Origin of the sequence: Mesorhizobium sp. BR1-1-6 (assembly GCF_020165355.1) — a bacterium.
Taxonomy (GTDB): Bacteria; Pseudomonadota; Alphaproteobacteria; order Rhizobiales; family Rhizobiaceae; genus Mesorhizobium.
In genome coordinates this window covers 286,333-342,244 of sequence record NZ_JAIUHZ010000003.1, presented here as the reverse complement: position 1 = coordinate 342,244, position 55,912 = coordinate 286,333, and the positions used below count along the sequence as shown (strand labels likewise).

General features: G+C 60.1%; 59 protein-coding genes and 3 pseudogenes (2 of these 62 running past the window's edge). 42 read left to right on the top strand and 20 right to left on the bottom strand.

Annotated elements, in window-relative coordinates:
• The 8 genes from LB545_RS09565 to LB545_RS09530 all read left to right on the top strand — a co-directional run.
• On the top strand, positions 1-264 hold the 3' portion of the coding sequence (locus LB545_RS09565) for a GMC family oxidoreductase (RefSeq protein WP_210239511.1). Its footprint begins 1,326 nt before the window's first position; only the last 264 of its 1,590 coding nucleotides appear in the window; the start codon falls outside the window, past its left edge; its stop codon occupies positions 262-264.
• A 74-nt stretch (positions 265-338) separates the two neighbouring features.
• Positions 339-2,264, top strand: coding sequence for an FUSC family protein (locus tag LB545_RS09560; protein WP_140581478.1), 1,926 nt, complete (start codon positions 339-341; stop codon positions 2,262-2,264).
• Positions 2,264-2,467 (top strand): DUF1656 domain-containing protein, encoded by a 204-nt coding sequence (locus tag LB545_RS09555; RefSeq protein WP_140581481.1) that lies wholly within the window; start codon positions 2,264-2,266, stop codon positions 2,465-2,467. Before LB545_RS09560 ends, LB545_RS09555 begins: the two co-directional genes overlap by 1 nt.
• 10 nt (positions 2,468-2,477) lie before the next feature.
• Complete coding sequence (locus LB545_RS09550) at positions 2,478-3,653, top strand: HlyD family secretion protein (protein WP_140581484.1); 1,176 nt, start codon at positions 2,478-2,480, stop codon at positions 3,651-3,653.
• Positions 3,654-3,888: 235 nt separating this feature from the next.
• Entirely contained in the window at positions 3,889-4,806 is a 918-nt protein-coding gene (locus tag LB545_RS09545) for an NADP-dependent oxidoreductase (protein WP_140581877.1), read from the top strand.
• A gap of 61 nt (positions 4,807-4,867) precedes the next feature.
• A complete protein-coding gene (locus tag LB545_RS09540; protein WP_140581487.1) occupies positions 4,868-5,785 on the top strand; it encodes an NADP-dependent oxidoreductase in 918 nt (305 codons plus the stop codon).
• A gap of 60 nt (positions 5,786-5,845) precedes the next feature.
• Positions 5,846-6,763, top strand: coding sequence for an NADP-dependent oxidoreductase (locus LB545_RS09535; RefSeq protein ID WP_140581490.1), 918 nt, complete (start codon positions 5,846-5,848; stop codon positions 6,761-6,763).
• Positions 6,764-6,922: 159 nt separating this feature from the next.
• A complete protein-coding gene (locus tag LB545_RS09530) occupies positions 6,923-7,099 on the top strand; it encodes a hypothetical protein (RefSeq protein ID WP_181171891.1) in 177 nt (58 codons plus the stop codon).
• Between the two features lie 237 nt (positions 7,100-7,336).
• Here the strand turns inward: LB545_RS09530 and LB545_RS09525 are convergent, their stop codons facing one another.
• The 3 genes from LB545_RS09525 to LB545_RS09515 form a co-directional block, all read right to left on the bottom strand.
• The gene (locus tag LB545_RS09525; RefSeq protein ID WP_210239512.1) at positions 7,337-8,401 is read right to left on the bottom strand and encodes a helix-turn-helix domain-containing protein; all 1,065 of its coding nucleotides are present in this window, start codon (positions 8,399-8,401) and stop codon (positions 7,337-7,339) included.
• 465 nt (positions 8,402-8,866) lie between these two features.
• Complete coding sequence (locus LB545_RS09520) at positions 8,867-9,574, bottom strand: peroxiredoxin-like family protein (RefSeq protein ID WP_140581493.1); 708 nt, start codon at positions 9,572-9,574, stop codon at positions 8,867-8,869.
• Positions 9,574-10,479 carry a LysR family transcriptional regulator gene (locus tag LB545_RS09515; RefSeq protein WP_224704938.1) on the bottom strand — a complete coding sequence of 302 codons (906 nt, stop codon included), beginning with the start codon at positions 10,477-10,479 and terminating at the stop codon, positions 9,574-9,576. The genes LB545_RS09520 and LB545_RS09515 overlap by 1 nt, the downstream gene beginning before the upstream one ends.
• A gap of 281 nt (positions 10,480-10,760) precedes the next feature.
• On the opposite strand from LB545_RS09515, the pseudogene LB545_RS09510 reads away from it, so the two are divergent.
• Positions 10,761-11,606, top strand: a pseudogene (locus tag LB545_RS09510) (IS3 family transposase); the annotation flags it as partial.
• A 77-nt stretch (positions 11,607-11,683) separates the two neighbouring features.
• Here LB545_RS09510 and LB545_RS09505 read toward each other — a convergent pair.
• From LB545_RS09505 to LB545_RS09495, 3 genes and pseudogenes are all read right to left on the bottom strand, one after another.
• Positions 11,684-11,902, bottom strand: a pseudogene (locus tag LB545_RS09505) (HAD-IA family hydrolase); the annotation flags it as partial.
• 207 nt (positions 11,903-12,109) lie between these two features.
• A complete protein-coding gene (locus LB545_RS09500; RefSeq protein ID WP_210239513.1) occupies positions 12,110-12,586 on the bottom strand; it encodes a redoxin domain-containing protein in 477 nt (158 codons plus the stop codon).
• 36 nt (positions 12,587-12,622) lie between these two features.
• Positions 12,623-13,429, bottom strand: a complete 807-nt coding sequence (locus LB545_RS09495; RefSeq protein WP_140581505.1) for an SDR family NAD(P)-dependent oxidoreductase — start codon at positions 13,427-13,429, stop codon at positions 12,623-12,625.
• A 330-nt stretch (positions 13,430-13,759) separates the two neighbouring features.
• On the opposite strand from LB545_RS09495, the gene LB545_RS09490 reads away from it, so the two are divergent.
• The 4 genes from LB545_RS09490 to LB545_RS09475 all read left to right on the top strand — a co-directional run bounded on the left by LB545_RS09490 (position 13,760) and on the right by LB545_RS09475 (position 16,120).
• Complete coding sequence (locus LB545_RS09490) at positions 13,760-14,041, top strand: GNAT family N-acetyltransferase (RefSeq protein ID WP_224704909.1); 282 nt, start codon at positions 13,760-13,762, stop codon at positions 14,039-14,041.
• Positions 14,042-14,252: 211 nt separating this feature from the next.
• Positions 14,253-14,786 (top strand): cytochrome P460 family protein, encoded by a 534-nt coding sequence (locus tag LB545_RS09485; RefSeq protein WP_224704907.1) that lies wholly within the window; start codon positions 14,253-14,255, stop codon positions 14,784-14,786.
• A 212-nt stretch (positions 14,787-14,998) separates the two neighbouring features.
• Entirely contained in the window at positions 14,999-15,532 is a 534-nt protein-coding gene (locus LB545_RS09480; RefSeq protein ID WP_140581506.1) for a DUF1993 family protein, read from the top strand.
• A 63-nt stretch (positions 15,533-15,595) separates the two neighbouring features.
• A complete protein-coding gene (locus LB545_RS09475) occupies positions 15,596-16,120 on the top strand; it encodes a hypothetical protein (RefSeq protein ID WP_140581509.1) in 525 nt (174 codons plus the stop codon).
• 34 nt (positions 16,121-16,154) lie between these two features.
• On the opposite strand, the gene msrA is transcribed toward LB545_RS09475, so the two are convergent.
• Positions 16,155-16,691 (bottom strand): peptide-methionine (S)-S-oxide reductase MsrA, encoded by a 537-nt coding sequence (msrA, locus tag LB545_RS09470; protein WP_140581512.1) that lies wholly within the window; start codon positions 16,689-16,691, stop codon positions 16,155-16,157.
• Between the two features lie 324 nt (positions 16,692-17,015).
• On the opposite strand from msrA, the gene LB545_RS09465 reads away from it, so the two are divergent.
• From LB545_RS09465 to LB545_RS09420, 10 genes are all read left to right on the top strand, one after another.
• Positions 17,016-17,162: a hypothetical protein gene (locus LB545_RS09465; protein WP_181171889.1), complete on the top strand. Its 147-nt coding sequence runs from the start codon at positions 17,016-17,018 to the stop codon at positions 17,160-17,162.
• 431 nt (positions 17,163-17,593) lie between these two features.
• Positions 17,594-19,288, top strand: a complete 1,695-nt coding sequence (locus tag LB545_RS09460; protein WP_140630258.1) for a thiamine pyrophosphate-binding protein — start codon at positions 17,594-17,596, stop codon at positions 19,286-19,288.
• A gap of 128 nt (positions 19,289-19,416) precedes the next feature.
• Entirely contained in the window at positions 19,417-19,923 is a 507-nt protein-coding gene (locus tag LB545_RS09455) for a Dps family protein (RefSeq protein ID WP_140581517.1), read from the top strand.
• A gap of 197 nt (positions 19,924-20,120) precedes the next feature.
• Positions 20,121-21,596: a glutathione-disulfide reductase gene (gene gorA, locus LB545_RS09450; protein WP_224704936.1), complete on the top strand. Its 1,476-nt coding sequence runs from the start codon at positions 20,121-20,123 to the stop codon at positions 21,594-21,596.
• A 224-nt stretch (positions 21,597-21,820) separates the two neighbouring features.
• Positions 21,821-22,528, top strand: coding sequence for a glutathione S-transferase family protein (locus LB545_RS09445; RefSeq protein WP_140581522.1), 708 nt, complete (start codon positions 21,821-21,823; stop codon positions 22,526-22,528).
• A 124-nt stretch (positions 22,529-22,652) separates the two neighbouring features.
• Positions 22,653-23,225 (top strand): hypothetical protein, encoded by a 573-nt coding sequence (locus LB545_RS09440; RefSeq protein ID WP_140581525.1) that lies wholly within the window; start codon positions 22,653-22,655, stop codon positions 23,223-23,225.
• Between the two features lie 73 nt (positions 23,226-23,298).
• A complete protein-coding gene (locus tag LB545_RS09435) occupies positions 23,299-23,742 on the top strand; it encodes a hypothetical protein (RefSeq protein WP_140581527.1) in 444 nt (147 codons plus the stop codon).
• Positions 23,743-24,182: 440 nt separating this feature from the next.
• Positions 24,183-24,584: a hypothetical protein gene (locus tag LB545_RS09430; protein ID WP_140581530.1), complete on the top strand. Its 402-nt coding sequence runs from the start codon at positions 24,183-24,185 to the stop codon at positions 24,582-24,584.
• Positions 24,585-24,730: 146 nt separating this feature from the next.
• Positions 24,731-26,062, top strand: coding sequence for an MFS transporter (locus LB545_RS09425; RefSeq protein ID WP_140581885.1), 1,332 nt, complete (start codon positions 24,731-24,733; stop codon positions 26,060-26,062).
• A gap of 52 nt (positions 26,063-26,114) precedes the next feature.
• Positions 26,115-26,813, top strand: coding sequence for a glutathione S-transferase N-terminal domain-containing protein (locus LB545_RS09420; protein WP_140581533.1), 699 nt, complete (start codon positions 26,115-26,117; stop codon positions 26,811-26,813).
• A 798-nt stretch (positions 26,814-27,611) separates the two neighbouring features.
• On the opposite strand, the gene LB545_RS09415 is transcribed toward LB545_RS09420, so the two are convergent.
• Entirely contained in the window at positions 27,612-27,821 is a 210-nt protein-coding gene (locus LB545_RS09415; RefSeq protein WP_140646434.1) for a hypothetical protein, read from the bottom strand.
• A gap of 60 nt (positions 27,822-27,881) precedes the next feature.
• Complete coding sequence (locus LB545_RS09410) at positions 27,882-29,039, bottom strand: tyrosine-type recombinase/integrase (protein WP_181171888.1); 1,158 nt, start codon at positions 29,037-29,039, stop codon at positions 27,882-27,884.
• Between the two features lie 1,539 nt (positions 29,040-30,578).
• On the opposite strand from LB545_RS09410, the gene LB545_RS09405 reads away from it, so the two are divergent.
• The 5 genes and pseudogenes from LB545_RS09405 (at position 30,579) to LB545_RS09385 (ending at position 33,558) form a co-directional block, all read left to right on the top strand.
• Complete coding sequence (locus LB545_RS09405; protein ID WP_140499724.1) at positions 30,579-30,878, top strand: DUF1236 domain-containing protein; 300 nt, start codon at positions 30,579-30,581, stop codon at positions 30,876-30,878.
• Between the two features lie 687 nt (positions 30,879-31,565).
• Positions 31,566-31,787, top strand: a complete 222-nt coding sequence (locus tag LB545_RS09400; RefSeq protein ID WP_140499723.1) for a hypothetical protein — start codon at positions 31,566-31,568, stop codon at positions 31,785-31,787.
• A gap of 633 nt (positions 31,788-32,420) precedes the next feature.
• A pseudogene (locus LB545_RS09395) lies at positions 32,421-32,867 on the top strand (MucR family transcriptional regulator).
• A 61-nt stretch (positions 32,868-32,928) separates the two neighbouring features.
• Entirely contained in the window at positions 32,929-33,219 is a 291-nt protein-coding gene (locus tag LB545_RS09390) for a hypothetical protein (protein WP_140499721.1), read from the top strand.
• 135 nt (positions 33,220-33,354) lie between these two features.
• On the top strand, positions 33,355-33,558 hold the full coding sequence (locus LB545_RS09385) for a CsbD family protein (protein ID WP_140499719.1): 204 nt from the start codon (positions 33,355-33,357) through the stop codon (positions 33,556-33,558).
• A gap of 463 nt (positions 33,559-34,021) precedes the next feature.
• On the opposite strand, the gene LB545_RS09380 is transcribed toward LB545_RS09385, so the two are convergent.
• The 3 genes from LB545_RS09380 to LB545_RS09370 form a co-directional block, all read right to left on the bottom strand.
• A complete protein-coding gene (locus tag LB545_RS09380; protein ID WP_224646664.1) occupies positions 34,022-34,273 on the bottom strand; it encodes a helix-turn-helix domain-containing protein in 252 nt (83 codons plus the stop codon).
• A 593-nt stretch (positions 34,274-34,866) separates the two neighbouring features.
• Positions 34,867-36,267, bottom strand: a complete 1,401-nt coding sequence (locus tag LB545_RS09375; protein ID WP_140581538.1) for a mercuric reductase — start codon at positions 36,265-36,267, stop codon at positions 34,867-34,869.
• An 88-nt stretch (positions 36,268-36,355) separates the two neighbouring features.
• Complete coding sequence (locus tag LB545_RS09370; RefSeq protein WP_140499716.1) at positions 36,356-37,102, bottom strand: SDR family NAD(P)-dependent oxidoreductase; 747 nt, start codon at positions 37,100-37,102, stop codon at positions 36,356-36,358.
• Positions 37,103-37,219: 117 nt separating this feature from the next.
• On the opposite strand from LB545_RS09370, the gene LB545_RS09365 reads away from it, so the two are divergent.
• Positions 37,220-38,101 (top strand): LysR family transcriptional regulator, encoded by an 882-nt coding sequence (locus tag LB545_RS09365; RefSeq protein WP_140499714.1) that lies wholly within the window; start codon positions 37,220-37,222, stop codon positions 38,099-38,101.
• Between the two features lie 497 nt (positions 38,102-38,598).
• On the opposite strand, the gene LB545_RS09360 is transcribed toward LB545_RS09365, so the two are convergent.
• A complete protein-coding gene (locus tag LB545_RS09360) occupies positions 38,599-39,246 on the bottom strand; it encodes a HipA domain-containing protein (RefSeq protein WP_210239514.1) in 648 nt (215 codons plus the stop codon).
• A 1,128-nt stretch (positions 39,247-40,374) separates the two neighbouring features.
• Here LB545_RS09360 and repA point away from each other — a divergent pair.
• The 5 genes from repA to LB545_RS09335 all read left to right on the top strand — a co-directional run bounded on the left by repA (position 40,375) and on the right by LB545_RS09335 (position 45,299).
• Positions 40,375-41,577: a plasmid partitioning protein RepA gene (repA, locus tag LB545_RS09355; RefSeq protein WP_140499712.1), complete on the top strand. Its 1,203-nt coding sequence runs from the start codon at positions 40,375-40,377 to the stop codon at positions 41,575-41,577.
• Between the two features lie 77 nt (positions 41,578-41,654).
• Positions 41,655-42,620: a plasmid partitioning protein RepB gene (repB, locus tag LB545_RS09350; RefSeq protein WP_140499711.1), complete on the top strand. Its 966-nt coding sequence runs from the start codon at positions 41,655-41,657 to the stop codon at positions 42,618-42,620.
• A 155-nt stretch (positions 42,621-42,775) separates the two neighbouring features.
• The gene (gene repC / locus LB545_RS09345; protein ID WP_140523080.1) at positions 42,776-43,981 is read left to right on the top strand and encodes a plasmid replication protein RepC; all 1,206 of its coding nucleotides are present in this window, start codon (positions 42,776-42,778) and stop codon (positions 43,979-43,981) included.
• Positions 43,982-44,394: 413 nt separating this feature from the next.
• A complete protein-coding gene (locus tag LB545_RS09340; RefSeq protein WP_140499707.1) occupies positions 44,395-44,784 on the top strand; it encodes an MbcA/ParS/Xre antitoxin family protein in 390 nt (129 codons plus the stop codon).
• Positions 44,781-45,299 carry an RES family NAD+ phosphorylase gene (locus LB545_RS09335; RefSeq protein ID WP_140560113.1) on the top strand — a complete coding sequence of 173 codons (519 nt, stop codon included), beginning with the start codon at positions 44,781-44,783 and terminating at the stop codon, positions 45,297-45,299. Before LB545_RS09340 ends, LB545_RS09335 begins: the two co-directional genes overlap by 4 nt.
• 44 nt (positions 45,300-45,343) lie before the next feature.
• Here LB545_RS09335 and LB545_RS09330 read toward each other — a convergent pair whose 3' ends face one another.
• Positions 45,344-46,471, bottom strand: a complete 1,128-nt coding sequence (locus LB545_RS09330; RefSeq protein WP_140560112.1) for a site-specific integrase — start codon at positions 46,469-46,471, stop codon at positions 45,344-45,346.
• A 250-nt stretch (positions 46,472-46,721) separates the two neighbouring features.
• Here LB545_RS09330 and LB545_RS09325 point away from each other — a divergent pair, with 250 nt between their 5' ends.
• The 4 genes from LB545_RS09325 to scpB all read left to right on the top strand — a co-directional run bounded on the left by LB545_RS09325 (position 46,722) and on the right by scpB (position 49,485).
• On the top strand, positions 46,722-47,018 hold the full coding sequence (locus tag LB545_RS09325; RefSeq protein WP_140499702.1) for a hypothetical protein: 297 nt from the start codon (positions 46,722-46,724) through the stop codon (positions 47,016-47,018).
• Positions 47,008-47,601, top strand: a complete 594-nt coding sequence (locus tag LB545_RS09320) for a type II toxin-antitoxin system VapC family toxin (RefSeq protein WP_140560111.1) — start codon at positions 47,008-47,010, stop codon at positions 47,599-47,601. Before LB545_RS09325 ends, LB545_RS09320 begins: the two co-directional genes overlap by 11 nt.
• A gap of 247 nt (positions 47,602-47,848) precedes the next feature.
• Positions 47,849-48,802, top strand: a complete 954-nt coding sequence (locus LB545_RS09315) for a DUF1403 family protein (RefSeq protein WP_140581541.1) — start codon at positions 47,849-47,851, stop codon at positions 48,800-48,802.
• Between the two features lie 56 nt (positions 48,803-48,858).
• Positions 48,859-49,485 carry an SMC-Scp complex subunit ScpB gene (scpB, locus tag LB545_RS09310; protein ID WP_140581544.1) on the top strand — a complete coding sequence of 209 codons (627 nt, stop codon included), beginning with the start codon at positions 48,859-48,861 and terminating at the stop codon, positions 49,483-49,485.
• A 325-nt stretch (positions 49,486-49,810) separates the two neighbouring features.
• Here scpB and LB545_RS09305 read toward each other — a convergent pair whose 3' ends face one another.
• The 4 genes from LB545_RS09305 to LB545_RS09290 are packed head-to-tail and all read right to left on the bottom strand — an operon-like array spanning position 49,811 to position 53,161.
• Positions 49,811-50,551: a hypothetical protein gene (locus tag LB545_RS09305; protein ID WP_140581547.1), complete on the bottom strand. Its 741-nt coding sequence runs from the start codon at positions 50,549-50,551 to the stop codon at positions 49,811-49,813.
• Entirely contained in the window at positions 50,551-50,910 is a 360-nt protein-coding gene (locus LB545_RS09300; protein WP_140581549.1) for a hypothetical protein, read from the bottom strand. The genes LB545_RS09305 and LB545_RS09300 overlap by 1 nt, the downstream gene beginning before the upstream one ends.
• Positions 50,911-50,939: 29 nt before the next feature.
• Positions 50,940-51,980 carry a PIN domain-containing protein gene (locus LB545_RS09295; RefSeq protein WP_140581888.1) on the bottom strand — a complete coding sequence of 347 codons (1,041 nt, stop codon included), beginning with the start codon at positions 51,978-51,980 and terminating at the stop codon, positions 50,940-50,942.
• A gap of 23 nt (positions 51,981-52,003) precedes the next feature.
• Complete coding sequence (locus LB545_RS09290) at positions 52,004-53,161, bottom strand: RelA/SpoT domain-containing protein (RefSeq protein WP_140630263.1); 1,158 nt, start codon at positions 53,159-53,161, stop codon at positions 52,004-52,006.
• Between the two features lie 61 nt (positions 53,162-53,222).
• On the opposite strand from LB545_RS09290, the gene LB545_RS09285 reads away from it, so the two are divergent.
• The 4 genes from LB545_RS09285 to LB545_RS09270 all read left to right on the top strand — a co-directional run bounded on the left by LB545_RS09285 (position 53,223) and on the right by LB545_RS09270 (position 55,633).
• Positions 53,223-53,870: a hypothetical protein gene (locus LB545_RS09285; protein WP_140581552.1), complete on the top strand. Its 648-nt coding sequence runs from the start codon at positions 53,223-53,225 to the stop codon at positions 53,868-53,870.
• A gap of 147 nt (positions 53,871-54,017) precedes the next feature.
• Entirely contained in the window at positions 54,018-54,644 is a 627-nt protein-coding gene (locus LB545_RS09280; protein ID WP_224704905.1) for an XRE family transcriptional regulator, read from the top strand.
• Positions 54,645-54,718: 74 nt separating this feature from the next.
• Entirely contained in the window at positions 54,719-55,156 is a 438-nt protein-coding gene (locus LB545_RS09275; protein WP_318012533.1) for an RES domain-containing protein, read from the top strand.
• A gap of 192 nt (positions 55,157-55,348) precedes the next feature.
• Entirely contained in the window at positions 55,349-55,633 is a 285-nt protein-coding gene (locus LB545_RS09270) for a multiubiquitin domain-containing protein (RefSeq protein ID WP_140581561.1), read from the top strand.
• A gap of 12 nt (positions 55,634-55,645) precedes the next feature.
• On the opposite strand, the gene LB545_RS31175 is transcribed toward LB545_RS09270, so the two are convergent.
• Both LB545_RS31175 and LB545_RS31170 read right to left on the bottom strand, forming a co-directional pair.
• Positions 55,646-55,846, bottom strand: coding sequence for an EamA family transporter (locus LB545_RS31175; RefSeq protein WP_411971076.1), 201 nt, complete (start codon positions 55,844-55,846; stop codon positions 55,646-55,648).
• Positions 55,847-55,857: 11 nt separating this feature from the next.
• Positions 55,858-55,912, bottom strand: the 3' portion of a protein-coding gene (locus LB545_RS31170; protein WP_411971077.1) for a hypothetical protein. Its footprint extends 263 nt past the window's final position; only the last 55 of its 318 coding nucleotides appear in the window; its start codon lies beyond the right edge, outside the window; its stop codon occupies positions 55,858-55,860.

Below are 55,912 nucleotides of genomic sequence, written 5' to 3'. Positions count from 1 at the left end.
CCGAACGTCCAATCGGACGGAGAGATTGCCGAATGGGCAAAGCGGGTCGTGACGACAATGTGGCACCCAGTTGGTAGGTGCCGTATGGGGCAGGACGCACGGGCAGTGGTTGACGCAAGACTTCGGGTCCGCGGGATCGACCGTCTCCGCGTCATTGACGCCTCCATCCTGCCAAACATCACCAGCGGAAACACGAACGCGCCGACGCAGGCGCTCGTACGCCACGGCACGGCAATGCTGGTCGAGGATCTTACAAGAAATTAAGGGCCGCTTTCCCAAGGCGGCAACGGCCGCGGTTCGCCGCAGGGCGAGAAACCCGAATCGGGGAGTAGTTGTGTTTGACGCTGCCTGAACAGATGAAGCTCCGTCCGTTAGGGTTTCCTCTCGCCGCCTGGGCTTTTGCCGGCCGAACCTGGCTGGCGGCGGTTCTGGCCTTGTATGTAAGCTTCTGGCTCTCGATCGAGATGCCGTCGATGGCGATGGTAACAGTTGCGATCATCGCCGAACCAACGCGCGGCCAGGCACTGGGCAAGGCAGTCTTTCGTGTCCTGGCAACGACAATCGGCGTGGCCGCTTCTATTGCCCTAACCGGGCTTTTCTCCCAGTCGCGCGATCTTCTCTTGATCGCCTATGCCGGCTGGATAGGTCTCTGCGTCTACGCCGCAGGAATGCTCGACGGCAATCGGGCCTACGCGGCGGTCCTGTCGGGCTTCACCGTTGCTCTGGTTGCGATCCAGGAAATCGACAATCCCGGGCACGTGTTCGAGGCGGGTATGATGCGCGGCGCGGCAATTCTCATCGCAATTGCATCCGTTGCGATCGTCAACGACCTACTGGGGTCGCCGGATCGTCACACCAAGCTACTGGGGCAACTGGCCGATATCCATCGCCGGATCGCCGACCACGCCAAAGCGGCGATCCTTGGCGAACCGATGGAACCAATGGCGTCCGCTGCCCTGCTCGCCGAAATTGCCGCGCTTCGGCCAGAGATCGCGACGCTGGTGTTTGAGTCGAGTAACGGCCGGGCCAGAAGCGTAGCGGCGCAGAACGTGGCCGCCGCGCTTGTGGCCGAGTTACATGCCGCTCGAAGTCTTGATGTCCTTCCGGTGATTGCAGACCAGACGAGCGCTAAAAGAATTGCGCACGCGCTTGACCGCGACGAAAAGGCTCGCCAGCCGTCGCCATGCGCGTGGCGAGTCAAGAAGCAAGCGGATGCAGACGCGACGGTGCCGTTGGCCTGGACGCTTGAGGAATTGCTGAGAAGAGACGATCAGGTTCGACAGAACATCGCTGCCCTGCGCACTGATGGGAGTCCCTCCTGGCGATGGCGTGGACTGATCTATCGATCGCACCGCGCGGCAATTGAGTCTGGAGTTCGCGCGGCGATCTGGGTTGCGTTGGCGAGTGTGTTTCTCGTCTATGCGGGTTGGCCCGCGGCAAACACTTCGTTGGCGCTCGTTGGAACGTTCGTGGGACTCGGGGCGATAACGCCCAATTCACGTGCAACCACTGCCCTCGCGCTCATGGCTGCGCCCGTCGGCGGTGTTCTGGCTGGCCTTCTCGAGTTTGTCGTCCTCGATGGCGTCGACGCGTTTCCGCTCCTTGCCATCGGCCTAGCGCCGCTGATTATCGGCACCGCGCTGCTGATATCATCGCCCAATCGCCTGATGTCGGCGATTGGCCGATTTACGCTTATCTACAGCCTGGTAATTGCCTCGCCGACCAACCCCCAGACCTACAACGGGCAATCGTACCTCTTCTTCTTCCTCCTCGCTTGCCTTGCGCCCGCCTTGTTGTTGGCGACGCAGTTTCTTGTACCTCCAGTCCCTCAGGAGAGGCGGCGAAGATGGATGTTAACGTCGTCCCGCGAAGACTTTGCTCAGGGCCCCCCGCGTGGCCGTCGGCATGAGCCTGAGGAGGAGATGTTTCGCGACGCCGTCAGGATTGGGCAAATCCTGTCCACAGGGACAAATCCGGAGACGATCGGCGAAGTTCTTTCACATTTCGACCAATCCTCGATTCTCCGATTGTGCGACACCAAGCTGAAGGCTCTCGCCGGCGGCCCCTTGGCGGGGTTGGTTGAAGACGTACGCGCCGCGTTCAACAAGCGTGAACCGCGGGCAATTCGTGCCATTGCCCACCGCTTGAACCAAGCAACACCGCCAAATCATTCGATTACCGATCTCCGCGCCGCGCTAATGGTCGCGAGCTATCACGCTGAGGCGGCACTAGGGCGACGTGCTCATCTTAGTGAGACCGCGTGATGGCTCATTCCTTCCACGACTTGGTTATTGGCGGGGTCTTGGTCGCACCCTTCATGACCTATGCGGTTGCGGCTCTGTTCGTCGTGCTTCTGACGAAGCCGCTGCTGCGAACTGTCGGTTTTTGGCGGCTCTTCAGCAATGCCGCGATTGCCGAACTCAGCCTCTACATCACAATTCTGGGCCTGATTGCCTTGTTTCTCTGAGGGAAAATTGATGGATGGTGCCAGCCAAGACAAGGTGATCGACCGAGAAGAACCGGGATCCGCCACGTTGCCTGGATCGACCGAGAGCGATGTGTCAGTCGGGCTAAGCGCAGTCGCACGTGCGAAATCCGGAGGACGTCAATCTTGCGGGCCAGAGATCTCCGTCGCGTTCGCCACACCACCGGTCGGACGGCGAACAAACATCACGCAAGCTCTTCTGCCGATTTCTCGCAGACTTGCAACGTTGGCAATATTTCTTGTCGCGGCGATGATCTCACTCGTGGTGTGGGACCAGTATGTCGTCGCGCCTTGGACACGCGACGGGCGCGTACGAGTTCAGGTTGCGGGCGTTGCACCTCGCGTGTCCGGCCAGATCACAAAGCTGTGGGTCTCCGACAACCAATTCGTCCATAAGGGAGATGTACTCTATCAGATCGAGCCATTTGATTTCGATGTTGCGTTGCGCCTGAGCAAAGCAGTTTTGGAACAAAAAGAAGCCGACAACTATGTAAAGGAGTTGCAGTCGGAACGCCGGAAGCAGTTGTCGGAACTGTCGATCTCGAAAGAACAGCAACAGATCTTCGAGGGCAGCGCCCGACAAGCTAAAGCCGCGGTCGACGTTGCGCGTGAACAGGTCGCCCAGGCAGCCGTTAACTTGAAGCGAACCGAGGTCCGCAGCCCGGTCAACGGCTATGTCACGAATCTTCTCCTACGAGTAGGCGACTATGCGCACGAAGGAGTTAGCAACATCTCGATCGTCGATACCGACAGCTTCTGGGTGGACGGCTATTTCGAGGAGACAAAGTTAGCGCAGATGTGCATTGGGGATCGCGCAGAAGTCAAACTGATGGGCTACGCAGCCCCGCTGATGGGTCATGTAACGACGATCACCCGAGGCGTCAGCGTATCGAACGCTGCGGCCGGCCCTCAGGGTCTTCCAAATATCGACCCGGTCTATACGTGGGTGCGACTGGCGCAACGCGTGCCGGTCCGGATCGCTATTGATAGGGTTCCGCCCGGCATGCCGCTCGTCTCCGGAATGACAGGAACAGTGACGCTGCGCGACGGCTCCCAGCCGGATAAGAAATCCTGGCTGCTTCGCGTGAAGCGTGCGGTCGGAACGAGCCTCTCCCACATAGTTCGCGGCGTGGCTCCGGAACCTGGCTGTATCGCCTCCAAGCCTTGAGTGAGCGCCCGAGGCCCGGACCGCCCTGGATCGACGGCCACCCTTCATGACGGTCGTTATGCCGCGATCGCGCCGGGACGACGGCCCTTATCGAGTTCATAATTGTCGCGCGGCCCTTTGGTGGCATCGATTCCATAGCTGACGGTCATTAGACGACAGATTTTCGCCGCTCTATTTTCCGCTATCTGCGAGAAATTCAGAAGATCGCAAGATCTCTCATCCCGGAAAGCAGATGATGAAGGCAATCGTTGTTACGGATCAGGCTTCCGGAACGTCCGGGATGAAGTTGGTCGACGTTCCCAAACCAGAGGCGGCGATAAACGACGTCCTCGTCGAGGTACATGCGTCGGGGTTCACTTCGGGTGAGCTGATATGGCCCTCGACGTGGACCGATCGTCTCGACCGTGACCGGACTCCATCTATTCCGGGGCAGGAGGTTGCCGGCGTGGTCGCGTCTCTCGGCTACGGCACGACCGGGCTCTCGGTTGGACAACGGGTATTTGGCCTTTCGGACTCCTATCGTGGCGGCACACTGGCCGAATATGTAGCGATCGAGGCACGCAATCTCGCGCCGCTACCGGGCGATGTCGACTTCACAGTCGGGGCGAGCGTGGCGATGCCGGGCCTGACCGCATGGCAGGGGCTATTCCAGCACGGCCGTCTTCGGACGGGACAGAGCGTCCTCGTGCACGGCGCCGCCGGCGCAGTTGGTTCGATGGCGACGCAGCTCGCGCGCGAATTCGGCGCCTACGTCATCGGCACCGGCCGCGCTGCCGACCGCCAGAAGGCGCTCGACCTTGGCGCCAGCGAATTCGTCGATCTCGAGAATGAAGTCTTGAACGATGTCGGTCGCGTCGACCTGGCGTTCGATGTCATCGGCGGAGATGTCGCCACGCGGTCAGCAGGGTTGATCCGGGATGGAGGAACGCTCGTGACCATCGCTGGACCGACCGAGGCGCGACCTCCAAACGGCCGTTCGGTGGACTTTGTTCTCGTCGCGGACCGCGCCCAATTGGGCGAAATCATCCAGCGTGTGCGGGACGGCCGATTGCAAACCAATATCGGCCACATAGCGTTGCTCGATGATGCCGTCGCCGCATTTAATCCGACCAAACGGATCAGCGGAAAGACGATCATCCGCATTCGCCCATGAGCCAACCAAGCCGATGACGGGACCATCCCACCAAAGAGGCTGATCACTGAGGACAATTCCGATGAAGGCGATCGTGGTATCCGACCAGGCGGCAGGAACGGCCGGGATGAAGCTGGTGGCGCGGCCAGAGCCGCAGGCGGCGATCAATGACGTCGTCGTTCAGATTCATGCTTCGGGGTTCACTTGGGATGAGCTGACCTGGCCCCCGACCTGGACCAATCGCGCCTTCCGCGACCGAACACCGTCGATCCCTGGGCACGAGGTGGCCGGAGTGGTCACGGGTCTCGGATATGGCACGACGGGTCTATCGCTGGGACAGCGGGTCTTCGGCCTTACGGACTGGTATCGGGACGGCACATTGGCGGAGTATGTGGCTGTCGAAACGCGAAACCTCGCGCCACTACCCGGCGGCGTCGATTTCACAGTCGGTGCGAGCGTGGTCATGTCCGGCCTGACTGCATGGCAAGGTCTGTTTCAGCACGGGCGGATCGAGGCCGGCCAGCGCATCATCTCACACGGTGCAGCGGGCGTCGTCGGTTCGATGGTCACCCAGCTTGCGCGTGAGGCTGGCGCTTACGTCATCGGCACCGGACGCGCCGCCGACCGTCAGTCGGTGCTCGACTTCGGCGCCAATGAATTCGTCGATCTCGAGAACGACGCTTTGGAGGACGTCGGTACAGTCGATCTGGTATTCGACGTCATCGGCGGTGACATCGCGAAGCGTTCCGTGCGCCTGGTGCGGCCCGGAGGAACGCTGACGACCATCATGGGCCCGGCTGAAGCACGGCCCGTGGATGGCCTCACGGTGGATTTCGTAGTCGAGCCCGATCGCGCGCAACTGAACGAGATCATCCAGCGGGTGCGAGACGGTCGACTGCAAACGAACGTCGGTAAGATTGCGGCCCTCGACGATGCCGTCGCCACCTTCAACTCGACCGAGCGACGCAAGGGAAAGACGATTATCCGCGTTCGTCCGTGAGGGAGACTCTACGTTGCCCGACCATCTCAACAAACAACAGATGACCGAGGAGAAATTCCGATGAAAGCAATTGTAGTAACGGATCAGGCTGCCGGAACGGCCGGGATGAAGCTGGTGGAGCGGCCCGAGCCGCAGGCTGCCATAAACGATGTCGTCGTACAGGTTCATGCGGCGGGATTCGTCAACACCGAACTGGAGTGGCCCTCGACCTGGGCCGATCGAGCCTTCCGCGACCGGACGCCGTCGATCCTCGGCCATGAGCTGGCCGGTGTGGTCACTGCGCTCGGCTACGGCACCACGGGGCTTTCAATCGGTCAGCGGGTGTTCGGCCTCGCGGACTGGCATCGCGACGGCACGCTCGCGGAGTATGTAGCGATGGAAGCGCGCAATCTCGCGCCACTTCCGGGCGATGTCGAGTTCACGGTGGGCGCGAGCCTGCCGATCTCGGGCCTGACCGCGTGGCAGGGACTGTTTCAGCATGGCCGCCTTCAGGCGGGGCAGAGCGTCCTTGCGCATGGTGCGGCCGGGGCCGTCGGGTCGATGGTGACGCAGCTCGCACGAGAGGCCGGCGCCTACGTCATTGGCACCGGACGCTCTGCCGACCGTCAGAAGGCGCTCGATTTCGGCGCGAATGAATTCGTCGACCTCGAGAACGACACCCTGGAAGACGTGCGCGGCATCGATCTGGTGTTCGATGTCATTGGCGGCGACATGCAGAAACGGTCCGCGGCGCTGATCCGAGCCGGAGGTACGCTGGTGACCGTCGTCGGACCGGCCGACGCGCGGCCCGTGGATGGCCTGGCGGTCGATTTCGTCGTCGAGTCCGACCGTGCCCAGCTGAGCGAGATCGTCCAGCGGGTGCGGGACGGACGGCTGCGGACGAACATCGGCAAAGTCGCGACCCTCGGCGAGGCGATCGCCGCCTTCAACTCGACCGAGCGGCGCGCGGGGAAAACGGTCATCCGTGTTCGCCCGTGAGCGACACGAGCGCGACGTAATCTGCGGTGCGCCGCGAAGCCGCGGCGGTCGCCGTCTCAATGTTTGCCGAGCATCCCGGGCGCGTCGCACTGAGCCGAGGTGACGTTAAATCGTGGAGCTCAGCGAGGGTTGCAGCAAGGAATTGCTCCGGAGTGCGAGATGACCGATGGCGCGATCCAAGAGATCCTGGAAAAGTCGATAGATGATTTGCCCGCTGACCTGCGCAGCAGGTTTGTGGCCTCGGTCCTAACCTTTGGGAGCGTCTATCAGCTCGGGGACAGCCGCTCCGAACGCATTACAAATGCAGTATTGGAGCGGCTTTTCCGGCGCTCGTGAAACCGACTTCGGACTTACCGTCTCTTCGATGTCGGGAAGCCTATATCAACGGCGGCATGCGCTTACTCATTGAAGTGCTCCCGTTCGCTTTATCTGGACCAGACCCGCTTCATCATCCCTCGCCAAACTCGTTCCCCGTCAGCGCCTTATTCAGAATGGGCCGGCGCAGTTGGATGCCGTTAAGCTGGTTAAGTGCTACTTGGCATCCCTCAAATAAGCAGTCCAGTAGGTCCTATCCTAAGGATTGAATGACGAATCGCCCATGTCTTGTATGTCTCGGTACCTCGAAGGATCGCAACCATGCATCTTCCGAAAGGTGCGGGAGAAACTGCTGCGACTTGTATAGCCCACACCATGGACGATCTGGTCGATCGATAGGCCGCTATTCTTCAGGAGGACTACGGCTTTGCGCATTCTTAGGTCACGAAGGGTCGCCATAGGCGGTTTCCCGAACAGACGAGTGAAGCGAACCATGAATACGGATCGACCAAGACAAGCGGTCCGCGCCAAGCTCTCTACCGAGTGCGGGAATTCTGGATGGGTGACCATCTCCGCAAAGGCACGCGCGATCCGTGGGTCGCCTAACATAGAGAATCGTTCCACCCATAGATTTTTGGTTGTAAGTGATCGTCTCAGTAAAGTAACGAGTACTTGCTTCATTAAAGCTGCGGTCATGGCGCCGGTCCCGACCTCCTGGGCAACTAGTTCGTCCATCGCCGAACTCAGCCTATGATCGAGTTGGTCCGTTGCACCAAATTGTTCCACAATCGGGCACGTGAGGGTTCCGAAAAGATCTATTGAAGCGCCGTACGTGGCACGGAAGTACCCGCAGATCAGCATGACCTTGGGCTCGCCTCTACCTGCAGCGAATCTGCTCAGGGCTCCAGAAACCGATGTCCGGGCGTTCTCCTCGGTGATTGTGAGAGTTGCTGGATGCCGCTTATCGTCAGCACCCTCAATACAAAAAGATTGCCCAGCAGGAACAATGATTAAGGTATGCGGCCGGAGATCGATAGGAGTATGATGGCCGATAATCATCCGACCCGTCCCTATAAGGTCATAGTGGATGCCAGGAGCGTTGGTGGTGGCCATCGTCAATCTCCAGCCTGGACCAACCACGCATTCAGAAAGCTTGACGAACTCGACCTCCATGGTCATCAACAGATTGTCTAGGTCAGAAGGAGATATTCGTACAATCGGTTTGCAATTCATACTTTCTTTAATCTTCATTGCCCGTTGAGAAGTGCCAACCTTATCGGCGCAATGGTGATCGTTATCGAAAGTGTAAACAAATGCTGACATTGGGCTTCTCACTTGTTCTTGGACAACTCTGAGTTTTGGTGAAAGGGAAGTTTCCCTTGCGTCGTGCTCTTCTCCAGCCACATGCGTCCTCCTTCGTCGTGCCGAGCGCGTCAAACAGATGCGGCTCACTTGCGGGTTCGATGCCACACCGACGTCGGCTGGGTTACGGATGCATAGTCGTCAGCCACGGATGTTCACGCTTTCAGGATACTGCATCGCGAAATGCCTATCGCCGCCCAGACCGCCTGCGGGTTAATCGGTGGAAGCAGCCAAATGCTATGGCGATGCTCACGCGATTGAAAATGCCGATTTGCTGGGGATTCCATAGCTCGCTGCTATGGTCTACGGGTGGTTTCTTGCAGAGGATCTGGATCACAGCCGCGCGATCCTTCAGCCAGCATTTGCGATCGCAACGCTCAGATAGGCATACGCGGGGCCGTGCGGACTGTGGAATCGCGACGCGAACTATCTTGCAGAGCGCAGCGCCACAAGCATGTCCTCGGTCGCCATACGCGTGCGGTAGTCCGGGTCGACGAAGCGCGCATGGACGATCCCATCGGTGCCGACGATGAAGGTGGCCGGGATCGGCAGCATCCATTCATTGGCGCCCTGAGACACCGACGGATCCCATCCAGAGCTGATCATCATGTGCTTCATCTCGTCGTCGACGGAAAACGCGAGGCCGAGGGACATCGCATAGCCGTTATCCATGTCGGTGAGAACCGGAAACGGCGCATTGGCGTCGGACTTGAGCCACATAGCGAACTTTGTGCGATCAGGCACGATCGCGGCGACGTGTCGGTGTTCGGTAGCGATCTGTTCCTCAGCACGGGCCAGCGCGTCGACATTGATGCGACAATACGGACACCATTGCCCGCGATTGAATGCGATCGCCACCGGCCCTTCGCCGAGCAAATCGTTCAGGTGGACCAGGCGCCCCTGCTCGTCGGGCAGCAAGAATGCCGGCATCGGCTCCCCTACCTGGGGCGCTGTTGCGCCAGCGCCGGCTTCGACGAGACCGTTGACGAGGGCATCGACCGCTTCAGCGAAATGCGGGCCCAGCCGCCGCACTTCATCCGAGAACGCCTGGAGCCGATCGGCCAGCGGTGCCTCCAGATCGCGGCATCGGATGAAAGCGACTTCGAGGATTTCACCAATGGGGCGTTCGGCCATCAATGAGCTCTCCTCTGCCGCGCCGGTCGTACGTCGAAGCTCCAGTCGGCGGCGCGCAGCAGATTGAGCAGAGTGGCACAGGCGACCGCGCGGCGTCGACCCGCAACCGTGTACGCTGACACAGTGCGTGCGAGTTCCAGGCGCATCAGCGGTATTCGGCGGAAGCCAGCCGTGTCCGAGGTCGCATTGGGGATGATCGCGACGCCAAGGTTCGAGTCGACCAAGGCCAGCAGGTCCTCTTGCGTCGCCACTTGGTGCCTGGCAGTGTTGACGACGCCGTTTGCTTCCAGGCGGGTCTTGAGCTCTTCGACCATCTCACATTCGGTGTTGATCACGAGGGTCTCAGAGGCAAGATCCCTGAGCTCGACTCTGTCTCTGCCCGCGAGCCTGTGAGTTCGATTGACGACGAGGTGAAATGGTTCCTCGAAAAGCGGGAAAGCATCGAGGCGAGACCAGGGCTCATTAAGCGGGCCGGCGATTGCCAGCTCTGCGGTGCCCAATCTCAGGTATTCGGTGACCTCGGCGCCCGTGCCGCGACGCAACTGCAGTTGCAGACCCGGGAAAGCACGCGACAGCTCCCGCAGCATTGTTGTGAAGGGATTGAGCGCGACGGTCCGCGAGACCGCAACTGATAGGGGCGCGGCCTCGCCCTCGCTGATCGATGCAGCCACCATCTTGGCCGTAAGGGCTGATTGGTAGCACTGGCGCAACATCGGCAGCATGCGCTGGCCGAGTTCCGTCAGATGCGACAGCGCACGCTCGCGTCGCAGCAACTCGCCACCGAGCTCGGTTTCGAGGCCCTTGATCGCGCGTGACAGGGACGGCTGGGTGACGTTGCACTGCTCGGCTGCCTTGGTCAAATTCAGGGTTTCGCTGATTGCCAAGAAGTATCGAATTTGGTGCATCTCCAAAGCACGACCCTCACTACCTACTCATGGTGGGAACTGGGAACGTACCCGCGGCCACGATGCCGTCAGGCGCAACTTGATCGTGTCGAAATATGTCTATAGCGGTGTGACCAGGGACATGCTTGTAACCATACCCGAACGGCGAGCGAAAGAAAGACCGTCACGTTCCTCCCAGCCCTTCTTCTTCGCCATGGCGTTGATCGAAGAACCGCACATGACAAGCAAGACGACCAACAAGTTCTCTCCCGAAATCCGGACCCGTGCGGTGCGGCTGGTTGGTGCTGCCGATCGCCCCGTCGACCTACCACGACCATATCGCCAAGCGAATCGATCCCTCCCGGCTGTCGGCTCGGGCGAAGCGGGACGAGGCTTTGAAGGATGAGGTTCGACGCGTGTTCGAGGCGAACTTCCGCGTCTACGGCGTTCGCAAGGTCTGGCGGCAGTTGCAGCGCGAGGGCTTCGACGTCGCCCGCTGCACGGTTGCCCGCCTGGTGAGGGCTATGGGTCTTGAGGGCATCATCCGCGGCAATCCGATCCGCACCACGGTGAGCGACAAGGCCGCACCTTGCCCTCTCGATCACTTTAATCGCCAGTTCCATGCCCCGGCGCCGAACATGCTGTGGGTCTCCGACTTCACCTACGTCGCGACCTGGACGGGCTTCGTCTATGTCGCCTTTGTCATCGACACCTATGCCCGCGGGATCGTTGGCTGGCGGGTGAGCCGGACGGCGCATGCGAGCTTCGTCCTGGACGCTCTGGAACAGGCACTCCATAATCGGCGGCCGATCCACCGCGGCGGGCTTATGCACCTAGCGATAGAGGCAGCCAATATGTCAGCATTCGATATACCGAGCGCCTGGCGGAGGCCGGCGTCGAGCCTTCGGTAGGCAATGTCGGCGACAGCTACGACAATGCTCTCGCCGAAAGATCAACGGTCTCTACAAGGCCGAGGTGCTCCATCGACGCGGACCATGGCGCAACTTCGAAGCCGTCGAGTTCGCTACGCTCGAATGGGTCGACTGGTTCAATAATCGCCGGCTGCTGGAGCTCATAGGCAACATCCGCCGGCCGAAGCCGAGGAACGCTACTACGCCATGCTGGATGAACCAGCCATAGCCGCGTGACTCAAATGTAACGGCCTCCGGAAAACCCGGGGCGGTTCAGACATCGTCGAACAATTGCGTATCGGAGCGAAGACCCAAGTTCGAAGACTGTAATCAAGTGACTCACGCGTGACCGTCCAGAAATCCTGGTAGCGCCCCATCAGCGATCGCAGCCAACTGTATTCGAGCTGCTTCATGCGCCAGATCTGCGTGATGTAGTCGGCATGGCCCGGGAACGACGCATCGGTAATTTCTGAAACCGAATGCACGTCATAAAGCGTGCCATATGCATCGAACACAAATGCCTTCACCATGATACGAACTCCTGTCGCTCGCGGTTTCTCATGACTGACCGCCCCGATGAACAGCACGAACTCATCATCGACGCTATTATCGTCTCCATCTCTGTTCTCGATGGGTCCGAAGCACGTTCGCCAATGCAATCTACAAATCTTGGTTTCGATGAATAGTCTCGGCTCCAACGCCGCCAACTAGCTCTGCGGTCCTTGCTTCACGATTCTATCTCACCTTTTCGATGATGATTTCAGGTAGCGGACCATGCCCAATACGTCATCAGGAAGCAGACGTCCGATCGCGCCCGTCGAGTAGACGGCCGTCACAATCCGACTCTCGGGATTCAGGACGAAGCCAGTTGCTTGGAGATAGACGGGATCGTCATTGACGAAGGCGCCGGTGGCCGCGGAGACGGCTCGTGCATCGGCCCCGTGGGCGACCGGAAAGCCGAGTTTATACTTTGCGACGAGCGCCTCCGTCTTTTCACGATCGTCCACCGATACCGAGGCGACCTTGATGCCTTCCTCGGCGAATTTGTCTGCCGCCCGCGCAAAAGCTGCAAGCTGGGCGTTGCAGAACGGACACCAGGAACCGCGGTGGAACAGGATCACTCCGTATCCGCCAGCGAGATCGCCAGGCAGATCGACTTCGCCGCCACCAGCGCGGGCAAAGGTTAGAGACGGAAAAACATCGCCGTTTTGCAGCATCGCGATAGGGACTCCTTGTTCGACCTGTGTGCCGCTCTAAAGGGCAGCGTGATCTTTCACCGCTTCTTCGAGCGCGGGTTTCATACTGAGCATGCGTTCATCGACCGTAGCCGGATTCTCTCGATTCAAGGCTATCATCTGGGCGCGAACCTCGCCGCCACGGATCACTTCGAACGCCTCAGCTTCGATGCCCGCAGCGATCGCTTCGGCGACGGCGGAAGCTGGCTCGCGCGAAAACCCGAGTTCGGGCCCTGCATGATTTGATTTCATCATCGGTGTGTCGGTGCCGCCCGGATAGACGGTCAGCACATGGATGCCCTCCCCTTTCAGCTCACGCCGCAGCGCCTCACCGAAATGTGCAAGCCCGGCCTTGACTGCCGCGTAGGTGGAATAGAACGGAGCCCCTACCAATGCGATGCCGGAGGAAACGTTCACGACCATGGCGTCACCGCTCTCACGGAGGACCGGCAACGCTCCGCGCGTCAGCAGGATCGGGGCCGTTAAGCCGACATCGATCATCGCGTGCAGTTCGGCTTCATCGGTCTTTTCCAAACGACCGGCTCGCACGCCGCCGGCATTGTTCACAAGGACATCAAGGCCGCCGAGAGCGGAAACGGCCTGCTCGAGCGTCACGGCGCGTCCTTCGGCTGTCGAAACATCAGCTGCTATGCCGTGGATCTCGGTAGTTCCGGTTTGCAGGGATCGAACGGCTTCAGCGACGACTTCCGGACGGCGTCCGCTTATCGCCACTTTCCCTTGCTTCGCCAGCAATATTCGCGCCAGCGCAAGCCCTATGCCGCTCGATCCGCCGGTGATGAGAATGCGCTTGCCGGTGATGTTCATGCCCGTTCACCTATAGGCAGCGCGTATTCGAAAGTGTCGGCCATAACAGGAACTCCGAAAATAATGGTCTGCCGCCAGAGCAGATTGGACGTGGCGGGCGCGAACTTGGTCTGCTCATCCCTACGCGCCCAAGAATACAGCCCTCGCCCCTGCCCCGAGCGCGATCCGACGGCCGACGCTTTCGCGTCAAAAACGTAGGTCCGTAGATCGCGCAGCGAATCCATAATCCGTCGCCGTTCGTCCAGACGCGGGCGTTATTCAGCGTGCGGCCGCAGACCGCCGCACTCGTGCCTGCTAACTTTGTCGGCCTCTGAGCGAAGGAGACGGAAAGTGCAAAGCGACATCAGGGACAACCCGGCCATGAACCGGTTTGAGATGTCCCTCAGCGGCGATGCGCTCGCGGTCGCGTACTACAAGATCGAGGACGGCCGGGTCGTGCTGCTGCATACGGAAGTACCGCAGGAGCTATCTGGCCTTGGCTACGGATCGCGGCTGGCGCACGGCGTTTTCGAGGCCTTGCGGCGCGACGGGAAACGAGTGATCGCAAAGTGCCCCTTCATGTCTTCCTACGCCACCCGGCAACCCGAATATGGCGCACTCCTCGATGGTTGACCCAAAACCAACCCGTATTGCCCCCAGACAGACCTTTGGAGAACGATATCTCACGCCTATCAAATGCATGTCCAAAGGGAATTTCTCATTTCGTCGACAGAGTCCGATCCTGGGGCTTGCCAGCCCGGTCACGAAGCCCGCCGCTTCCAGGGTGCTTGAACCCCTCGCACCGAGGGGGGGTGCCCCGTGCGAGCAGCAAAGGAGACCTCCAATGAAATTATCGAGGACAGTCAGCCTGGGTGTTGCGATCGTCATGGTCGCCGGCGCCGCCGTGTCTCTCGCGCAGATGAGCCGAGCGGCTCCAGTCGATCAAAGCGCAAATGTGGCGGACGCCGCCGGGAACTCGCATGTTCCGACAGATTACAGAACGCTTTACCAGGCGCTCGGCAGTTGGGCGATTGCCGCCGATAGCGGGCAGAGCTCGAAGCAGATGCACACCGTTTACGCCTCTCCGGGAACGATCGACGCATATCGAAAGACCGGGCACTTCCCGGATGGCGCCGTTCTCGTGAAGGAAGTCTTTGCGACCTCGACGAACGAGATGACCCCCGGCACGGTAAGCCACGTCGACAAGCTCAAGGGCTGGTTCGTCATGGTGAAGACAGCAAAGGATCGCACCCAGGCAACCCGCTGTGGGGAAACGGTTGGGCTGGTCGTGGTTCGATGCAGACAAGCCCCTCAAGACCACCTCGACAAACTACCACACCGATTGCCAGGGTTGCCACGTGCCAGCAAGGAACACTGACCGGATTTACGTGAATGGATATCCGGCGCTCCGTTGCTAGATGTCAATGCGCGTGAGCGTTCTCGCTGCGGTTCGCGGAGCTTCGACGCCTATCTCGAAGGACGCCACGAGCAAGAGCGGAACCACGGGAATTATTGTGACCATTCGCTTCGGTTATCGACCTTCTGGGACCAACCGACGTTCAGACTAGAAACGAACCCACGGAGGTCAGTGTGTCCTTCTCGGTCTATGAGATCACAGTCCCTGTCATGGTGCATGGACTGAACGTGATGGATGACTATCTCGATCACGCCCAGGCGCTCGAGCGGGCCAAAGGGTTTGAGCCGGGACGAATATTAGGCGAGCGGCTCGCACCCGACATGCTGACGTTTGGAGAACAGTTCTCTGTAAGCTGCAACAAGGTTGACGCGCACATGGCGAAGTTGATGCAGCGCGACCCGACACCGCCCCGCACCACTGCGATGATGTATCCGGCATTGAAGGGACGGCTCCTCGAGACTCGCGGCTTCTTGCAGAACGTGCAGCCGGACGAGATCGCAGGTGCCCAGTCGCACACCTATGAGCTGACCCCACCTATCGTGCGCGGATGGTATGGCGGCGACGACTACATCCGGTACTTGGTGCTACCTGACTTCTTTTTCCACATCTCGATAGCGCATGCGATCCTCCGGCATCTCGGGGCGAAAATCGGAAAGCGCGACTATCTCGGCAATCTTACGCAGCAGAGCGGCGGAGATTACTCGTGAGATGCGGAGCGATGCACAGTACGAGGCCTTTTAGAGTGAAAACGAACTAACAGGATACACAAAGTGAGCGAGTTGCGAGAAGTCATTGGTGCGCTGCAAAGTCATGTCGAATTTGAGGCCGCTGTAGGCGAGCTCGAAGCTGCGGGGATCGACCGCTCTCGAATAAGCTTCCTCGCGCAGGAGGATATAGCTGCGACATGCGCCGGCACCGTTGGTTGCGACATCAGACAACTGCCCCGTGTGGAGGTCAGCATGAGCGACGACCGGCAACAAGTTCGCACACTTGTGACCTCGCTCGCCGCAACTGTCGCGTCGTTCGCCGGCGCTGGCGCCGTTCTTGCTGCGACTGGCGGAACGGCGGCGCCAGCCGTGCTGGCGGGATTGGCTGCCGGAGGCGGAGTGGGCGGGCTGGCCGCCTTGTTTGGACGGGGCCACGAAGCGTATGTGCACGAATGGGCCGAGAGACAGGTCCTCAATGGTGGTATTGTGTTGATCGTTCATCCTGCGAGCGCAGAACATTTCGATGCCGCCGCCGCCATTATGCGACGGCATTGCGGGACCGATGTGTTCGCCTCGCCATCAGCGTAGCAGCGAGCTTCGCCCATCGACATTGGCAGGTCGTTCAGGTTTGCAGCTTGGCAGTTCCAGATTTGCGGAATGCATGAGATGAAGGAAGGCGCCAGTCCGGCCTAACAAAGTGGCAGTTGTACCCTTGCCGATGTCTTTGCAGGTAGTCCTGGTGCTCCGGCTCGGCCTCCCAGAATCGGTCTTCCGGGTTGATTTCGGTCACTACTGGACCAGGCCACAAGCCGGAGGCCTCGATTTCGGCGATCGTTTCAAGGGCTGTCTCCTTCTGCTGTGCATCGGTGTAGAAGATGGCGGAACGGTAGCCCGATCCAAAGTCACTCCCTTGCTGCTCGTACGTCGTCGGATCATGAATTTGAAAAAAGCGTTCTAGGATGGCGCGGTAACTTACGATCAGAGGATCGAAAGTTACCTCGATTGCCTCGGCATGCCCGTGATGACTGCCGTAGGTCGGATTAGGGAGATCACCGCCGGTGTAACCGACACGCGTTGAACCTACGCCGCGGACGCTTCGAAACATCTCCTGCATTCCCCAAAAACACCCGCCGGCAAGGATCGCCTTCTCCGTAGCCATGTTTGCCTTCCTTCAGCCGGCCAGATACCGCTTTGCGAGAGTAGCGATCGCCGACCCGGTCGGATCATAGAATGCGGGCATCCAATTGATAACCAGCCGGGATGAGATCATCACCGGCGATCGTGGTATCCAGTCCGGAAGATGCCCAACGATCGGATCTGGCGTGCAAAGCCACGAGAACACAGCGAACGCGGCTCACGTGTCGGCCGTGACCTCTGTCGTGCAGACGCTGCTCGCACACTTCCTTGCGCTTGAGCCGACGCAAGAGGCGGCGGACGCTCTCGTGGCCCGCCTCCGCCGAGCATCGCGGCATGTTCCCCGTTTGTGGCTGACGACGACCAGCACGCAAGTCCGGTTTCTGCCTATCAGGAGGAGATCGAAGCCTGCATAGGGCGGATCGTCGACGACGCGGTCAGCCAGGACACCTATACGCGCCGCATGACAATTCGCCCGCAGGACGGGCAGACCTGACACTCCGACAGACAACCCGAGAGGACGAATGGCAACCTGGGGCTGCATGTAACCACGACGCAGTTTCGATCGCGCCTGGCGCACGAAATCCTCGATCGAGCGGAGCGGACCGTCACCATGTACCTTACGGTGCGGCCCGACGATACCGCCGTCAGCGCTGCCCTTGAGGAATTGATCCGTGCGGATTTAAACCGACGCTGACAACACAATTGCCGCCTGGCGCTCGGCCGACCGATGTAGGTTCTGGGCGGGCCAGCCCGGAATACATCGGGGCATGCTATTCATAACTCGGCGTTATCACCGCGCGGCAATTCCTCCTGTACAACAAGCCGCTTAATGCGAGAGCGCAAGGCTGTCGCAGTGACGCCGCGGCATCGGCCCGGGCCCGGTGGTCATTTCGAAAAAATGCGGGGCTATCGCGGAAGTAATCCATGTCGCGTACAGTCGCAGAAGCCCTCGTCGATGTCCTGGAAGAGGTCGGCGTAAAGCAGATCTTCGGCTTGATCGGCGACTCGCTCAATCCGCTGGGCGACGCTGTACGGCAAAGCAAGATCGAATGGGTCGGGGTTCGCCACGAAGAGGGAGCCGCATTGGCTGCGGCAGGCCAGGCCAAGCTGACTGGCCAGCTCGCCGTGTGCGCCGGAACAACGGGTCCTGGCAGCACCCACCTCGTCGCTGGCCTCTACGAGGCCGCGCGCGACCATGCACCTGTCTTGGCGTTGTCGGGAGAGATGCCGCGACGTCTGAAAGGGATTGACTATCACCAGTATACCGAGCCGGACCTGCTATTTCGCGACGTGTCGCTCTACACCCAAACGATAACGGCGCCAGCACAAGCGCCCGGCGTGATCCATCAAGCGATCGCCTCCGCATACGCGGGCCCAGGAGTCGCGCATTTGACGCTCCCCCAGGACGTGCTGTCCAGCAAAGTCGAACACGCCGTTCCGAGTGTGGCAACTCTTGGTCCGCGCAGCGAGATCACGCCTGGCGAGAACGAAATTGAGGCGGTTGCTCGTCACATCGACGAAGCGACGTCGATCACGATCCTGTGCGGCGCGGGATGCCGTGGCTCCGCAGAGCTGCTCCGCGCATTATCAGACCGATTGAAGGCGCCGCTCGTCCACACTGTTCGCGGCAAGGAAATCATCGCATATGACGATCCGCGATGGATGGGCGGGCTCGGCATGATCGGCAGCAAACCGGTCTACAATGCGGTCCAGGAGTGCGACCTCCTGCTTATGCTCGGTACAGACTACCCTTATTCCAATTTCCTGCCGACCCACGGAAACGTCATTCAGATCGATGAGCGGGCCGTAGCGATTGGACGACGCACGTCGACGGTGCTCGGCGTACAAGGTTCGGTGCGTCCGACCCTCGCCGCGCTCTTGCCGAGACTGCGACAGAAAATCGATAGCACATTCTTCGACAGCGTCGCGCGCAGCCGCCGCGCTTGGGACGAACTCCTCGACAAGCAAAGCGACCTGATGCGCAACCGCGGCAAGATCCATCCACAGGCTGTAGCGCGCATGGTTAGCGACCTTGCGAAGGACGATGCCGTGTTCGTCTTCGACACGGGCCTCAACACCCTTTGGTCAGGAAACTGGATTCGACAGAACGGCAAACAGCGCATTACCGGTTCGTTCAACAATGCGGCCGTCGGCACGGCACTCGGGCAAGCAAACGGAATACAGGCGCTCGATCGCGCGCGACAGGTGATCGTCCTTACCGGGGACGGCGGCTTCAACATGTTGATGGGCGAATTCCTGACAGCGGTCCACCACCGTTTACCCGTCAAAGTCGTCGTCTTCGACAATGCGGCTTTCGGGCTCATCACGCTCGAGGCGGAAAGCGTGGGCATTCTTCCGTTTCACGACGCGATCGAATTCCCAAACCCCGATTATTCTGTGCTGGCACGTGCTTGCGGCGCGCAGGGTTTCACCGTCCGCGATCCCGCGCTACTCGAGGCGATTTTGATCGAGGCACTCGCGTGCCCGGGCCCTGCAATCGTCGGATGCGGCGTGGTACCTGACGAGATGCCGAACCTGCCACATGTCGAACTGGAGCAGGTCGGCGGCTACGCTGTCGCGAAAATCAAGGAAGCGATCGCTGCCTTCACCGGCGGCTGACGGATTCCCGTCTTTTTGCCCCCCATCCACCCCAAAACTCGCTGCCTTGCAGCTCGCGCAGGCCGCATTCAGCCTGCAATCAAACAAAAAAACAGTACGCAACACGAATAGTGAAAGGGACCACGATCATGACGACAGACGTTGAAGACGTGCCAAACGGGGAGCGAGACGAGCCGGCGCTGCGAAACTCGCTTGCGACCTTCGCAGCGAAGATCAATCAGGTTCTGGCCGATTCTCTGTCGCTCTATCTCAAAACGAAGAACTTTCACTGGCACGTGAGCGGCCCCCATTTCAGGGACTATCACCTCATGCTGGACGAACAGGCGAGCGAAATTCTTGAAGTCGTGGACCCGCTCGCGGAACGTGTCCGGGCGATGGATAGCGTGACGATCCGCTCACTTGGCCAAGCGGCACGACTACGCACCATCGCGGATAACGAGGCCGAGGAAGTCGCGCCAGCCGCGATGCTGGCCGAACTCATGGAAGACAACAACGCCTTTGCCGCCTCGATGCGCCAGGCCCACAAGCTCTGCGCCGAATTGGAGGACCTTGCCACTGCAAGCCTCCTGGAAGGCTATATCGACGCCGCGGAGAAGAGAGCTTGGTTCCTCCGCGAGACCGCACGGGCGGGCTGATTCTCGACGATTCCATTGTACTGAAAGTCCAAAACAGGACGCCGCAAGTCCGAAGTGGCGTCCTGTGAGCTAGGACTCGTCACCGTTCGAATCCAGAGTGACGCAAAGCATCGGGCCGTCTCGGAATGCGATCAGGCCGCGTATGTGAAACTCCGCAAACAACGGATTGGGTGCTTAACTTGAGCGACACGAACCTATTGCAATCCGTCCAAAGCGACGCTTCAGCGGCTTCCTGCGCAACGGAGTTCGACGTCGACCTGTTCGTGATCGGCGGCGGGTCAGGAGGCGTCCGGGCCGCCCGCGTCGCATCGGGACATGGCGCAAAAGTGATGCTCGCCGAGGAGTACCGGTTGGGCGGAACATGCGTCATCCGCGGCTGCGTCCCAAAGAAGCTGTTCGTCTATGCGGGTCGCTTCAGCGACAAGTTCGACGAAGCGGCGGAGTTCGGCTGGCGTTTGTCGATGCCGCGTTTCGATTGGCCGTCATTGGTCGCCGCAAAGGACCGCGAAATCGCACGACTGGAAGCACTTTACGGCAGCGGTCAGGAAAATGCGGGCGTCGAAGTCGTCAAGTCCCGTGCTGTGCTTGAAGACGCGCATACGGTTCGCCTGGTCAAAGACGGTCGCCGCGTACGTGCGCGCAAGATTCTGATTGCGACGGGTGCAAGGCCCGAACTCCCTCCCTTCGACGGTATCGAACTCGGTATCACCTCCGATGCCGTCTTTGACCTGAAGACATTTCCGAGGAAGCTCGTAATCGGCGGCGCCGGTTACATTGCCATTGAGTTCGCGGGCCTTTTCGCTGCGTTGGGAAGCGACGTCACAGTCGTCTGCCGAGGAAGTAATATCCTGCGCGGCTTTGACGAGGACGTGCGCCAGGCCGTCGCCGCGTCCTATGCGAACCGCGGCATCAAGTTGATACTCGGTGACAGCATACGTCGACTTGAACCCCGGCGCGGGCAAACTGGCGGCGGTTTGGGAGGAATCGACGTTACGACTGAACAAGGTGGCAGACTGGTGGCAGACCAGGTGTTGCTTGCCTTTGGACGCGCTCCGAACACGACCGCCCTCGGGCTCGACCGAGCGGGCGTCAAGACCGCCGCGAATGGTGCGATTATTGTCGACGCAGGCTCTCGCACAAATGTCCCGAACATCTATGCAGTCGGTGACGTCTCGAACCAGATAAACTTGACACCTGTTGCGATCCGCGAAGGCCACGCATTCGCCGATAGCGTGTTCGGGGAGAACAATTGGCAGGTCGACTATTCCAATGTGCCGACGGCGGTCTTCTCCAGCCCGGAGATCGGCACCGTTGGCATGACCGAACTGGAAGCGAGGGCGCAGTACCCCGCAGTCGACATCTACAAGGTGCGCTTCAAGCCGCTGAAGGCCGGCCTGACACGCGATTGCGAGACCTCCCTTCTGAAAATCATCGTAGACTGCGAGACGGACCGGATCCTTGGCATCCACATTTTCGCCGAGGAAGCCAGCGAAATGATCCAGGTGCTGGCGATCGCAATTCGCAGTGGAGCCACCATGAATGACTTTGTGTCGACCATGGCGGTGCATCCGACAATCGGTGAAGAAATCGTCACAATGCAGGCGCCGACGGTCCGTTACGACCGACGTGTAGAACCGGCCGCGCCCCCGATCGCCGAAAACGTCCCGGCGTGACTCCAACCGGCTGGGAATCGGCGGGCGTATCGCGCTTCCGCCCGTCGGACCGACCAGCTTGGATTGGCGCTGCAGACCATCGGGAATGAAATCGATAACAGGGCGTTGCTTCCATAGCGGCAAACGTCTTGGCAATGTCGCGTGGGCCGACCGAACCAGCGGCCCCGTCGGCCTGACGCGCGTGGCCCGTGCGCGAAATCTCTGAAACTCCGAAGGTGAGCGCGATGATCCGCTTTTATTTCCACCCGACCCCCAACCCAGCCAAGGTTGCGCTTTTCTTGGAGGAGTCGGGGTTACCTTATGAGCTGGTGCCGGTCGACACGAGCAAGGGCGAGCAGCACCAGGCCGAATTTCGCGCCGTAAACCCTAACGGCAAGGTCCCCGCGATCGTCGACACCGAAGGTCCCGGCGGAAAAGAGGCACGCGTTTTCGATTCGAGTGCCATTCTACTGTATCTCGCCGAAAAAGCCGGTCGCTTCCTAGGCCAGCCGGCTGACCGAGGCGAGCTTCTGTCGTGGCTGTTTTTCCTCGGTACAGGCCTCGGTCCGTTCTCGGGGCAAGCCGTACATTTCCAGTTTGCAGCTCCCGAGGGTCTTGACTACGCCGTCAACAGATATCGCCGCGAAGCGGAGCGCCATTATCGGGTACTCGACAGCCAACTCGCAGGCCGGGATTACATTGTCGGGTCCGAATATACGATCGCCGACATGTCCGCCTGGGGTTGGATCGATCGCGCTTCCCGCGTCATGAAGGGCGCGACGGATCCCTTGGTGCCGTTCCCCAACATCAGGCGATGGTTCACGGCGATCGACGCGCGCCCAGCGGTCGCCAAGGCGCGCGCGGTTGGAAAGGATCACGACTTCAAGAAGGTCAACGACGAGGAAACGAAGCGGGCGCTATTCCCCTCGAACTATCCCGCGGCCGACGCGTAAAGGACCCCAGTCTCACCCGTCGCAATGCCGGGAGTGGAAACGAAAACTGCACGGCGCTTCCAAATGGCCAATGCCAAACCCGGCGTTTGGCGTTGGACGACGTGCCGACGCTAGGAGAGTGCAGATGAATCTCGACGCGAAGGATATGGTCGTGGCGGTTTCAGATCTCTTGGGACACGGGTATGACCACGAGTATCGCATAAGAGACGGCCTGCTCTACGACCTGACGTCCGAAAAATCCGTCGCCGCCGGCGACATTCAGGTCGATTTTGCGAAGAGGTTCGAGAGCGCTCCGGACGCTGGAGACGGCTCAAACATCTATGCGATCACTAACCGGAAAGCCGGCAGCAAAGGCCTGTTGATCGACGCCTTTGATGAACTGGACGGCGAATGCTCGCGAGAACTCTTCGAACAGCTAAACGCGAACCGCTCCATACGTCACGAGAACGAGGGTGAAATCGCAAGCCGATATGGGCTGCGGAAGATCTTCAAGGAAGAGTTCGACAAGGATCCGGAGCGGTTTGTCCTGAGGATTGGCTTTCCTGACTTCCCGCCGTGCCCGTTCGGGCAATCATTCTCGATTCTTGGGTTCGATACCGCGGAGCAATCCTACGTCTGGCTCGTCACCAGCATTCTCCGCGATCCCAGGCTTGAGAGAGTCCCCTATCAAGGCGCCGAGGTGCCCGACAACGAATGACCGCATAATTGTCGAGTTTGCCAGCGTCGCCATCACAGTCTGGCCGGAAGCCCTACCTCACAAAGGACCTGAAATGAACAAACAGATCGTGAAACAGACCATGTTGTCGCTGGAGACTCGCGACTTCGAGAGTGCGAGAGAAAAATACCTCGAGTATGTCGCGAGCGCCCGGCTTGATAGAAGCGAGCCGATCGAAGATGACGAACAAGCGCAGGCGGAGCTCGCGAGCGACCTGTCCGAAGCCTTCGATGACACCGTTCACTCACATTCCGACAAAATAGATAAGCTCTCCAGGATAGACTTCGGCCCCAAAGGCATGATCGAGGAGGGCGCCGTCGTGAAACTAGGCGGTCGTTATTTCGTCATCGCCGTGTCGACAGCCAAGTTCACATGCGACGGCAATGAGATCATGGGCATCTCCACGCAGGCGCCGATCTACGCTGAATTGGAGGGAAAGCGCGCCGGCGACGAGGTGTCGTTTAATGGCAGAGACCTCGTTATTGAAGAGGTCGCCTGATAGCTTCAACGTGGAAGAAAGCTGCCTTTCGGCATGTCGCTCGCTATCCCCTGCGATAGTCCGCGACGTGCGAGGCGCGACGAATAGGCTGTCGAAAGACGTTTTGCGCCTAGTCCTTTCGATACTCTCCCCACCTGCATCGTCAGATGCCGTAGCAATCTCGTCCCGGGCGCCTGATTTTTCTTGGCGTCCCGACTGACAATGGCGTTGGTGATGCGCCTCTCCGTACCATGACGCGAGACAAGCGGAATGGAAACAATAACAATCAAGCATTTCCACTCGTTCGCACGGCGGCATAGCCTTTCTATGCGTCAACACGGCCTGATCTGAGGCGATTGTATGGAATGCCGGCGATCAGGGGCGGCGAGATCGACATCTGAGATGAATGCGTTTTCATCGGCGTGACGACGCACCCAAGACAAGAGGCACAGGAGTCACCAATGTCGTTTCCCTTCGTCACCAAGTCTATGCACGCCTACCTTATCGATTACCCTGTCGCTGTCGTCTTGATCGCAGCGCCATTTCTGTTGAAGCTTGGCCAGAGCGGACCGATGGCGCTATGGCTTTCGGTTGTTGTCGGAATTGCGGCGCTGATCTTGCCTGCACTGACCGACCATCCCACCGGGCTCGTGCGCATCATACCTTACTGGCTCCACCTTTGGGTCGATCGGGCCGTGGGCGTGGTGTTCATCATCGCACCGTTTGTCTTTAAATTTGTAGGGCTCGACGCCTGGTACTATTGGATTTTAGCGATCGCTGTACTGCTCACGACGTCAGTCTTCAATGCACCCGAGGAGCCGGTCGCGCCGGTCTCGGGGATGGGCACGCGCACGGCGGGCTGAACGCCGCAGCGCCGCCCACATCCCGTCGAGGCTCGAGCGGATGACCGTCGTCTCGCAGATCAACGAGACGGAGGCGCTGTCACAGGCTTCGTCGAGCGACGCGCCATCCACCGATGGTGGATATTACTCAACCGCGTGAAATAGAGATGCACAGCTCGATGCAAAATGGGGCACCCGCGATCAACATTGCACGACCGAGCGCGAACCGCCGGCTGGCTTTCATATCAGCTGTAATATCCTTGGTAGCTTCGTTCGCCGCGGCGGCCGCGCCGATCCCGCTCTACAACATCTACCGGGCGGAAGACGGGTTTACCAACGCCGGAATATCCATGGCCGTCGTCGCATATGCCGTTGGCACGATCAGTGCACTGTTGGCATTGGGACGACTTTCCAATCACGTGGGCCGCCGGCTAGCCGCAGTCTCAAGCCTTGGCCTCATCATGCTTGGCTGTCTGCTATTGTTGAATGTACATGCCATCAGCATCCTGCTGGCCGGCCGGCTCCTGGTGGGGCTTGGCACCGGTTTAGCGAGCAGCAGCCTCACCTCCTACATCGTCGACGCGGCACCGGCCAGACCGGAATGGCTGGCCTCCGTTGCGTCAAGCCAAGGTCCGATGCTCGGTCTCACTGTCGGCGCCATCGTATCCGGTGCCTTGGTCCAGTTTGGTCCTTGGCCGCGCAACGTCATCTACTTGGCCTGCGTCGGCTTCCTGCTGCTGTCTGCCGCGCTCATCGCGATCAGTCCTGAAACAGCAGCGCCGACGTCTGGTGCATGGCGATCGCTATTGCCCCGATTACAGGTGCCGGCCCGTGCCAGGCCTCTCCTCCCTGTCGCCGCAGCGGTATTCCTGGCCACCTGGGCGACAGGCGCTTTCTATCAAGCCTTCGTTCCCGCGCTGGTCGAAGACCAACTCCACACCCGCAGCCCGCTTATCCTCGGATCGGTGTTTGCTGCCTATATGGCTCCCAGCGTCCTTGGCGCGCCCATCGGCGGCCGGTTCACCTCCGCAATGGCCCAACGCGTAGGCATGATCGCATTCCTGGCCGGCATGATCGGTATCATCACAGCGATCAATGCCGGCACGCTGATGTTGTTTATCCTCGCCACCATGGTCGCCGGCGCCGGACAAGGTATCGCAATTAGCGCCGCCACTCGTGGGCTGCTGGATGGCAGCAAGCTTGCCGACAGAGCGCCAATTTTCAGTGCAATCTATCTTCTCTCCTACAGCGGCGCCACCTTCCCGAGCCTGATCTCCGGCAAGCTTTCAAGCACCTTTACAATACCGCAGATCGCCTTGGGATATGGGGGGCTGGCTCTCGCAGCCGCGCTCTTCACTGTATTGCGCGCAAGAAACCCGGTCCCGGACGGGGCCGAGAATAATGCCTGCGTCACCGCGCCGGCTGACAACAAGTCGGTCGACAAGACAATAATAGTCGCGCTCAGCGAAAATAGTTCGCGCTCAGCGAACACGAGCTGAGTGATGGGATCAGTTCCTGCTCGGTTCGGCGCAACTATTTTGGAGACAGAAAGTGACGCTCGATCATCCGATTTTCACACGCTGGCCGGCGCAGCACCCTGACCTGCTGCAACTCTTTTCCCTCCCGACGCCCAATGGGGTGAAGGTCGGCATCATGCTTGAGGAGACGAGACTCCCCTATGAGGAGCACCGGATTGATATCATGGCAGACGAAAGCCACGACCCAGCGTTTCTCGCGCTCAATCCGAACGGCAAGATTCCGGCAATCTACGATCCCAACGGGCCGAGCGGCGCGCCGCTAGCGCTATTCGAGTCGGGCGCCATCCTCCTCTATCTTGCCGACAAGACGGGGCAATTTATTTCGGCCGACCCGAACACCCGCTATGAAACGATCCAGTGGGTTATGTGGCAGATGGGCGGAGTCGGACCCATGTTCGGCCAGGTCGGGTTCTTCAACAAGTTCGCTGGCAAGGAGTATGAGGACAAGCGTCCACGCGACCGCTACGCAACTGAATCGGCAAGGCTCCTACGCGTCCTCGACAATCGGCTCGCAGGTCGAGACTGGGTGATGGGCCCTGACTATACCATCGCCGATATTTCGCTGCTCGGCTGGGTTCGCAATCTTATCGGCTTTTACGAAGCTCGCGAACTCGTCGGCTTCGACCACTTTCCTCACGTGCAATCGTGGCTGGACCGTGGACTCGCACGTCCGGCGGTCCAACGAGGGCTGCAAGTGACGACTGTTGATTAGGTCGTGAGCCGTGCCACTGATTCTGGCCGACGGCGGCCTCGCGCTTACCGTTCACTAGAAGGGCCTTCCTCAAGACGCCACCATCTCTCCATTTGTCAAACTCAACACCATAGGCGGACCCGCATCTGTGCAGGTGAGCAGAAGATGATCACCTACGACGTTCCAGTTCTCCAGGATATCGCTGGAGATATAGCGCCAAAGCTCCTCCCCCTTGTCACACATCGAGACGACACCTAGCTGATGAAATGCAAGTATCTGATGGTATTTTTACAGGCTATAAATTGAAAAACACATCCTCAAGCAGATGTGTCTTCTTTAAGATACCCTCCTCCAAATCGACAATGGAGATGGACCTATCATAACAAGACAAACAGTAGCGACCAGCTGGCGATCGCATTACAGATGGGACGTTCGCTTGACTGACAATAATCCCTACTTTGATAGAAGAATCAGCCCCATCCCCGGGCCAAGAGTAAAAGCCCCTTGGCGCCTCTACATCGCCACGAGAAGAACGTTCGGTCCCCGCTGGGCAACGTGGTTCAAAAGGAGATTTTTTGAATCCCACGATCTTAGTGACGCGCTCACCTTCACCGCCCTCCATAAAACTTCCCAGTGATGAGTTTGGCCCCGTCCCAGATCGTCTCAAACTTCATCACCCCATTCGGCCCCGCCAGAACCGACTCTCGGACTACGGTTCCGTTTGCTTGGGTCCGCAGAATATTGCTCGCGTCATTCAGTGCACCTGCCAAATGCACTGTCGATCGACGTGTGGCCGCATTATCAACGAGCCCCACGCTCTCAAGTTGCCTGAGCATTGAGGTTGATCGCTCTACACTGGCCGACGCGGACGTCATCGGCGCCAGGGGGATTGCCATAGACGTTGTAGGCGACAATCGGCCCTTCGATCGGCACGAAGGCGTAGGTCGTGTGCGCATGCGACTGCCAGAGCGGATAGTTCCGGTAGTCGAGTGCGTATCGCAAGCTAATCGGATTGACGAGCATGACCATGGCGGCTCCCTTGCGCCGTAGCGATACCCGCATCCGAACCCCCGAACACGTTTGATGCCGCTAATCCCTGCCGCTCATCAGCTCAGAAAGTAGGCCCCTGCTGGGAAGGGCGGGCCAGGCGCAAGACTTCGATGGCTTTTGTCGCGATCGACCGGCGTCGAGCATCCGTCGTGAAATGGCTTGCTGCTGCAGGCGCAGGTGGTCGCTCAGCAGCTTGTTGCGTGTGATGTAGCCCGCATTGACGCCTGGGATCGAGTGGTTCATCAGCAAGTGAACGTCAAGCTCGGCAACGTCCACAGCTTGGGCGATTGTGCGGAACGTCTGCCGCAGGTCATTCCCCCATTTCGACAGATCGCTACGCTTCTCCTTGTGCTCGATGATGTGACCGCTTTCGCTGTCGGCCGGGAAGAGCCACTCACGCGATTGCTCGCCATAGAGAGCTGTACCAATGCGCATCACTCGAACCAGACAGCAGATCATGGCTCGGGAAAGCGGTATATCGAATGCCTTGACCTCACCACCCTTCGGCCTGGGTATGTGCAGGACACGCGCGCGAAAGTCGACATGCTCGACCCGCGCCTTCCTGATCGCTTCAGGGCGATGTCCCGAGAGCAGCATGAACAGATGCAACTCCCGCCGAACAGGGTTCTTCAAGACCGCGAGTTGGGAGAACCATTGCTCGAGATCCGAAAGACCCAGCGCCGTGTTGCGCCGATGTTCGGCATTCCAGTCTATGGCTGAGACCGGGTTGTCCGCCGGAAGCGTGCGGGCGGCCTTGCGGGCATGATTGTAGACGGCGCGCAGCGTTCGCATGCACCCATTGGCGATATAGGCGCCGTTATCCTTGGTGAGCTTCTCGTGTCGCACAGTCACGAGGGAAGGATCGTTGCCGAGCTTGGAAAGCGGCTCGTCAAGCCAATCGGCTAACAGCCGCTCGATGTGATCGCGATAGTTGTTGATCGTCCCGTCGCTGCGGCCTTTGTTCTTCATATGCCCGTCGCGGTAGCGTTCCCAGGCAATGCGCAGGGTGGGGTTTGCAATCGATGGCAGATCAGCCGCTGCAGCTTCGCCGTCCCGCTTGCGCGTCGACGCGCGAGGGTCAATGCCGTTGGCAATCTTGCCGAGAATGTCCTTCGCCTTCGCCCGCGCCGCACGCGTTGTGAGTTCTCCAACTTCGGCAACCTTCATCCGGACGGAAAGACGCTTGCCCGCCTTCATTCGATCACCCTGGACGACGAACGTTTTTTCCGTTTGCCCACCAGCACCATGAAGCCCGGCAGGTCGGTGTCCCGAGCAAAATATTGACCTGAAGACGCCGGCTGGAGGCTTGCGACGGCGCGGTCTGTAAGGGCAAGTCGAAGGTCTGTCATGAAGTTAGTGCGGGATTAGTACGGCAATTGCGTCCTGTTCGATCTGTCTGGATCTGTTGCTTTGTCTACGCCATCATGGCAGCGGAGTACGAAAACCGCAAAAACTTGAATATGTTAGAACCATTTCAATTATACAACGACTGGTATTGGGAAACAACGGGAAAGGCCGTCTGACAAATTCCTAATCTGTGGGTCACAGATTTCGATTCCTGTCGGAATCCATGATTCGAACCTGTGATCCTCTGCCTTCGGAGACAATGGGTTCCATCGCCAAAATTGACTAAGCCGCGTGCCGCCGGTAGTAGAAGAACGCCTCGTCGATAGTGGGTCTCGCGATGTAGCGCTCTACCGACTCGAACCCCCATAGATGCTTGGATCAAGGTTGCACCACAGCGGATCCAGACACCCCGGCCTCCTTCAGAAGCGCGCGCATCTCGACGGGAGCCGCAAGACAGAAAGTTCGAAAAGCTTCTAGGAACCCCAGGCAAATTGGATGCGCTGTGGACAGTTTCGCCCTAGCGGGATCGCTCGACGCCGCTGCAGCAGCCGATTCTGCAAGTAAGTCAAAAAGTTGCCTGAAGTTTACACGAACTTCGCCGCCATCTCATTCGCAGACACTCTGGTTGGCGTGGTTCCAACGAGATACTCACAAATACATAGGCACCCACCTCGAACCGGCGCGTTTCAGTTTCAAAACCGGGCTGAGGCAAATGCCCTATAGCGGGCGCAATTGTTCGTTCATATTCGGTGGCTCAGTACTCAGTACAAGGTAGATTGCGGGGACTAACATCAACCAGCCCCCCATTCCCAGCGCCACCAAAATCGCCACGCGCTCGGTTCGCCTGACAAGGTCGACAATGTTTTCCTCATTCGTCAAAGAAACAGCGTCCAAGAGCCCAGGCGCAGGATCATCGTTGTCATTTGCCGGTTGGTTTGCTTTGCCACTCTCATTGGTTCTCTGGATCGATGTCATTGTCTTTTGCTCACCAAACATACTGAAATAGAGGGCCCGCCAGCCACCGAGGCGGCTTGCGGGTCCTATCAGCACAGGAAGGGACGTAGCTGTGCCGATCCACGACATGTCAGCCAAGGAATATGCCGATCACCAAAAATGTGACGGCTGTCGCGAAAATTGGCGCGAGCAACCAACGCGCTTGGCCAATGCTTTTATCCATCTGCTTTCTCCGAATTTGGAGAAGCAACTACCCTGGCCCCTAAGCCGTTCCGACTAGTCTCAAGAGGTAAGACCATCGCGTTTTGTGATCGGCCTTTGGTCTGGTCAGCGTTCAGACTGAAGTCCGCTAGAGGAACGTTCGGCCTGCCGACGTGTTCAGATGGCTGGCGCGCAGAAAATTTGTGCTGTCGCCGGAACAACAGGAGAAAAACCATGAGGATACACCTTACCAGCACTGCTGCGGCGCTATTGCTTTTGGCCGGCGTCGGCGCAGTTGCGGCACAGGATGTGGTCATCACACCGGAACAGGACACCGTCGTGCGCCAATACGTGAAGAAGCAACCGCTGGCTTCCGTGAACCTTCTCGGACTTGAGCTGAATGTCGGCACGGCTCTGCCGGACACGGTCGAGCTCCATGAGGTTCCCAATGTCAAATACCGATATGTGGTGGTCGACAACCGCACGGTTTTGGTGGACCCGAGCACCCGCAAGATCGTCAAAGTCTACGACTGAGACCTCGAACGAACCCCACAACCCGCCGCCACGTTGGCGGCGGGTTGTGCATGTCGATCGCCATTCAACCGGACAAATGAAAATGATGAACCCTAAAGTCGAGACGTCGCTAGCCCTCGTCGCGCGCCTGGTTGATCTCCAGGCGAGAGAGTACGGTACGGCGCGTACCACTGAGGCCTCCCGAAAGGTCGCGGCATCGGGGATGACGGTCGCGGCCAGATTGCTGGCGACGATCTGATCGCCGCATGGTTCCTGTCGGACCGGACGCCTCGAATGGGTAAACGCTAGGGGTCGGTCTTGTCGCGGCTCCGGATGGCCGGCGCCGCAGAGCTGGTTTGGGTCTATTTCTGCGAGTCGTCGTATGATGTACGAAGCCATCGGTCTGTCACCGATACTGCCCCAAAGTTGCTGCGCCGATACGCACAGTCAGCGGATGTCAAAAAGCCCGCCACTGCGGAAACAGTGACGGGCTTCATGGGAGCCGGCCAGCGGAGGACGATGCTGGCCAAGGGTAGCAACGCTCCCCCAAACCATCAGTTGCACCTAAGCGAACAAGGCCGCCCATCTTTCGAATAGCCGCCTTCGTGCACCAGCACCTTAGCAAGCAATTCCTGTTCACCAGCAACAGCCATGACAGTTCCGTTCGAATTCGGACTTGGCTAGGATCGCCTCGGAGAGATCGGGCCGATGGCAAGTTTCAAAGTTGAGGCGATGAACGGCACGAAGGTGATCAGCACCACCTCAGTGGAAGCCCACAGCCATGTTCATGCCGTTGTGAAGGTCGTCCAGCGACCACTGAAGCCCGGGCGAACATCCGGCAAACCCTGGGTGCGCGTCACCGATCTCGGCACGCGCAAGATCAGTGAGTTCGAATTCGCAAGTTACCGGAACCTCAAGTCTCCAGAATAATTTGCAGCACTAGAGGCCGAGCACTGGATCCAGAAAACCGCGGGATACGGCTGACGCGCTGGGCGGGCTTTCAGGAGCCATCGATGGCCGAATTTGTCGTGGAGGAGTTGACAAGATTGGGGCGCCAAGCGCCATTCAGGCGGCGTCCTCATCGAAGGGTCGACGGTGACGACCGGACGCCAACCCGGTATGATGTCGATACGCGTCACACACGACCAAGGTCAGGTCAGCGACTTTCGCTGATGACCGAATATGATGAAACAGCACGGCAACCGGGCTGCGCCGCTCCTGCCGCGAAATGCGGACCGGCGGTTCGCCGCCGTCAGCATCGTGGAGCGCGCGACGGACATCCGCGTCGCCAGCGTTCGAGATGCGGCCCCTGAACGTCGATTGAAGTGCAGGACTGCCCGCACCGCGACGTGAAGCCGAATTAGGCCGCAATTTCGAGGCTTTGGCGCGATCTTCTGGTCGCCTGGCTTTGCATCATCTTGAGAGTATGACACACCGGGACACCCGCCAGCGCGGTCGTATACGATCGCGCCAATCTACAACCGCAGAACGTTTTGCTCTTTCGCGAATTGCGAAGAGGCAAATCCCAAGTAGAAGGTGCCGAAGCAATAGGAGTTCCAATAATTGCCGGAGCGGACCAATAGTGTCACTGAGATTGTCGAGCTAACCGCGGGTGTTGTCGCCGCATATGTCAGCAACAACCCCGTGCCGGCCGGCGAACTGCCAAACCTCATTGCGTCTCTACACGCTTCCCTGCCTGGTCTGAGCAAGCCTGCCGCGCCGGCAGTTGAGATGCAGGTCCCCGCGGTCAATCCAAAGAAGTCGGTTACTGCGGACTTCATCATCTGTCTTGACGACGGCAAGAAGTTCAAATCGCTGAAACGCCACCTTCGTTACCTTGGCATGACGGCCGATGAATACCGTGCCAAGTGAAAATTGCCAGCCGACTACCCGATGGTGGCGCCGAACTATGCGGAACAGCGGTCCGCTTTGGCAAAGGCGTCGGGTCTGGGGCGGAAGCCGGTCCCTCGGAAGAAACCTCCTGCCAAACCCACGGCCAAAGTCGCCTGACGCGAACTAAATCCTGCCCTTGTACTGGGCAGGCCACCGCCGGTGTGGCAAAAATGGAGCCATGACCCGCGCATCCATTGCCGAAGAGCTTGAGCGTGCCGCCGACCGCATCGCGGACATGCCGCGGCCGGATCTTCAAGTTATCCTTCGCCGCGCCGCCTTGATGCTGCGAAACGTCGCTGGCGTTCCCCTGGAGCCGGCAACAGAAGACGCGCTGAACTCGATCGCCGGAGAGATGAAGATCGGCCGGTCAGATCTCATTCAGATTGTGTTGCGCGAGTGGCTGGAAACCAACGCCTACCTGCCGGTGCGCCAAATCGATGAGGATAGCGAAACGGATGGGAGCGCTTAGAAACTTCCGCAATGATCATCGCGCCGATCAAACCAACGTGCGCCACCATCTTCCCAGCCCGCCTCTCCCGATTATAGCGGAACTCGAGGGCGATATGTCCGTTCTTCCGATGTGTGATTCGAAGGAGAAGCCACGATGGATTGGAACCGCGTCGAAGGAAATTGGAAGCAGGTCAAAGGTAAAGTCAAGGAACAGTGGGGCAAGCTCACTGATGATGATATCGACCGCATTGGCGGCAAACGCGATCAGCTCGAGGGCCTGATCCAGGAACGCTACGGCATCGAGAAGGATCGCGTACGCCGAGATGTCGATGACTGGTATGGTCGGCAGGGCTGGTAGATACCAGGTTATGGAATTAGGTTCCGCTTGTCTCAATCGATCTAGATGGACTTCCGGGATCGAACCAGGGAGACTGGCCTGCGCTTCGCCGCATGCCGCTGCTGGCCCTGTACGGTGCGTCGAGCCGCGCACCACGTCGACCCTTTGCCTCCGCCGAAGCTGAAGCTCTGGAGATCCCAATGGGTTGGTTCTTCCTGCGCCCCTGCCAAGCTTGCGGCGCGCCTTGCGGCGGTAAAGGCCAACCAAATTTCAGCCAGCCAGCGGAAGCCCGCATCCAGTCACGCATCGAGCGACGTGCAATGGCCCGACGCTTATGTTAACGCTCGACACGCCGTCCTCCATCTCCTCGCGCCCAGCCGCCTTCCAGCATGCAGCCTAAGCTTCGCGTATAACCTTGCCCACCCGCGCCTGCGCCGGCGTTAGATGCCGGCATTTCTTCATGACGGTCGTAAAGTGGCTTTGGCTAGAGAACCCCGCTCACATGGGCGATCTCCGCAATGGCCATGCGCTTGTCGGCAAGCAGTCTCTCCGCCAAGTCGAGCCGCAGATTGAGAACGTAGTGATGCGGCGGCGCCCCGACTGTCCTGGAGAAAGCCCGCACAAAATGAGAGGATGAAAGCCCGCAAACCGCGGCCATATCGGCAAGCGCTAATTTGCGCGAGAAGTTCGCGCTCAGGAATTCCTGCACCCCGGGCATTGCGGGCAGAAAGCCCACCTTTTTCGTTCATCTGTGGATGCGGCGCTGCATCAGTTACGGAAATCCATTCCGGAAAATCATCATTGCGCCGCATCTTCGACCTTGTTACCTCCCGGTGGGAACACCCTGTGGCGCCTCTCAGCTCCCTCACGAAAAACAATTCGTTATTGTTCGATAGTCCACGCATAGCATACGCACATTGGCGATCCAGAGAACCCCGCGCGGTAGCCTTCTCGAAATCAGGTCGAAGAGATATCGACCGCCTCACATCCAAGATCCAGATGCTTGCAACGGTACCTCGGCCGTTACGATAGGCGATCTTTCCCTCTGCGTTGTTGTCGCTATGGCCCTCCGACGTTTCTTTGCAGGAAAAGTCTCGTGGCCGGGCTGCTTCTGATTACAGAACCGTTCAAGGACCGCACCGGAGAACGAACCCGCAGCTTCGAAATACAGATCAGTCCGGGGAGAACGTTGAGGTGCCCGGTTGCATAGTCGGGACCGATCCGATGCAGACCGTTGGCTGCGTCGCTCGAGCGTCAATTTTTAATGTGCAGGTCAGACGCAGACAGATCCCGTCATATCAACTGGACCTGCCTGTGATGTTTTCATCGCTATTGATTCGACCTAGGCGGCACGTTGGAGAAGAGAGCTCCTAGTCCCTCTGCGATCGTCAGGTGCGTGATGACGGCATCGCGAAGCTTCGGGTACGGCAGCTTCGCCAGCATGGCAGTCTGGATGGCAGCCAAGACCTCGCCGGCTTCGGAACCGATCATCGTGAACCCTAGGATACGGTCATCATCCCCGCCCACGACAGCCTTCATGAACCCTTGGGTTTCCTCAGTTGCTTCGGTGCGCAAGACGCTGCTCATCGGCAACTTTGCGACGCGCACGCTGACACCCTGGCGTTGTGTTTCGCCTTCGCTTAGCCCGACACGGGCAAGCGGCGGGTCGGTGAACATCGTGTAGGGCACCAGCCGATCGCGCGTGCTGCGGTTGCCGCCTGCCAGATTGTCCCTGACGATGCGGAAGTCGTCGACGGAGACATGCGTGAACTGCGGGCTGCCGGCGCATTCGCCTAGCGCCAGAACATCAGGCGCGCTCGTCTCCAGCCGCTCGTTGACCCGAATGTAGCCGCGTCCGTCGATTTCGACGCCAAGTTTTTCGAGACCAATTCCGGCAGTGTTCGGCACGCGCCCCGCCGCAACAAGGAGATGGCTGCCCTCCAACGTCGGCTCGCCTGATGAGGTGCGCACGGCCACGCTGATGCCTTCGCCAGAGCGGCCATGCACATTGAGAGGCTCCGCCCCTATAAGGAACTCGATACCTTCGCCAGCAAGAAGCCGACGCATCTCATCGGCGACGTCAGGATCTTCGCGGCCGACGAGTTGAGGACCGGCTTCTATTACGGTCACGCGGCTGCCGAAACGGCGGTAGGCCTGCGCCAGCTCAAGGCCGACATAGCCGCCGCCGAGCACGATCAGATGCGGTGGCAAGACATCGAGCTCCAGGGCTTCGATGTGTGTAAGCGGTCGTGCCGCCTCAAGGCCGGGAATGCTCGGAATGGCCGCATGCGTGCCGACATTGATTGCGACTTTATCACCAACGAGCAGTCGCGTGCCGCCGCCGTTCAAAGCCACTTCGAGCGTCTTTGGCGCCACAAAACGGCCGCTCCCCATGATTAGCTCCGCGCCGCTGGTTTCGTAGGCGTTGAGATGGAAGGCGACCTCCCGGTCGATCATGTCCTGCTTGCGGCGGCGGACCTGCGCCATGTCGGTCACAGCGGGTCCGATGACCGTTCCGAACTCCGCGGCGTGACGGGTGAGGTGTGCGACCCGCGCGCTCCAGAGTTCATTCTTACTCGGCAGGCAAGCGACGGCTGGACAGGAGCCGCCGATCCATCGGCGTTCCACGACCGCAACCTTCTTTCCCGCGCGGGCCAGGTGCCATGCGAGCAGCTTGCCGCCTTGGCCGCTGCCGAGGATCACCACGTCATATTGTTCGGGCTCAGACATGAGTTCTCTCCGTCAGTTCTGGATGAAGGATATGAGGGAGGCCGACTCCAAGACGCTCCCGCAGTGCCGTCGAAGAAAGGCCGGCCGCCTAACGCTGGCCGCCGGAGGCCGTGATGCGTTCGCCTGTCAGCCAGGCGGATTGGTCCGAAGCGAGGAAGATTGCGACGCGCGCAATGTCATCGGGCCGTCCCAGTCGGCCCATCGGCAAGGTTGCTCCGATATTTCTGGCAGTCTCACCTTCGATGCCTGCCACCGCCAGACCCTCGGTCTCGGTCATGCCGGGTGCGATCGCGTTGACGCGGATATTGCGGCCCACGAGCTCGTTGGCGAGCGCCTTGGTGATTGTATCCACCGCGCTCTTCGAGGCGGAATAGATGACCGAATTCGGCACAGGATTGGTGCTCGAAATCGTACTAAGATTGATTACGCTGCCGCCGGCAGGGCCAAAGGCGTTTACGGCTTCCTGCGTCGTTAGGAGGATGCTCAGCACGTTGGTGTCGAACTGGCGATGGAATTCTGCTTCCGTCACCTCCTCCAAAGGGGCGAAGCGGTACACGCCCGCATTGTTGACGAGGATACTGGGCCTTCCGAACGCGGTCTTCGTTTCGGCGAACAGCCGCTTAACGTCGGCGCTCTTGCTTACGTCCGCCTGGATCGCAACGGCCTTGCCGTGGCCGCCCAGGATCTCGCCCACCACCTTGTCGGCATCGCTCTTGTTCGACGCGTAGTTGACGACAACGGCCGCGCCCGCCTCGGCGAACTGCCGGGCGATTTCCGCGCCTATGCCCTTCGATGCGCCGGTCACTATTGCTACTTTGCCCCTGAGATTGTCCATGGTCTTACTCCTTTCAGCTTTGTGAACCGCCGTTGAGTGGCGTGTTGCTCAGGAGTTAAATCATGCGCAAATCGGCGAGTAGCGCTGCCGATCTCATATAATGTATACGTATTCCGTATGAATGATCGGCTCCAGCAACTCGCGATGTTCGTTCGCACGGTGGAAACCGGCAGCTTCTCGAAAGTGGCCCGAGAGTTCGGATTGTCGCAACCCTCCGTCTCGCGGACGGTCGCGGCGCTGGAAGAACGGCTGGGCGTCAAGCTACTCACGCGTACGACCCGCGAACTTTCGCTAACTGATGCCGGCGAGGCGCTGCTTTCCCGGGCGCGCGAGGCACTTGCTGGGATCGAAGAGGCGGAGAGCGCAGCGCGTGGGGCGGATCAGTTGTCGGGGATATTGCGGGTGGCTCTGCCGGCGACTTATGGGGTGCGGCAGATCGTACCGCTGCTGCATGGTTTCTTGGAGCGGCATCCTTTGCTCAAGGTCGATCTCATGATGTCCGACCGCTACGAGAATCTCGTCGCAGAAGGCGCAGACATGGCGCTCCGCCTGGGCAACCAGCCGGACTCCAGTTTCGTGGCGCGTAAACTTGCCGCTAGCCGCCGTTTGTTCGTGGCCGCGTCTACCTATCTCGCACGACGCGGCACACCGACAAAACTCGCCGAGCTTAGTCAGCACCATCTCATTGGCGGTCCCAGTGATACGGGCGATCAGAATTGGACCGCCCATCGCGAAGGCGTTACCGAGGTTCAGCCCGTCAGCCCGCGCGTGCGAACCCGCTCTGCCGCAGGTGCTATCGCTTGTGCGAGCGCCGGCCTCGGTATTGCGATCGCATCGAGGTGGATGTGCGCGGACGAGCTTGTCTCGGGAGCTCTGGTTGAAATCCTTCCTGACTACAGCCTCGAGCCGGTGACCGCCTTTGTCGTGTTCCCCGCCGGGCGACGCCCTTCGCAGAAAGCCCGCGCCTTCAGCGACTATCTGGAGCAGGCACTGCGCTAAAAGGCAGAGTGCAGCCGCTACGCTGAGATCGACTGTTCGCCTGGCACTTTGCCGCCATTGAGAGCCGCTTCTGGCGCGCGTTCAGCACGCGCTGGAGCCTAGGAGCAGATCCGGCGCCTTCATGATAAATCGAGGTCAACCGGCCGAAACGCTGAACTCCTCTTGGCGGCACTTCACGGCCGCTACTGACCCAGCGAGACCTCCTCGCCGGCCTGCATAGGAACCGGTGAACAGGCCGGCCTTCAAGAAGGCCAGAAGCTCGCCCTGCGGTGTCTCGACGAAGATCGGCAAGCTCCGCACGGTCCTTCAGTTTTTTGGACATTCAGCGCTTTCTGAGGACGTCGCGCTCCATCGCGCTGACGCAATGTGGGCGAGCCACTCCTCCGGCAAGAGCGACACGATGAACGGTGGCAAGTTGCCTGGGATCGTCTCGCGAATGAGCAGCGTGCCGCCTGTTCGGTGAGCAGGCTTCCACCGCCTCTCGAAACCGTCATGGATCAGCTGTCCAAGCGAGATCCCGTGCCAGGCAACGAGAAACTCCAATGCGGACTTGTTGCCGGCGATTTGCCGGCGTCGGCCCGCGCCGAAAGATAGCGTTCTGCCCCCTGCCCTTCCCGACACCAGCTGTTCTCACGGGCGAGCGCCCAAACCGCGTCCGCGGCTGCTTGCGGCGATCCAAACTCACCGATGAGACGCACAGCAAGTTGTGCCCGCATCTGCCCGGGTATCGCACTCGCATGCTCGCCGCGCAGCCGGAACGCTTCCAAAAACCCCTGTCGTGGGGACGAAGCATCGGTGCGCAACTCCCCCATGTCATCTCCAACAACAACGCCCATCGTCGACGGGTGGGCTGGCGCCTCATTTTGAATAATCTCGAGGGTGCGTAGGCGGGTGCGCTGGTTGCGTCGCCCGCTGATAAAAAGCCGCCCGTCCGGCGTAGGTCCGAGCAGAATCGCACTTGCCGATGACAGATACGCCGTTGGATAGAGATAACGTGCGATCCGAACGGCATGGTTCAGGATCGTGGTCTCGATGTCATCGGCAGCATCGACATAGATACCGCGAACGAGCTGAACCAATTCGCCTGCTTGCGAGCGCAGATGGGCACGCTTGGGATTTATTGTCTTTCCGGCCAGATGAAGCAAGGAATTATCTCGCATCTCAGATGCGTGATAGTTCCGTCAGGGGGCAAACGATGTCAACGAATATCTCCGAACATCTCTATCTGAGGTCGGTGATAATTCCGCGGACCCAGCAAGAGCAGCCATTCTTCAGAACGGACCTGCGAACCCATTGTCCTAATCGTGCGACTTCACGAGGCCTTCAGAAACTTGGCTCCTCTGACGTACAGCTGTGGCATGGGCCGTTTCAATTGGTCGTGCGCGCATTCGAAAACGCCGAGGCATGTTTGCAAGGCGGGCGGCGGTGCCCGATCCGTGGTCCAGCCCTGACTTGGCTTCTCGTACCGATCCAGCGCAGTCTCGGCAGGCAGACGCAGAGTGCTCCACCGGCGGGGCAACCCCACCTCGCTATCCTCTGCCAATTCGAGAGCCATTCATATCGGCACGTCTAGAGTGCAGGCTGCTCAACGCAGCCGTTCAACTCCTTCTCTCAACGCAACACCGGTCGCGCCGCGATCGACGATTGCGGCCTCTTGAAGTTGCTTGTCACGGCGCCCTTGCGCCTGCGTCGCCATCCGGGTTTGCGGTCGGCAATGGCAGGCAGACTCGACCGGCATCGCTGAAGTCGCAAGGGCAGCCGCCCTGCCCTACCAGGATCGCTGCAATGTGAGCTGCCCAATGATCTCAGTGGCTCGATTTCCGACAGAGCCCTTTACGACATGTAAAACTGGATTCCCGTGGATCGATCGCAATCGGGCGCGCCAATGAGGATCAAAAATTGCAGCGCCCCTGTGCGGTTTGAGCAGCGCTTGGCGGATGGCGTCCGTCAGCGCTGGGCGGGTTGGAACCGCCCTGCCAGGCACCGGTCCGCTTGTGCCACCCTCGACCTTTGACTGGCGCGATCTTTACTGCGGTAAAAACTTGCCCTTGTCGCAGAGAAAACATGCATTTAGCCACGCAGCGGCAGAGTCCTGGGTTCAGACGACAAGCAGCCGCTATGGCGACGATCTCGCTATTCGGCAGTAAGACGCCTGCTGGTGGCGTTAACCTTCTGTTAACCCAAAACTTCTTGCCGGGCTGTCCGAATCGGAGCTTAATGGCGCTTGTTGAATAGTTTCTTCGCAAAAAGCGCCAATTCAGGTTTCGACAAGAATGAATATCGCCATGCGGCTACCACGCTTCGAGTTCGATGACAAAATCCTCGAGCAGGGTGCTGAGATATCGCGACGCCTCAATCAGTTGCGCATGGAGAAATTTCCACCCAACGCGACCAAGACGCTGCGTTCATTTTCGATGGCAGAAGTCGCCCACTATCTCGGTGTGTCGCAAAACAATCTGAAGCGGCTACACCTTGAGCGCAAGGGTCCTTTGCCGGAACAGATGCCTTCCGGGCGCCGCTCCTACACGGCCGCGCAGATACTCGAACTTCGCCATTTTCTGGACCAGCATGGCAGGACCGAGGTCAAGAAGTATGTCCCGCACCGCAAACCCGGCGACAAGCTCCAGGTCGTTGCGGTCGTCAATTTCAAAGGGGGCAGCGGCAAGACAACGACTGCCGCCCACCTTGCCCAGCACTTGGCTCTGACAGGTCACCGGGTCCTCGCGATCGATCTCGACCCGCAAGCCTCGCTGTCTGCTCTGCATGGATTTCAACCGGAACTCGACCGCAACCTCTCGCTCTATGAGGCGATCCGTTACGATGACGAGCGCCGGCCGATCTCCGATGTGATCGTGCCGACGAATTTTCCTGGCCTGGATATCATTCCGGCCAATCTCGAGCTGCAAGAGTACGAGTATGACACGCCGCTCGCTATGCAGGACAAATCCTCCGCTGCCGGGCGGCAGTTCTTCGTCAGGATTGCAAACGCCTTGTCCGAGGTGGACGACCGCTATGACGTGGTCGTCGTCGACTGTCCTCCGCAACTTGGCTATCTGACTCTAACGGCCATGTCGGCGGCGACGTCCGTTCTGATCACCGTTCATCCCCAAATGCTCGACCTGATGTCGATGAGCCAGTTCCTTTTGATGCTCGGCGGCATCTTGAAGACCATCAAAGCCGCTGGCGCGGCGATCGAACTCGATTGGTTCCGCTATCTGATCACGCGGTACGAACCGACAGACATTCCGCAAGCCCAGATGGTCGGCTTCATGCAGTCCATGCTTGCTGGCCAGATCCTCGAAAATCCCATGCTCAAATCGACAGCGATCTCGGATGCGGGCCTGACGAAACAGACGCTCTATGAGGTGGAGAAGTCGTCTTTTACCCGCTCAACCTATGACCGGGCGATTGAATCGCTCGACGCGGTGAATTCGGAGATCACGACACTTATTCACCGCGCCTGGGGACGGACATGACGACGCGGTTTACGGCAGTAAATAGTGGCAATTTTTGCCGTGAATTCAGTCCATTAGCCGCGAATCGGAGCGATTGAATGGCACGCAAGGACATTTTCGGAAGTGTCATGGGTCCCGCATCGGCAGTCGCCGATGCCCAGGACGTCTCGAGCTACGCCGTTCGTGGTGCATCACGGTCGATCATACAGTCGTTCCAGGAGCTCTCGAAGGGCTCAGTCGTCGATCTCGATCCGGATTTGGTCGACACCTCATTCGTGTCGGACCGTATCGACGATGACGATGAAGCGTTTCAGGAGCTGCTGGTTGCAATTCGGGAACGTGGCCAGGATTCTCCTGTGCTGGTCAGGCCCCACCCTGACATTTCGGGACGTTTTCAAACTGTCTTTGGCCACAGGCGCGTCAGGGTTGCCCGGCAGCTGGAACGGCCTGTGCGCGCCGTCGTCAAGAAGATGGACGATAGGGACCATGTCATCGCCCAAGGCCAGGAGAACGCCGCCAGAGCTGATCTGTCCTTCATCGAACGGACGCTTTTTGCCGACCGCATCCTCAAGCGGGGCCATTCGCCTGATACGGTGAAGTCGGCCCTCGCGCTCGACGATACGACCTTCTCGAAGATGCGCTCCGTGACCAGCACCATTCCAGAACAGGTCATTTTGGCGGTAGGGGCTGCCAAAGGCGTTGGCCGAGACCGCTGGTGGCAGCTTGCCAAGCTTATGGAACATCCTGGTGCGGCGGCGAAGGCCATGGAGTGCGTGAGCCGCGCCGATTTCGCGCAGCAAGGCAGTGAGGCCCGTTTTGCCCGTCTGTTCGACCTTGTGAGCGCCTTAGAAAAGCGCCCACGCGCAGCAGCGAAGCCCAAGGAGCGGGCGTGGATGCCCCAGGACAAATCCGTTCAGGCCAAGATCACCGACACGGGAAAAGTGTTTACGCTTGCCTTTAAGTCCAAGGAAGCATTGCCCTTCGGTACATTCATTGCCGGCAAACTCGATGAGCTTTTCGAGGCATTTCGGGAGTCGGAAATGGCGAAGAAAACAGGAGACTAAGACCGCAAAAGAAAAAGGCCCCCGAACGTCACCGTCGCGGAAGCCCTTCTCACGTCTGTAGCAAGCTGAGAATCGCATTTCCCCGAATCACTGTCAAGAGTCGTGGCGCCGTTTCGGCGAGCAGATTTCTTTTGCCTGATTGAAAGGTGAGGGAAATGGAGAGTGGGTACGCGACGACGCCCTTTGGGCGGCGGCCGATGACGCTTGCGCTGGTGCAGGCGAATGCGGCATCACGGGAGATCCCGCAAGGATCTGCTGTCGAAAAATGGCAAGTCTACCGTTGGCTATGTGAAGGTAAGTCCATCATCGGCGTGGGTGACCGCGCCCTGGCAGTGCTGAACGGGCTGTTGTCCTTCTACCCGGATGACCAGGTCAGTGAAGAAAACGGCTTGATGGTTTTTCCGTCGAACGCACAGTTGTCGCTGCGCGCGCACGGCATGGCCGAGTCCACGCTTCGGAGGAATCTGGCCGAGCTGGTGAGTTGCGGGCTGATTGTCCGCCGCGACAGTCCGAACGGCAAAAGGTTTGCTCGCAAGGGGCATGGCGGGAATATTGCGGAGGCATTTGGGTTCTCGCTGGCGCCGCTGCTGACACGGGCAGCGGAATTCCAGCGAGCGGCGGAGCAGGTCCGGTCCGACGCTCTGGCGCTCAAGTTGATGCGCGAACGGATCACGCTCCATCGACGCGATATTCAAAAGCTTGTCGAGGCCGCGATCGAGGAGGGCGCCGCGGGCGATTGGGGGGCGGTCTGGAGACGGTTTAGGGCTATCGTGGAGGCAATACCGCGCAGGGCCGGCCTGTCCGATCTGGAGAGCATCGTTGCAGATCTCGCCGAGCTCCACGATGAAGTGGATAGGATGTTGGAAAGCTTTATGAATTCCACGAATCCTAGCGCCAATGAATCCCATAATGAGCGGCAGCAATCTGATTCAAACACAGACTCTACTTTTGTATTTGAACCAGCTTTCGAAAAAAGCAGGGCGGCGGCCGAGCCAGCATCTCCTCCGGCTGAGAAGCCGAAAGGCTACCCAATTGGACTGGTGCTGCGCGCTTGTCCCGAAATTGCGGACTATGCGGTTAACGGGATCGGAAACTGGCGCGATTTGATGATGACTGCCGCCCAGGTGCGGGGATACCTTGGCGTTTCGCCCTCAGCTTATGAGGAGGCCTGCCATGTGATGGGCCAGGAGGTTGCCGCGATCGTGATTGCGTGCATCCTGCAAAGGGCGCAGCACATCAATTCGGCCGGCGGCTACCTGCGTGTGCTGACCGACAAGGCGAGGGCGGGAGAGTTTTCGGTCGGACCGATGCTCATGGCAGCCCTGAAGGCCAATGGGGCAACAGCAAGAATGACCGGATGATGATGAGCACCACAATTTGTGCGGGCGCTCGACCAAACGACCGCTCTGCCTGTAGATGCTTAGCCGACTTTGTCGTGTGAGACCTTGCCCCCTGCATGTCATCGCACGACCGGGCAACATTCTGATCAACCCAGCTTATGCCGTTTTTTACTGGGCCGCGGCTGTTTGGCTCCTGATCAGGGCAGGGGAGGGGCGTTACAATCCTGAAGCCACCGGGCTCAAAAATGCTCCAGCCGGCGGCATAGGCGGGACGGGTGTTTGCCGAACTCGCTACCTCGACATGCTCGCGCGCACGGTCGGCTCGATCCGCGTCCGTACTCGGGCGGTGGCAGCAGCCCGGGCTTGAAAGCTGCCGAGAACTGCCATATATTTTGCACAAGAAATATGACTCTCAATATGGTAGGACGAATTCTGTGGCCCCTGCATTCAAGATCCTCGAGAAGAATGGACCTCTCATCTTGTCCTATATGGACCGGAACGGGAAGATTGCGATCGAGCAGGTCGCGGACGGTTTTGGCATGTCCAAGGGCCAGTTGGCCCAGACCGCCGGTCTTGCGCGCGAGACCCTTTATCGCTCAGAGCGCAGCGCTGCGGTAAAGACACAGGGGCGTCTGCGGGAAATGCTCGAGATCATCAGTCGCGTGACGGATTGGGCGGGTGGCAAGGAGCAGGCGATGGCTTGGTATCGGGCTCAGCCGCTTCCAGCATTTGGCGGACGCACCGCTGAGGCGCTGGTGAAGGATGGCAAGGCCGCAGCGGTCCGTGATTATCTCGATCACATGGCCGTCGGTGGTTTCGCTTGAGGTTCGTTGGAACCTGCTACCGGGCACACGATCCACGTTGGGCATTCAAGCCGACTTCCGGCGAAGGGGCGGCGATCAGAGGTGCGCGATTTAATCCCAAAGGCGTGCCGGCGCTCTATTTGGCGCTGACCATCATGACAGCGGTCAAGGAAGCCAACCAGGGGTTCGCGCACCGGATCGATCCTTGCGTGCTGTGTTCCTATGAGATCGACTGCGATGACATCGTGGATTTGACAACGGACGAGGCGAGGGGAGAATTTTCTATCGCGCTCGAGGACATGGCCTGCGCCTGGGCGACGGCGCTTAGCGACGGAGAGCGCCCGGCGTCCCGGTCCGTCTACGACAGGCTGCGGCCTCGGAATATTGCCGGGATTGTGGTCCCAAGTTTCGCGCCGAGCGCCGAGAAGGAGGATCGTAACCTGGTCCTTTGGGACTGGGGTCCGGGTCTGCCGCACAAGGTAGCCGTATTCGACCCAAGCGGCCGGTTGCCGAAGGACCAGCTGTCCTGGAGATAACGCACTTTTCCGCATCCGAAGGGCAGGGGAGGGGCGAGCCCGGCCTATAGTCCGCTCGCCTTTGTGAGGTTGACACGGAAGCGATCGCGTCGGCGCTGATAGCGGCGAGTCATTTCAGCCGAGGCATGGCCGAGCTGCTTTTGCACATAGCGCTCATCGACTTCGGCCGAGGAGGCGAGGCCAGCGCGTAGCGAATGTCCGGCAAAGAGCTTTGCTCGTTCACCTTCCGACAGATCGCCGCGCACGCCGGCCGCCAGCGCAGTGCGCTTGACCAGGCGCGCGACCTCCTGATCGTTGAGCCGATCGGCGCCGACCGCCTTGCCCTGCCCGGTGACGCGCCTGAAGAGGGGACCGTGCGCGATACGGGCGAGCTTGAGCCAGGTCTGCACCGCGACAACCGGGCAGGTGGCATCGGACGACCCGCGCCCGACTTCAACCTCCCGCCAGCCGGTCTTGCCGCGAAGCGAAACCAGCATGCCCTTGTCGAGGATCTGGATCCAGCCGCGGCCGTCCTCAGTCTGGTCGCGGCCGACGTCCAAAGCCACGATCTCGGAGCGCCGCAGGCCGCCGGCGAAACCCAAGAGCAGCATGGCGCGGTCGCGCAGGCCGCGCAAGGTTCCGCGGTCGAGTGTTTCTAGCATAGCGGTCAGATCCTCGGGAAGGATCGCCTCCTTCTGCCGGGGCGGGGCGGCGTGCTTGTTGCGGATGCCGGCCATCACGGTGGCGATGTGCCGATCCTTGCGGTCCAGCGGCTGGCCGCGCTGCGTGTAGTTCCAGGTCAGGGATGACAGGCGGCGCTCGATCGTCGCTACCGCCTTTTTGTCCCTTCCAGTGCCCGAAGCCTGCGCGGTGATATAGAGGCCGACGGTCTGCGGGTCCGGCCGCGATGGATCAAAAGACTGGCGCCGGCACCAGGCGCAAAAATGCTTCCAGTCGGCTGCGTAGGCGCGACGGGTGTTCGCCGAACTTGCTGCCTCGACATAATCGCGCGCACGGTCGGCGAGCTTTTCGAGATGCGTAGGCAACGATGTCTGTCGCGGGTCAAGGACCGACGGGGGAGGGGAGGGGCCTTCATCCGACCGCCCCATCTCCATGACGACGTCGACAATGTCCGGCAGGTCATCGGCGTCGATTGCGTCGGTGGACACCATCAAATTACGGGCTTTGCCCATCCAGCCTCGTCCATTCTAATGTCGCAGCAATGCGATTCTTGCGAGCGAAGGTGCGGCCAAAGTCCGGAATTGTCCACCGCGAGCTGTGTGACGGAATAGCTGAGGGAATTGTGTCCGCTCCGGTCTTGGTATCGCATCAGCGGGAGCGCAACGGGCCTGTCCGATCCAGGGATGGCCTCTCAAGGGCGGTCTCTCCTTGTTTTCATGTTCAACATCCTTCATATTCCGTTCAACAGATGGAGATCCCAAGATGACCATACGTGGCGCAGCGACAGCCGCAAGCGAGGAGCGGATCGCCCACACCCGCAACCGTCTGGTGCTTGAGCAGGCGAGGGCGGTCGGCCTGCTTGGCGCGGCCAAGAACACCCGCCTTTCCGGCAGGGTGTCGTCGGAATTGATCGAGGCGGCAAAGAAGCGCGCCCATGTGAGCTCAGACACCGAACTGCTTGAGCTCGCGTTGTCGCGGCTGGCGCTCGAGGATGATTTCGGCGCCCGGCTCGTCGGCCGCAAGGGCAGCATCTCCGCGGACATCGATCTTGGCATTTGATCTAGGCGGCGCACTGCGGTCCCTAAAACCACAGCGGCGCAGCGCTGGGCTGGAACGGCGACCGGATTCCGCCCTGTCCTGGGCAGGTGACCAGTCGCCTGTCGGCGGCGTATTGCTCCTCGACACCAGCGTCTATCTGGATGTCCTGCAGGGACGCACGCCCGAAACGGTCGATAACCTTCTGACCTATCGGCTCTGTCACCACTCGGCCGTCTGCCTTGCCGAGCTCAGCCATGTGTTCGGCCGGCTCGATCCGGCGTACCCGACGACAAAGTCGGTCCTGAAAGCGGTTGCGGACACGATCGAGGATATTCCGGCGCACCGGTTGCATGCACCCGACGCCACCGCCTGGGGAGGCGCCGGCATGCTTGCCGGTCTGTTGTTCCGGCTGAGTCATCTGCCGAAAGGGGAGGGGCATGAGCGCCGCTTCCTCAACGACGCGCTGATGTTTCACCAGGCCGGTCTGCTCGGGGCGACGGTCCTGACCGGCAATGTTGGCGATTTCGATTACCTCAGCCAGCTTGTTCCGTCGGTGCGGGTGATCTTCTACCGGGCAGCGCCAGGTTTGCGCCCGCAGGCGTAAAAGCGTCAGTGGGATGCACCAGCGCTATCGTTAGCCTTTCCAGGAAAGAGCGTCGCGCTGTGTGATGGTCCGGAGGGTCGCTGGGCGTGAATTTTGGGCTTCTGCTCGACGAAAACGGCCATTTGTCCTTGTAGTCCACTAACGATCGATAATGCAACATTATCATTCATTGTGCCGCTCCGACAGGCTGTGCGTTTTGGTGCGAAAGCCATGGCGCAAAGCGCACGGGCGCTTTACCCTCACTTTCATGATTCGCCTTGATCCGGCCACCGCCAAGCCAACGTTGCCGCCGACCATCCCGGTCTGGGCGCTCGCCGCCGACGGCGCCTCCAGCGACGCTGACGCCGCCTTCGCGGCCGGCGCCGCCCTGGGCGCGCTCGACACGCTTGCCCGCGGACAGCCCGCCTGGGCCGGCGTTTGGCGGCAGCGGCTGGCGCTCAACTGCGCCGCCGCCAGCATGCGGCTGGCCGGCCGCGCCGAGGACGCGGCCGCCTTGCGCGACGCCTGGTATCTGCGCCAGGCCGGGTCCGACCCTGGACCCGCCGGCACCATTTTTGGCGCCTGGCGGCAGTTTTCCGCGCAGCCGCCCGTCGCTACCCCTGACCGGCTTGGCAAGATACTCGACCAGCTTGGCCTCCATTCGGATGTCGAGGCCCTTGCGGCGCTTTGTGAACACGTCGAAGACCTGGCGCGCTCGGGACGGCCGGCGCCGTTCGCCGCGGCGGCGATCGCCGCCCGCGTCGTAACGATCCGCCCCGATGCCGAGCTTTTTGCCTGGTGGCTGGCCGACCTGGTGCTGGCGCAAAGCCTGCGCTGGCCGCTCCCGCTGCCGCTGCTGATGGCCCAGGCCTTCGGCCCGGCCTTTCGCGGTGAGGCCGGCGGCAAGCGTATCCGACCCGGGGAGAAGAGCTTTGAGCGCGCGGTCTGCGTCGCGCTGGTTCAGGGCGCCGTCGAAGCGTGCCGGCTGGCCGCCGAGATTGGCCGTCGGGCGGAACGGCTCATCACCTTTGCGCCGAAGCTCAGAGCAAAGGGGGCCGGCGATGTCATCCAAAGACTGCTCGACAACGATGCTGTTTCTGGCTCGCTGACGACCAAAACCCTGTCGCGTTTTGCGGCGCGACGCCTGTTCGAACGGCTGCAGCAACTCGAGGCCGTGCGCGAGCTCTCCGGCCGCACCACCTTCCGGATTTTTGGCCTGTAGCGATGGCTGGGACCGCGAGAGCCGAAGGCCCGACAGACAAGAGGGACGTCCAGCGAATGCTGCTGGACACGGAGCTCGAGCATCTGCCCGCCGAGCTGCGCTGGCGCGAGTGGATGGGCCGCGTCGAAGCGGTGATTTTTGCCGCCAGCGAACCGGTGACACGCGAGGTGCTGGCGCGGGTGGTGGGCAGAAGCTGCAACATTGACCTGATCATCGACGACATCCGCGCCGAACTCGTCGGCCGCCCCTATGAGTTGGTGGCGGTCGCCGGCGGCTGGCAGTACCGGACCAAAAAGGCTTTTGGCGACGTCATCCATGCCGCGTTCGGCACAGCGGCGGGGCAGGGCACAAAAGAGTTGTCGCAGGCGGAGGCGCTGGTGCTGATGTGCATCGCCTATTTTCAGCCGATTACCCGTGGCGAGCTGTCTTCCTTCTTCGGCAAGGAGGTGTCGCGCGACCTGATCGGCGTGCTGCGCGGGCAAGAGCTGATCGCCTCAGGGCCGCGCAGCCCGCAGCCGGGCGCGCCCTATACCTATGTGACGACGAAAACTTTCCTGTCGCAGTTCGGGCTCGACACGCTGCGCCAGCTGCCGGATTTCGAGGCGCTCGAAGACGCAGGGCTGCTGTCGAAGGAAAAGCTGCTGGCGGGCGACATCATGCCGGGGTTTTCGTCCAACTATTGAAACGCCGATCCAGAGATCGAGGATGACTGTCCGGCGTGTAGCAACCGCCAGCAGTTGCGTGCTCGAATGTATGGGCGTTTTTCGGACAGGGCAGTTCAGGGCAGAGGCGCTCGAAAGTCTCGAAACAGCGAGCGCTCAATCTCATCGGCAGAGTCGGCCTGCGCGAGATGACCGGCAGGGGCGGGCGTGGTGATTTGAGCGCCATGAGGTGGCGACCGACTAACCGCCGCCAGCGGCGGGGATCTGATGACGCCTCTTGCCTCCGTTAATGATGCGAGATGCATTATGGCCGTCGCGGCCGTCAGTCTTCTTTTTTCTCCACCTTTTACTTGTCGGCTTTCTTGATCATGTCCTTGATGCCCTCGCTCACTTTCATGCGCCTGGCATCCTCCGCCGTGTAGGCGATATCGAGTGTGTCGCGGGGATTCCAGCGGCTGTAGTCGGGCTGCGCCAGCCCATAGTGTCGCCGCAGGTCGGCGGCGAGGTCGAGGGCGTAGAGGCCGACGCGGCCGTACTGGTAGCGCCTTTCCTCCCAGACTTCGTCCCAGTTCGGCGGCCCCGAGTGCTCGGCGAAGGCGGAGATCGTGCTGTCGGCGGCAGCGATCTCGTTGGGCAAGGACAGGGTCCGGTACATCAAGGCCGCGTCCATGGTTTTCCAGTCGAGGTCGGCCGGGAATTCCAGTCCAGGGGCGTCGACCTGCGGGGTCAGTTCGCCGTCGACGTACTCGCCCTGGTCATGGATCACGTCCACGCAGTGCAGCACGAACGGATCCAGCGTGCAGACGACCCTAGTCGCCACATAGGTGGCGTGCCTGGCGCGCTCCTCATGGGAGTCCCTGCCAACGGTCAGCCGATGGTTGAAATAGGCAACCGCAATGGTGCCGATGGTCGTCGCCACGGCGGTCATGATGGCAAGCGGCCAGCCCGTCAGCACGGAAACGGAAGCGCCGCCGGGCGTTCCGCCTGTCGACTGCGCGGCCGCGTGTATCGAGGACAGCCCTGCCGCGAGGATGAGCGTTGTTGCGGGGACGATGACCTTCCAGCTAATCCTGACCATGTTCGTCATCAGGAATGCGCCCGTCTAGCCGGCCGTCTCAGTCTGAGGACGAGGTAAGCGAGCATCCCCGCGGAGATGCCAAGCATGGCTAACTCAACACCCGTCTCGAACGACCATGCGAGCGCGCCGAGCGGTACCGCCGACGAGCTTGGGGCCAGCCCCGGAGTTATGAACGCCGCCGCCAGCCATGTAGCAGCCGCCGCTACGAAGAGAGCGAGGGCTGTCGCCAGGACGAAGCCCAGCGTCCCGAGCAGGACCCCTGGCCGCATGCGCTGTGCGAGGTAGCCGGACACTATGATGCTGGCCACGGCGACGGCTAGGTTGAACGCGACGTAATGGTCCATCAGTGCGGCTTCGAATTCCTGCATGCTTACCCCTCCGATTCTGGCCCGACGCGCTAGGTGTCTAGCATGTCCCAGTCATCGCCCATGACCCATCGGAGCGCTGACAGCTTGCCGTTGACCATTCCCCACTCGAAGTCGGTCCACGGGCCAAGGTGATCCAGGCCGACCTCCTCCTCTGTTTTCCGGGCGGCTTCCAGTGCGCCTTTCCAGATGCTGTCAACAATGACCCGGCTGTTACGGCTATGGGGTTCGGCGGTTTCCCATTCCGACTTCGTGACCACCTTCGTGTCTCCGCGCTCCACTTGGACACGCAGGTTCCAGTGGCGGTTGTACCAGACCTGGCGCTCCAGCAAGCGCGCGGCCTCAAGGATTTCCGATAACCGCCGCGGCTCATCCGTCCACGATAGCTCTTCGTCTACGAACTCGAGATAGTCAGCGTGCTCAGACTTCAGGACGTCGCTCAGCGACGTCCAGTAAGTCGAGTGAGGCCCGTCGAAGAGCGAGGCGATGTCTGGATGGGGGTTGCGCTGGTCGCCGTTCGGGTCGCTGAAGTCGCGGGTATTGTGGGATACGAACGCGACGCGCTGCCCCTTCGCCGTGGCAGTCCTCGCCAAGTCGGCGTAGGTCTCAATGAGGATCGCGTCGCCGACCGAGTTCTTGGAACGGTGGTACGGCGCCAGCCCGGCGATCGCGCGTTCCGTGACCCGTTGCTTGATAGCTTTGGTGGTCGCCTTGCTCAGTCCGTGCGTCAGCAGCCCTTCTATCCATTCGATGGAGTCGTTGACGGCCTCGCCCTTCATGGCAATGCGCTGGTCGACCTCGTTCAGGGAGTGCAGTGTCTCCTTCTTGTAGTCGTCCTCAGCGAAGCGGTCGACCGCTTCGCGGACCAAGCGGAAATGGGCTTGCAGGCTGCGACGCGCGTCCTCGGCGACACGGGCCTTGTTGCGAGCGAACTCCGCTTTGACCACGTCCGGCACGAAGAAGTCTATCTGTCGCCCGTCGAACAGCTCCTTCGCTGCAAGGATCAAGGACTGCTGTCTGTAGTCCTTGGCGAGATCGAGCCACACGCACGTGTCGACCAATATTCTGAGCATCGTCCACGCCCCCCAAAAAGCGATCAGCGTCGCGGTTCGATCCAACGCGTGTAGCGCCTGCGCAGGGCGCCGTAGTCAGGCTGCTGCACTTCCCTCGGCCTGACCACCTCCTGCGGCGCGACGGTGTATTCGATGCCTGACTTTCCACTGCAGGCGAGCTGCAGGTTGCGGATGAACAGGCTGACGTCGCCGAAATAGTTCGGGTAAGTGGAGACCAGCTTGTCGATCTTGTCCACCTCGACGAGGACGACCTTCTCCTGGCTTTCCCCGGCCTCGATCGCCCTTTCGGCGATCTCGAGGGCGCCCGTTGCGGAGAAGGTCCCCATGTACGTCTCGATCTTGACTGTGTGATCCGGCCTGTACCGCAGGAGGTAGTAGCGGCCGCGGTCATGGGTAAAATTCTCGGCGAAATGGGTGGCCGCCTTGATGTTCTCGAGCGTGCTCACGGCGCCGAGCCGTGCATTGAGGTCCTTCAGCTCCTTGATGCGCTCTGCCCGATCCGGAACCCCGGTCGGAAGCGGGCTTCGCTCCACTTGGGCGAACTCGGCGGAAGCCAGCTCGAACAGACGAAGCCAGTCGCCGTCTCCCTTATGATGCTTCAGGTCCTGATTGCGGTAGAGACTGACGGCCTCGATGGCGGTCGCCCACGAGTGCTGACGGCGCGTCCTAACCTGCAGTTCTATGCGCCGACCGGCAAAGGACTCGTCCTCCTTTCTTGCGGGCGTGAATTCCATGGAGAGATGGTGGCTGCGGTAGCCATCGCCCTTGGGTTTCTGGATGTAGTCCCATTCCTTGCGAATGACGTGCGGGGAGCGCTCGCGGACGCGTTCGACGAGCCGGTTTACCCCATCGATGTCGTTCAGGATCGCCCGGCATCCGCCGAGATCCTGCATCTGGTCGAGCCGGATCGTCGTATCGGCGAGCTTACGCCTGATGGACGACATCCGCTTTGGCCGTGCGGCCATGTCTCCGCGGATGGAGGTCTGCCGCATGGCAATCCGCACTGAAGCGCGGATGCTGCGCATGGGGTAGATGTGGGAGTCACGCCAAGAGTTCGCTACCGAGAATATCCCGATGGCTTCAGCATTGTTTTGTGGAGTGAAGTACACTGGACCAGCCAGGCTTTTCCCGGCTGCCCGCACGTCATCCATGCTGTATTCGAGCCGCGGATACTGCGACATGGACCGAATCATTTATGGTTGAATCCACTCGACTGTACGGTTTTCCATCCTGCAGTCCAGCGTGGCGCAGAAGTCGTTCAAGGTTGATGGGGAAAGCGTGACATTCACCGCCAAAGACGCCGCTGAACTCAATCGGCTGATTGGCCGCGGGCTGAACAACCTGACGGCAATGGCCGTGATGGAAGGAAAGCTCGACGAGGGATTCGAAGTCACCCAGGCGGAGATAGAGCGGAAAGCGCAGAAATGGGGCAAGGGGCGTAAGAACATCCCGAAGGCTCTCGTGCCGGGATGGGATTGCGATCCCGCCAGGATCTATCTAGCCTATGACGGCAACGACCCCGACGACCGTCCCGCCAGCAACTTCGCGCTTATCGAGGCTGATATGGCGGACATCCATCCCAAGCTGACCTACCAGGCGACCAGGGACAAAGACCCTTGGCACGTACAGTATAAATCTAAGAGCATCGAGATCGGGTATCGCTGGGTTCACGGGCTGCGCGTGTCTCCGCCTGTCATCGCAGAGCACGAGGGAGAAATAGTCATCGTCGGCGGCATGCATCGCTACCATCTGCGCATCATTACGGGGCCAAACGGATGCCGTTCTACGTACCGAAGTCAGAGCTGGCCAAGGTCCTCGAGCTGCTCCCCGATGCGACACTGCGCTTGGAGGAGTGACACTCCCTCGGGGCCGTTGATCGGTCCTGTGTAACGGCTCCGGCTACTTTACGAAGTTATCGAACTTGACGAACTTGCGTCTTGTAACCAAATTGGTGACAGCAAGAAGGAGGTTGTCACCATGGCCGCTTCAAAACGAACCAATCGTGGCAAAACCGCGTCCCATGCGGGAGTAGCCACAATGAGCTTCACGACGAAACTGCCGGCACAGGCGGATTTCAAGAAGGTGCTGCTCGAACGCTACCAGGAAGCCGTCGCGCGCAGTCGCAAGATCGGCCATCGCGTTTCATTCCGGGTTGACGTCGATCCAACTGCCGGCGCACAGACGATATCGCCGGTCGAGGAACAACCTGTCGCTTTGGACGATGCGTTTCCCGTCGAGGATACAGCTAAGCCGGATGCCGAACTTGAGGCGGCCCTTGCGGCGGCGCGCGTGCGCGGCCGCAAGCGTGTCGCCGAGATTGTCGCCGGCGAGGACATGCTGAGCGCAGATGCCTTTGCCAGGCTGCTCGGCACGTCGCGGGTGACGGTCAATGCAAAGCGGCAGAGCGGCCAGGTCCTGGGGATCGACGGCGCCAAGCGCGGCTTTCGCTTTCCTGGCTGGCAACTCGACCAGGACGGACGGCCGTTCGGCGCATTGCCCGCGCTCCACGCGGCATTGGGCAACAGCGCCTTGGCGGTCTACCGGTTTTTGGTTTCGCGTCACGGCGCGCTCGATGGACGAACAGGTCTTCGCGCTCTTCAGCAAGGTGACGATGCCTTGGTGCTGGCCGCCGCGGAAGGTATGGCCAGAGGCGACTTCGACTGAATGCCTGGCGCTCCACCTCCACCCGATTTCGAGCGAGCAGAGCTTGAAATCGAGACCATACAGCAGGGCCGCACATTTGGGCGGATCTACTGGGGTACATATCCCGATCCCCTCGGGTACGGAAAGTCGCCAAGCCGTTTCAGCGATCCGCGCACCGCGTCGACGCAAATCGCTTTGGTGTCTTCTACCTTGGCGACCCGTTGAAGGTATGCTTCCTCGAGGCCGTGCTTCGCGACCGACGCGAGGGACTTGTAGACGACCTTCCGATCGACGAGATGGAGCTGACCCAACGGCGCTATGCGGAAGTTGCGACCACGGCGGAGCTTCGCCTGGTCGACCTCACAATGCCGTCAGGATGGGGGTGCCGACCGATGTCGTTCGGGCACAGCGGCAGAATTTGGCGCGCCGGTGGTCGGTGGCGTTTCATGAGCACCCGGCTCAGCCTGACGGGGTCATCTATCCATCCCGCCTCAACGGCGCGACCAATCTCGCGGTCTACGATCGGGCAGTAGGAAAACTGCGGCCGACCCGCGTGACGACGCTCCTGGGCGCGCTTGGGTTGGCTCAAGTTTTGGAGAACTTCAAAGTCGGGTTGGCGTGAGCGGGGCAGCACGCGCAATGTCTGGGCGATTTCTAGAATCCAACGACGCGCCTATGCGGTCGCTGATATACGGCCAGCGTGAGACAATCGTAAGTGTTGCTGAATGATTCAAATGAGAAAACGTGGGCCTCCCTTCATCACTGGCTTGCAGTTGAAACGGCTGGCTGGCGTCGATCCTCAGTCCTATGGCGTCTGGCTTGCTCAGCAGGTCGGCGACGACCGTCTGATCGGCAACACGGAAAAGGTCGATCTGCAGGGGAACGGAACCGAGCGCTTCTTCACCGGCGTTGACACGACTACCGAAGGCGCGGGAGGCCGAGCTTTGAAAGCGCCTCCTGGAACATGTCGAGATCGTCCAACTTCTCGTCTTTCAGGAAGCCGTTTATGAAGTCGATACGTTCTACTGTTGGAGGATGGGTAAACCCTCCGGGCGGGTGACGAGATAGATGCCGAGCGCTACCGGAATAATGCCGGCAAGATCGGTTGGCGCCACCTGCTCGCCAAGCAGAAACCAGCCGAACAGCATGCCGAGCGGCGGCATCAGGAAATAATAGGCGCTCGCGGCTGTCGCCCCCGACGTCTTCAGTAGATGGAACCACAGCAGGTAACCAACTACCGAGACAAGGAGGGCGAGATAGGCGAGCGCTGCGGCGAGTGCCAGCCCGGC

What these genes read in the sequence shown, in the direction of transcription:
- LB545_RS09300 (WP_140581549.1), bottom strand. Translation starts at nt 50,910, where the DNA reads ATGCAGGAATTCGAAGCCGCACTGATGGACCATTACGTCGCGTTCAAC.
- msrA (WP_140581512.1), bottom strand. Translation starts at nt 16,691, where the DNA reads ATGGCTACGGAGAAGGCGATCCTTGCCGGCGGGTGTTTTTGGGGAATG.
- repC (WP_140523080.1), top strand. Translation starts at nt 42,776, where the DNA reads ATGGAGAGTGGGTACGCGACGACGCCCTTTGGGCGGCGGCCGATGACG.
- LB545_RS09370 (WP_140499716.1), bottom strand. Translation starts at nt 37,102, where the DNA reads ATGGACAATCTCAGGGGCAAAGTAGCAATAGTGACCGGCGCATCGAAG.
- LB545_RS09325 (WP_140499702.1), top strand. Translation starts at nt 46,722, where the DNA reads ATGACCATACGTGGCGCAGCGACAGCCGCAAGCGAGGAGCGGATCGCC.
- scpB (WP_140581544.1), top strand. Translation starts at nt 48,859, where the DNA reads ATGCTGCTGGACACGGAGCTCGAGCATCTGCCCGCCGAGCTGCGCTGG.
- LB545_RS09410 (WP_181171888.1), bottom strand. Translation starts at nt 29,039, where the DNA reads ATGAAGGCGGGCAAGCGTCTTTCCGTCCGGATGAAGGTTGCCGAAGTT.
- LB545_RS09400 (WP_140499723.1), top strand. Translation starts at nt 31,566, where the DNA reads ATGGCAAGTTTCAAAGTTGAGGCGATGAACGGCACGAAGGTGATCAGC.
- LB545_RS09530 (WP_181171891.1), top strand. Translation starts at nt 6,923, where the DNA reads ATGACCGATGGCGCGATCCAAGAGATCCTGGAAAAGTCGATAGATGAT.
- LB545_RS09545 (WP_140581877.1), top strand. Translation starts at nt 3,889, where the DNA reads ATGAAGGCAATCGTTGTTACGGATCAGGCTTCCGGAACGTCCGGGATG.
- LB545_RS09365 (WP_140499714.1), top strand. Translation starts at nt 37,220, where the DNA reads ATGAATGATCGGCTCCAGCAACTCGCGATGTTCGTTCGCACGGTGGAA.
- LB545_RS09535 (WP_140581490.1), top strand. Translation starts at nt 5,846, where the DNA reads ATGAAAGCAATTGTAGTAACGGATCAGGCTGCCGGAACGGCCGGGATG.
- LB545_RS09385 (WP_140499719.1), top strand. Translation starts at nt 33,355, where the DNA reads ATGGATTGGAACCGCGTCGAAGGAAATTGGAAGCAGGTCAAAGGTAAA.
- LB545_RS09500 (WP_210239513.1), bottom strand. Translation starts at nt 12,586, where the DNA reads ATGCTGCAAAACGGCGATGTTTTTCCGTCTCTAACCTTTGCCCGCGCT.
- LB545_RS09455 (WP_140581517.1), top strand. Translation starts at nt 19,417, where the DNA reads ATGACGACAGACGTTGAAGACGTGCCAAACGGGGAGCGAGACGAGCCG.
- LB545_RS09435 (WP_140581527.1), top strand. Translation starts at nt 23,299, where the DNA reads ATGAACAAACAGATCGTGAAACAGACCATGTTGTCGCTGGAGACTCGC.
- LB545_RS09390 (WP_140499721.1), top strand. Translation starts at nt 32,929, where the DNA reads ATGACCCGCGCATCCATTGCCGAAGAGCTTGAGCGTGCCGCCGACCGC.
- LB545_RS09430 (WP_140581530.1), top strand. Translation starts at nt 24,183, where the DNA reads ATGTCGTTTCCCTTCGTCACCAAGTCTATGCACGCCTACCTTATCGAT.
- LB545_RS09495 (WP_140581505.1), bottom strand. Translation starts at nt 13,429, where the DNA reads ATGAACATCACCGGCAAGCGCATTCTCATCACCGGCGGATCGAGCGGC.
- LB545_RS09295 (WP_140581888.1), bottom strand. Translation starts at nt 51,980, where the DNA reads ATGCTCAGAATATTGGTCGACACGTGCGTGTGGCTCGATCTCGCCAAG.
- LB545_RS09520 (WP_140581493.1), bottom strand. Translation starts at nt 9,574, where the DNA reads ATGGCCGAACGCCCCATTGGTGAAATCCTCGAAGTCGCTTTCATCCGA.
- LB545_RS09550 (WP_140581484.1), top strand. Translation starts at nt 2,478, where the DNA reads ATGGATGGTGCCAGCCAAGACAAGGTGATCGACCGAGAAGAACCGGGA.
- LB545_RS09555 (WP_140581481.1), top strand. Translation starts at nt 2,264, where the DNA reads ATGGCTCATTCCTTCCACGACTTGGTTATTGGCGGGGTCTTGGTCGCA.
- LB545_RS09415 (WP_140646434.1), bottom strand. Translation starts at nt 27,821, where the DNA reads ATGGTCATGCTCGTCAATCCGATTAGCTTGCGATACGCACTCGACTAC.
- repA (WP_140499712.1), top strand. Translation starts at nt 40,375, where the DNA reads ATGAATATCGCCATGCGGCTACCACGCTTCGAGTTCGATGACAAAATC.
- LB545_RS09405 (WP_140499724.1), top strand. Translation starts at nt 30,579, where the DNA reads ATGAGGATACACCTTACCAGCACTGCTGCGGCGCTATTGCTTTTGGCC.
- LB545_RS09525 (WP_210239512.1), bottom strand. Translation starts at nt 8,401, where the DNA reads ATGTCAGCATTTGTTTACACTTTCGATAACGATCACCATTGCGCCGAT.
- repB (WP_140499711.1), top strand. Translation starts at nt 41,655, where the DNA reads ATGGCACGCAAGGACATTTTCGGAAGTGTCATGGGTCCCGCATCGGCA.
- LB545_RS09270 (WP_140581561.1), top strand. Translation starts at nt 55,349, where the DNA reads ATGATTCAAATGAGAAAACGTGGGCCTCCCTTCATCACTGGCTTGCAG.
- LB545_RS09485 (WP_224704907.1), top strand. Translation starts at nt 14,253, where the DNA reads ATGAAATTATCGAGGACAGTCAGCCTGGGTGTTGCGATCGTCATGGTC.
- LB545_RS09425 (WP_140581885.1), top strand. Translation starts at nt 24,731, where the DNA reads ATGCACAGCTCGATGCAAAATGGGGCACCCGCGATCAACATTGCACGA.
- LB545_RS09515 (WP_224704938.1), bottom strand. Translation starts at nt 10,479, where the DNA reads ATGCACCAAATTCGATACTTCTTGGCAATCAGCGAAACCCTGAATTTG.
- LB545_RS09330 (WP_140560112.1), bottom strand. Translation starts at nt 46,471, where the DNA reads ATGGGCAAAGCCCGTAATTTGATGGTGTCCACCGACGCAATCGACGCC.
- LB545_RS09290 (WP_140630263.1), bottom strand. Translation starts at nt 53,161, where the DNA reads ATGTCGCAGTATCCGCGGCTCGAATACAGCATGGATGACGTGCGGGCA.
- LB545_RS09460 (WP_140630258.1), top strand. Translation starts at nt 17,594, where the DNA reads ATGTCGCGTACAGTCGCAGAAGCCCTCGTCGATGTCCTGGAAGAGGTC.
- LB545_RS09445 (WP_140581522.1), top strand. Translation starts at nt 21,821, where the DNA reads ATGATCCGCTTTTATTTCCACCCGACCCCCAACCCAGCCAAGGTTGCG.
- LB545_RS09305 (WP_140581547.1), bottom strand. Translation starts at nt 50,551, where the DNA reads ATGACGAACATGGTCAGGATTAGCTGGAAGGTCATCGTCCCCGCAACA.
- LB545_RS09440 (WP_140581525.1), top strand. Translation starts at nt 22,653, where the DNA reads ATGAATCTCGACGCGAAGGATATGGTCGTGGCGGTTTCAGATCTCTTG.
- LB545_RS09315 (WP_140581541.1), top strand. Translation starts at nt 47,849, where the DNA reads ATGATTCGCCTTGATCCGGCCACCGCCAAGCCAACGTTGCCGCCGACC.
- LB545_RS09540 (WP_140581487.1), top strand. Translation starts at nt 4,868, where the DNA reads ATGAAGGCGATCGTGGTATCCGACCAGGCGGCAGGAACGGCCGGGATG.
- LB545_RS09375 (WP_140581538.1), bottom strand. Translation starts at nt 36,267, where the DNA reads ATGTCTGAGCCCGAACAATATGACGTGGTGATCCTCGGCAGCGGCCAA.
- LB545_RS09280 (WP_224704905.1), top strand. Translation starts at nt 54,018, where the DNA reads ATGAGCTTCACGACGAAACTGCCGGCACAGGCGGATTTCAAGAAGGTG.